Below are 54,706 nucleotides of genomic sequence, written 5' to 3'. Positions count from 1 at the left end.
CCGGCCGGCGCCCAGCCACCGTGGCTGCCGGTCCCGGCGGGCTGGGGTGATCTGTCGGCCGAGGCGCAGGAGGCTGATCCGGGGTCGACGCTGCACCTGACCCGGCGGGCCTTGGAGCTGCGGCGCTTCTTGCCGGCCGAGGACACCGTGCTGTGGTCGGTCCAGGAGGACGGACTGCTGCTCGCCCGGCGCGGCTGCGGAGTCACCCTCGCCGTGGCCATGGGTGACGGCGACGCGCGGCTGCCGGAAGGGGACGTGCTGCTCGCCAGCGGACCCCTCGCCGAGGACGGGCTGCTCCCCCGCGACACTGCAGCTTGGCTTCGCACGTCGCAGTAAGTCGATGATCAGGACTGCGGATTTCGTGGTCTCTGCAGCATGTCGATGTAGAGATTCTGGTATCTGTCCAGGACAGGCTCGATGTCGGTAGCGCTTTCTTCGAGGATGTCGAGGACTCGGCGGTAGCTCTCCACATCCCTGCGGCTTCGAGAGGTCAGACCTGTGTTGTAGAGGTCAACAACGACGATCTTGTCGTCGATCACCGAGAATCCGTGCTGGAGTGGCAGCCCGGCCGGTGCACCGTCGAGGATGACGGCGATGCTCACATTGGGATTGCGGGCGGCAGTCTCGCGCAGGTGGTCGATCTGTGCGAGCATCTCGACGGGCGAATAGATCCGGCGCTTGAGCGCGGCTTCGCCCAACAGGAACTGGAAGGACTTGGAGCGGTCGGCGAGAACCTCCTGCCGCCTGACCCGCGCCGAAACGGCGGCCAGCACAGCCGACTCCGTGAGGTCGTCCCCGACGAACGGAATGCTGCGGAACGACTCGAAGACCGCCTTCGCATAGCCGCTGGTCTGGAGCGGACCAGGCACCAGAGCCGGATCGAAGGATCGAACAAGGGTCGCCCCGGACTCCCATTCGCCCAACATCTTCTGTTGATCGACTCGGCCCGTCGATGCTGGGCGCCAATCGGTCATTCTGTCGTGAGAGCGTTCCGCGCGGTCCATCAGCGCTCGGACGTGCTGATCATCCGCCCCGAGGGCGCGGGCGATCTCGCCGACATCCTGAGGGTCGGGCAGACCCTGCCCCCGTTCGATGCGTGAGATCTTGGGTTGGCTCATGCCGACAAGCGCTGCGAGTTCGGCGCCGGTGAGCCGTTTGGCTCGGCGCATGCGAGCCAGAGCCGCACCGACGGCCTCGCCCTCAGCCTCGGGGGCGCCGGAAGTGCTCGGCATACTCGGCGCCCCCTCCCACTGCGGGTTGTGGATGTTGTCGTTCAGGAAAGGTTGCGGGCGGCCTCGGTCAGCAGGGCGAGCGGAATCTCCACAAGCATCTCTCCGTCGGGCAGCTCAACGCCTGCGCGCTCGGCCGATACGGCGTAGCCCTGCACCACCAACGTGCCCGACTCACTCGTATAGACGGTTGGACAAGATCCTGAGTTGCACACGTTGGCCACTGCTTGTAGAGGAGCAAGCGGCGACTGCGTGCCGTGCCGGTCATCGCTTGCGTCTCGGAGAGTGTTATTCACGCGACGACCCTATTCAAGAGAGGGGAATTTTCATTGGCGACACGCCGTAGGCCCCCGGCCAGCAGAGGTTTGCAGAAAGCAACCTACCACTCTGCCACATAGCAGAATGAAGCCGAGTTAATTTTCGCCCCTGGTGAATGAAGGTGGAAATTCAACGGCCCCGAATAGATGCTGAGAGTAGCCGCTCCGACACTCTTGGTGGTAGTCATGATCGACAGATCTGTACCGATCCCCCCGCTCCCGACCGGGCCGCCGACGTCTCACCACCGGCCGAGCGTGCCGCGCTGGGTATGGGTGGTCCTCATGCTCCTCACCGCGGGGATCATCGGAGGCGTCGCCGGCCTGCTGTCCCACGCGTCCGGCAACAACATCCCCGCCGCGATACTCACCGGCGGCGGTGCATTCGCCGGCACTGTCGCCCTCCTTCTGGCGATCGCCCACTACGCCGGCGCCGAGTGACCGAAGCTGAAGTCCTAGCTCGCCGCCGGCTCCTGTTCGCGTTCGACCTGCTGGTTCCATTCGCGCTTGCTCGACTGCCAGCCGTCCTCGTTCAGGCCGCGGCGCCAGTAGCCCGAGATGGACAGCTGCGTCATCGGCAGCCCACGTTCCACCCGCAGCAGCGCGCGCAGGTCCTTGACGAAGGTCGCCTCGCCGTGGACGAACGCGTGCACCTGCCCCGCCGGGAACGTCAGGCCGCGGACCGCCTCGACCAGCGCCTCGCCCACCGGCCGGCCGTCGCGGTGCAGCCAGGTGATCTCGGCGTCCGCCGGGGTTTCCAGCTTCTGCTCCTCGGCCGCGTCGGCCACCTCGATGAACGCCTTCACCGGCGCCCCGGCCGGCATGCCCTCCAGGGCCGCCGCGATCGCCGGCAGGGCGCTCTCGTCGCCGGCCAGCAGGTGCCAGTCCGCGGCCGGGTCCGGGGTGTAGCCGCCGCCCGGGCCCATGAAGCGGACCGGGTCGCCGACCTGCGCCGCGACGGCCCACGGGCCGGCGATGCCCTCGTCGCCGTGCACGACGAAGTCGAGCCACAGCTCCGGGACCTCGGGGCGCCAGCGGCGCACCGTGTAGGTGCGGACCAGGGGCTGCTGGTCGCGGGGCAGCGTCTCGCGGATCACGGCGAGGTCGAACGGCTCCGGGTACGCGACCCCGGGCCGCGGGAACAGGATCTTGACGTAGTGGTCGGTGTACGCGCCGGCGTTGAGCCCGGTCAGGCCGGCCCCGCCCACCACGATGCGGACCATGTGCGGCGTGAGCTGCTCGACCCGGGTGACTTCCCCGATCGTGGCCGCCCGGACAGGCCTGTTCGCCATGACAACACTTCCCTACTGGGTCTCGGTCGGGGTAAGGCTACCCTTACGAACCGACCGGCCGGTGCTGCCCGGTGGTGAGACGCGCGTCGCGGGACAGGGCCAGCGGCAGCAGCGCCGCCAGCACCAGGGCCGCGCCGAGCGGCAGCAGGTCCAGGTTGAGGCCGATCGCGGCGAAGCCCACCAGCACCAGCACCGGGCTCCAGACCGGCAGCCGGCGGGCCAGGACCAGCCGGACCAGCAGGATGAGCAGCCCGACCTGGAAGAGCGCCGGCCCGATCAGCTCCAGCGGTTCCGGCAGCGGCGCCGCCGAGCGGAAGTCCTCGGACAGGTCCCCGGTGATGACCCAGAGGAAGCAGCCCGCGCCGAACAGCACGGCGACCGTGGCCGCCTCGACCAGGACGCGGGACGCCGGGGCGGCGGGACGGTCCAGGCCGCGCAGCGCGACCGCGAGCACGGCGAACAGCACGATGGCGACGAAGAAGGCGAGGTGGCCGAGGTCCCACGCCGGGCCGTTGTGCCGGTCGCCGTCGAGGCCGTCGACCACCCGCAGCAGGCCGTAGACCAGCATGAGGGCCGGGGCGGCGAGGGCACAGATCCTGACGAGTCTCGGCATGGGCCTCAGCCTGCCGCCGGGCACCCTCGGCCCACATCCGGGAATGACCCCGACACGACCCCGAGAGTCGTGGCATGGTGTCCGCAAAGGAGGGTGCTCATGGCCGGGGACCGCACGTTCGTCATCGCCGGCGCCGGGCTGGCCGGTGCCAGAGCCGCCGAGACGCTGCGCGCGGAGGGCTTCACCGGCCCGGTCGCGCTGATCGGCACCGAGCCGGAGATCCCGTACGAGCGGCCGCCGTTGTCCAAGGGCCTGCTGCTCGGCACCGCGCAGCGCGGCGACGCGTACGTGCACGACCTCGACTGGTACGCCGGGCACGACGTGCAGCTGCGGACCGGCACCTCGGTCAGCGCCATCGACGCGGAGAAGCACCGGGTACGGCTCTCCGACGGTGACGACCTCGGTTACGACAAACTGCTGCTCGCCACGGGCGCCTCTCCGCGGGCCCTGGGCGTGCCGGGCGCCGGGCTCGGCAACGTGTTCTCACTGCGTACCCTGGCCGACTCGGACCGGATCGCCGCGACCGTGAACGGCGCCACCCACCTGGTGGTCGTGGGGTCCGGCTGGATCGGGCTGGAGGTCGCCGCGGCCGCGCGCACGCGGGGCGCCACCGTCACCGTGGTGACGCCCGCCGAGCTGCCGCTGCGCCCGGTCCTCGGTGACCGCCTCGCCACGGTCTTCCTCGGCCTGCACCGCGAGCACGGCGTCGACTTCCGCTTCGGCGCACGGGTCCAGGAGCTGCGCGGCGGCCCGGACGTGGCCCAGGTGGTGCTCACCGACGGCACCACCGTCAACGCCGATGTCGTGCTGGTGGCCATCGGCGTCACGCCGAACACCGGCCTGGCCGACCAGGCCCGGCTCCCGGTCGACAACGGCGTGCTGGTCGATCGGCAGTTGCGCACCGCGGACCCGGATATCTTCGCCGCCGGGGACGTCGCCAACGTCGACCATCCGCTGCTGCGGACCCGGCTGCGGGTGGAGCACTGGGACACGGCCCTGCACTCGGGTCCGGTCGCCGCCCGGGCGATGCTGGGCCAGGACGCCGAGTGGGACCGGCTGCCGTACTTCTTCACCGACCAGTACGACCTGGGCATGGAGTACGCCGGCTGGGTGCCGCCCGGGACGGAGGCGCAGGTGGTGATCCGCGGTGACGAGCCGGGCCGTGACTTCATCGCGTTCTGGACGGTCGAGGGCCGGGTCGCCGCCGGGATGAACGTCAACGTGTGGGACGTGACCGAGCAGATCCAGGAGCTGGTCCGGGCCGGGCTGCGGGGCCGTACCGTCGATCCGGTCCGGCTGGCCGACCCGGACGTCGCCCTGACGGAGGTGTTCGCATGAGTGAGGCCCTGGACCGGCTGCGGCGCTGGGAGGAGTCCGGCGCGACCTGGCGGGTGCTGGTCCGTACCCCGGAATCGGTGGAGATCGCCCTGCTCTCCTGCGACGCGGGTGAGGAGATGGACCGCCTGCGCACCGCCGACCCGGCGGTGCTGGACCACGTCGATGCCCGGGAGCAGGACGAGCAGTAGCGCCCCCGCTGGACGTCGTTTGCAAGGATCGGGCGATGTCGCGTCCGCCGTCCGAGGTGCGGGAGCGCCCGGCGGCGACTCCGGCCCGTGCGGGCGTCCCCCGGTGGGCGCGTCTGGCCGTGATCGGCGTCGCGGTGGTCGTGCTGGCGGCGATCGGTCTGCGCGGGCGGTTGCCGGACCCGCGCGAGTTCCTGGCCGCCCTGGCCGGGGCGGACCACGGCTGGATCGCGCTCGCGGCCGCCCTGCAGGTCGTCTCGCTCGCGGCGTTCGCCTTCCAGCAGCAGCATCTCCTGGCCAACCTGGGGGTCCGGCTGCGGGTGCGGCGGATCATGGCCGTCACGCTGGCCCGCTCGGCCCTGTCGATCAGCCTGCCCGCCGGGGCCGCGGTGTCGACCGCGTACGCGATCCGGGAGTACCAGAAGGCCGGGGTGTCCCGGCGGGTCGGTGCCGCGTCCGCGGTGGTGTCCGGGCTGGCCTCCATCGGCGGTCTCACGCTGCTCTACGTGGCCGGCGGCGCGGGCGTCGTGGCCCGTGACCCGGGCACCTACCTGAGCTGGCGCCCGCTGGTGGTGGTCGCCGCGATCGCCGCGCTCACCACGGCCGGCGTCGCGCTCGGGCGCCGGCACGCGGCCCGGCCGGAACGGGCTTCCACCGGCGCCGGTCCGCCGCGGAACAGCCGGGCCGGGCGGCGCGTGGCCCGGCTGCTGAGCTCGGCCCGCGGCGCCTGGCGGGCCGGGGCCGGGCTGCGCGTGCGCGACTGGGCGGTGGCGCTGATGTACGCGGCGGTGAACTGGCTGACCGATCTGCTCTGCCTGGCGGCGGCCGCCCGCGCGCTGGGCCTGCCGGTGGGCGTGACCACGATGGCCGGGATCTACCTCGGGGTGCAGATCGTGCGGCAGGTGCCGTTGACCCCGGGCGGGGTCGGCGTCGTCGAGACCGCGCTGGTCGCCGGCCTCACCGCGACCGGCGCGACGGCGATCAGTGCGGCCGCCGCCGTGCTGGTCTACCGGCTGCTCTCCTGCTGGCTGATCATCCCCGTCGGTGGTGCCGCGGCGCTCGCGCTGCGGCGCGCGACCACGGTGCCGGTGCGGTAACGCCGGCGATCGCCACGGAAACAGTGATCGCAGGTCTTGTCTGCTGCGGATTCGGTGAAAAGATGTCTCCGCGAGGCGTGATATCTCTGCGGGAGGCCCGATGAGCACCACCAAGCGCGTGCTGACCAACTTCATCGACGGGGCGGCGGCCGAACCGGCCGACGGCCGGTACGAGGACCTGATCGACCCGTCCACGGGTGAGGTCTTCGCGGCCGCGCCGGTGTCGGGGCAGGCCGACGTCGACCGGGCGATGGCGGCGGCCGCGACCGCGTTCGAGAAGTGGCGCGACACCACGCCGAGCGACCGGCAGCGGGCCATGCTGCGGTTCGCCGACGCGGTGGAGGCCCGGGCCGACGAGCTCGTGGCCGCCGAGTCGCAGAACACCGGCAAGCCGCTCGGGCTGACCGCCAGTGAGGAGCTGCCGCCGGCCGTCGACCAGATCCGCTTCTTCGCCGGCGCGGCCCGGCTGCTGGAGGGTCGCTCCGCGGGCGAGTATCTGACCGGTTACGAGAGCTACGTGCGGCGCGAGCCGGTAGGCGTCTGCGCCCAGGTGACGCCGTGGAACTACCCGCTGATGATGGCGGTGTGGAAGCTGGCCCCGGCCATCGCGGCCGGCAACACGGTGGTGCTCAAGCCATCGGACACCACGCCGGTCACCACGGTCATGCTGGCCGAGATCGCCGCCGAGTTCCTGCCGCCGGGTGTGCTGAACGTCGTGGTCGGTGACCGCGACACCGGACGCGCCCTGGTCGCCCACCCCACCCCGCGGATGGTGTCGATCACCGGATCGGTGCGGGCCGGCATGGAGGTGGCCTCCGCCGCCGCGGCCGACCTCAAGCGCACCCACCTGGAGCTGGGCGGCAAGGCACCGGTGGTGATCTTCGACGACGCCGACCTCGAGGCGGCCGCGGCGGCGATCGCCGAGGCCGGCTACTTCAACGCCGGGCAGGACTGCACGGCCGCGACCCGGGTGCTGGCCGCACCCGGCGTCTACACCGACTTCGTGGCGGCGCTGGCCGAGCAGGCCCGCGGCACCCGCACCGGCGCGCCGGACGACGAGGACGTGCTCTACGGCCCGCTGAACAACGCCCGGCAGCTGGACCGGGTCGGTGGCTTCATCGACCGGCTGCCCGACCACGCCAGCCTGGAGGCGGGCGGCGCCCGGGTCGGCGAGCGCGGCTACTTCTACTCCCCCACGGTGGTCTCCGGCCTGCGGCAGACCGACGAGATCATCCAGGACGAGGTGTTCGGGCCGGTCATCACCGTGCAGCGCTTCACCGACGAGGACGAGGCGGTGGCCTGGGCCAACGGCGTCGAGTACGGCCTGGCCTCGTCGGTGTGGACCCGCGACCACGGCCGGGCGATGCGGATGACCCGGCGGCTGGACTTCGGCTGTGTCTGGGTCAACTGCCACATCCCGCTGGTCGCGGAGATGCCGCACGGCGGCTTCAAGCACTCCGGGCACGGCAAGGACCTCTCCGTGTACGGCCTGGAGGACTACACCAGGATCAAGCACGTCATGCACAGTCTCGAGGGCTGAGCGATGGGTTCCGAGGAGCTGCACAAGCGCCGCCACGCCGCCGTCGCCCGGGGCGTCACCTCCATGGTGTCGTCCTACGTGGACCATGCGGCCGGCGGCAGCCTGCACGACGTCGACGGCCGGGAGTGGATCGACTTCGGTTCCGGCATCGCGGTGACCAGTGTCGGCAACGCGGCGCCGCGGGTGGTCGCCGCCGTCCGCGAGCAGGTCGAGCGGTTCACCCACACCTGCTTCATGGTGACGCCGTACGAGTCGTACGTGGCGGTGTGCGAGCAGCTGGCCGCGCTGACCCCGGGGCGGTTCGACAAGCGGGCGGCGCTGTTCAACTCCGGTGCCGAAGCGGTGGAGAACGCGGTCAAGGTGGCCCGGCACGCGACCGGGCGGCAGGCGGTGGTGGTGTTCGACCACGCGTACCACGGGCGGACCAACCTGACCATGGCGCTGACCGCGAAGTCGATGCCGTACAAGCACCGGTTCGGGCCGTTCGCGCCGGAGGTCTACCGGGCCCCGATGTCGTACCCGTTGCGCGACGGCGGGCTGTCCGGGCCGGACGCCGCGGCGCGGGCCATCGACGTGATCTCCAAGCAGGTCGGGGCGGCGAACGTGGCCGCGGTGCTGATCGAGCCGATCCAGGGTGAGGGCGGTTTTGTGGTGCCGGCGCCGGGCTTCCTGCCGGCCCTGGCCGCCTGGTCCCGGGAGGCCGGGGCGGTGTTCATCGCCGACGAGGTGCAGACCGGCTTCTGCCGCACCGGTTCCTGGTTCGCCTGTGCCGACGAGGGGGTGGAGCCGGATCTGGTCACCACCGCCAAGGGCATGGCCGGCGGGCTGCCGCTGGCCGGGGTGGTCGGACGGGCCGAGCTGATGGACGCGGTGCACCCGGGCGGTCTGGGCGGCACGTACGGCGGCAACCCGATCGCCTGCGCCGCCGCCCTGGCCGCCATCGAGACCATGCAGGAGCTTGATCTCAACGCCGCCGCCAAGCGGATCGAGGCCCAGTTCATGCTGCGGCTGACCGCGCTGGCGATGAGCGACCCGGGCATCGCCGAGGTTCGCGGCCGGGGTGCGATGCTGGCGATCGAGCTGGTCAAGCCGGGCTCGCTGGAGCCGGACCCGCTGCGCACCGCGGCCGTGGCGCGGGCCTGTCACGGTGCCGGGCTGCTGGTGCTGACCTGCGGCACCTACGCCAACGTGCTGCGCTTCCTGCCGCCGCTGGTCATCTCCGAGGAGCAGATCGGGCGGGGCCTGGACATCCTGGCCGAGTCACTGCTCGCGCAGCTGCCAGGGTGAGCCGTAGGCGGTGAGCAGGTCGAGGAAGGGGACGGCGTCGAAGGCCTCGGGGCCCAGGACGCCGGCCCCTCGCCACGCGCCGGTGGCGAGCAGTTCGAGGGCGACGACCGGGTTGACGGCGGTCTGCCAGACGACGGCCTGCGAGCCGTACTCCCGCATGGACCAGGCGTTGTCGACGACGTGGTAGAGGTACACCGTGCGGGGCCGGCCGTCCAGGCCCGTGCCGGTGACCAGGGTGCCGGCGCAGGTGCTGCCGGTCATCTTGTCGCCGAGCCCGGCCGGGTCGGGCAGGCAGGCGGCCACCACGTCGCGCGGTGACACCGAGACGCCGCCGACGCGCACCGGCGCCGTCCGGTCCAGACCCAGCTTGTGCAGGGTCTTCAGCACGTCGATGAACTCCTTGCCCAGCCCGTACTTGAAGGTCACCCGGCGGGCGTCGACCCAGCGCGGGATGAGCAGCACCTCCTCGTGCTCGACGTGCACGCACTCCACCTCGCCGATGCCGCCGGGGAAGTCGAAGATCTCCGGTTCGCTCAGCGGCTCGGTGGTGAACCAGCCGCGGCCGGCCTCCCAGATCACCGGCGGGTTGAGGCATTCCTCGATGGTGGTCCACACCGAGAACGAGGGTGCGAAGTCGTAGCCGGCGACGACCAGGTTGCCGCCGTCGCGGATGCCGATCTCGTCGATGCGGGAGAAGAGGTGGTCGGCCGCGTACCGGGCGAAGACGTCGGAGAGGCCGGGCTCCACGCCCATCCCGACCAGCGCCAGCCGGCCGGCGTCCAGCCAGCGCCCGGCCGCGGCGAACTGCTCGTCGCCGAGCTTGACCCCGGTGCGGCTGAACGGTTCGTCGGCGTGCGGGTGCGACAGGGACATCGCCATGTCGAGGTAGTCGGCGCCGGCCTCGTACGCGCCGTCGAAGATCGGCATGACGAACCGCGGATCGACCGCGTTCAGCACGTGGGTGATGGCGTGTTCGCGGCAGAGCGCGGCTACGGCGGCGGCGGACGACGCGTCGACCTGGGCGGCGGTGAAGCCCGCGTGCCCGGCGACCGCCGCGCGCGCCCGTTCGAGGTCGTAGTCGGCGACCACGAAGGCTTCGTAGAAGTCGCGGCGGGCGGCGATGCCGACAGCCGCCGCGCCGACCCCGCCGGCGCCGACGAGTAGTACGCGCATGGCATGCCTCTCCACAAAAGGTGCGCTCGTCACATGAAAACGTGTGGCGATCACGGTATCGCGACGGAAACACTTGTCAATGGGCCAAAATTCTGCGATAAACGCAGCAGAAGGGTTTGCCCCCACCCCCCGGGAAGCCACCTCATGACAGTCACCGCACCGCCTCGGCGGCCGCTCCACAGAGCACGGTCAGCCCCGCCACGGATTCGCGGGAGTGTCCGGAATGCGCCGACGGATTCCGTTGCCATCCGCCGCCCTGCACGCCAGAATCGCTGCGTGACGGACCTGGCGCTGGATGACGTGAACAAGCAGATCATCGACCACCTGCAGCGGGACGGACGGATGTCCTACGCCGCGCTGGCGAAGATCATCGGGTTGTCCGAGGCGGCCGTGCGCCAGCGGGTGCAGCGTCTGCTCGACGGCGGGATGATGCAGATCGTCGCCGTCACCGACCCCCTGATGCTGGGCTTCGCCCGCCAGGCCATGGTCGGGGTCAAGTGCGTCGGCGACATGCGCGCCATCGCCGAGCAGCTGGCCGCCATCCCCGAGGTCGACTACGTGGTGATCTGCGCCGGCGGCTACGACCTGCTGGTGGAGCTCGTCTGCACCGACGACGAGCACCTGCTGACCCTGCTCAACGAGGCCATCCGCGCGGTGCCCGGCGTCACCGGCACCGAGACGTTCATGTACCTGAAGCTCGCCAAACAGACCTACGCATGGGGGACACGATGACCGAAGACCTGTCCGGGTCCGCCCGCGACCACCTGTGGATGCACTTCACCCGGATGTCGTCGTACACCGGGGCGCAGGCCGGCGAGGTGCCGGTCATCGTGCGCGGCTCCGGGCCGTACATCTGGGACCAGAACGGCCGCCGCTACCTCGACGGGCTCTCCGGGCTGTTCGTCGTGCAGGCCGGGCACGGCCGCGGCGAGCTGGCCGACGCCGCCGCGAAGCAGGCGTCCGAGCTCGCCTACTTCCCGCTCTGGTCCTACGCCCACCCGACCGCGGTGGAGCTGGCCGAGCGCCTGGCCACGCTGACCCCCGGCGACCTCAACCGGGTCTTCTTCACCACCGGCGGCTCCGAGGCGGTGGAGAGCGCGTGGAAGCTGGCCCGCAGCTACTTCAAGCTGACCGGCAAGCCGATGAAGACCAAGGCGATCTCGCGGTCCATCGCCTACCACGGCACCACCATGGGCGCGCTGTCGCTGACCGGGCTGCCGCTGATCAAGCAGGAGTTCGAGCCGCTGGTGCCGGGCGCGCTCAAGGTGCCCAACACCAACTACTACCGGCGCCCCGACGAGTCGATGAGCGAGGAGCAGTTCGGCATCTGGGCCGCCGACCGCATCGCCGAGGCCATCGAGTTCGAGGGCCCGGACACGGTGGCCTGCGTCTTCCTGGAGCCGGTGCAGAACGCCGGTGGCTGCTTCCCGCCGCCGCCCGGCTACTTCCAGCGGGTCCGCGAGATCTGCGACCGCTACGACGTGCTGCTCGTCTCCGACGAGGTGATCTGCGCGTTCGGCCGGCTCGGTGAGTACTTCGGCTCCTCCCGGTTCGGCTACACCCCCGACATCATCACCTGCGCCAAGGGCCTGACCTCCGGCTACGTCCCGCTGGGGGCGATGATCGCGTCCGAGCGGCTGGTCGCGCCGTTCCTGGAGGGCGCCAACTCGTTCTCGCACGGTGTCACCTTCGGCGGGCACCCGGTCGCGTCCGCGGTCGCGCTGGCCAACCTCGACATCTTCGAGCGCGAGGACCTCAACGGCCACGTCCGGGCCAACTCGGCGCTGTTCCGGTCCTATCTGGAGCGGCTCAACGACCTGCCGATCGTCGGCGACGTCCGCGGCGACGGCTACTTCTTCGGCATCGAGCTGGTCAAGGACAAGGCGACCAAGGAGACGTTCGACGCCGACGAGTCCGAGCGGCTGCTGCGCGGCTTCCTGTCCCGCGCGCTGTTCGAGGCCGGGCTGTACTGCCGCGCCGACGACCGCGGCGACCCGGTCATCCAGCTCGCTCCCCCGCTGATCTGCGAGGAGGAGCACTTCGCCGAGATCGAGCACGCCCTGCGCGGGGTGCTGACCGAGGCGTGGGCCCGGCTCTGAGCCGGCCCGCGGCGGAAAACCCAGGCAAGATCGCTTCATGAGCGCCTCGTACTGGCTGGCCGCCCTGGGGGAACCTGAGGCGGTCCGGCCCCCGCTGCCCGGCGACCGAGACGTGGACGTCGCCATCGTCGGCGCCGGATACACCGGGCTGTGGACGGCGTACTACCTGGCCCAGGCCGACCCGACGCTGCGGATCGCGATCATCGAGGCGCAGTACGCGGGCTTCGGCGCCTCCGGCCGCAACGGTGGCTGGTGTTCCGGGCTGTTCCCCGTGGGCGTCGGTGCGCTGGCCCGGCGGCACGGCCGGGAGCAGGCGGTGGCCATGCACCGGGCGCTGGCCGAGACGGTGGACGAGGTGGGCCGCGCGGCCGCGGCCGAGAGCATCGACTGCTCGTACACCAAGGGCGGCACGATCGCGCTCGCCCGGTCCGCGGTCCAGTTGCGCCGCGCCGAGGCGGAGGCGGCCGAGGCCCAGGAGTACGGCCTGGACGTGACGCTGCTGGACGCCGCCGCCGCACGGGAGAAGTGCGGTGCCGCCGGGGTGCTCGGCGGCACGTTCAGCCCGGACTGCGCGTCGTTGCAGCCGGCCGCCCTGGTCCGCGGGCTGGCGGCCGCGGTCGAGCGCCGGGGCGTCGCGATCCACGAGGGCACCCGGGCGCTGCGGCTGTCGCGCGGCGCGGTCGTCACCGACCACGGCACGGTACGCGCGGACGTGGTGGTCCGGGCCCTGGAGGGCTACACGGCCGCCCTGGCCGGGCACCGCCGCACCCTGGCCCCGGTGTACTCCCTGATGATCGCCACCGAGCCACTGCCGGCCGAGGTGTGGGAGCGGATCGGCCTGGCCCGGCGCGAGACGTTCACCGACCACCGGCACCTGATCGTCTACGGCCAGCGCACCGCCGACGACCGGCTGGCGTTCGGCGGGCGGGGTGCGCCGTACCACTTCGGCTCGCGGGTGCGCCCGGCGTACGACCGGGAGCCCGGCGTCTTCGCGGCGCTGCGCAAAGCCCTGACCGACCTGTTCGGCATCGACCCGCCGATCGCGTACCGGTGGGGCGGGCCGCTGGGCATCCCCCGCGACTGGATGCCCTCGGTCGGCCTGGCCGACGGCCTGGCCTGGGCCGGCGGCTACGTCGGCGACGGCGTCGCGGCGGCCAACCTGGCCGGGCGCACCCTGGCCGACCTGATCACCGGTACGGACACCGAGCGCACCCGGCTGCCGTGGACCGGCCACCGCTCCCGCGCCTGGGAGCCGGAACCGCTGCGCTGGCTCGGCATCAACGCCGCCCTGCGCGGGACGGCCCTGCGCGACGCCTGGGAAATCGTCCGAAAATAAGGTGCGGATTCCCGCGACCCTGCCGATGGGGTGGCCCGACAGTCAGCGACGACGACAGGGGTTCACCATGGCAGTCGAGGCCATCGGCTCGACGGGGTCCAGCACGCCCAGCGCCCGCACCGAGTTCCAGCGCATCCAGCAGAAGCTCGCCGACGACCTGGCGGCGAAGGCGGCCGAGAAGGTCGCCGCCAAGGACAAGGCGGTCCTCACCCGGACCGAGGAGGACTCCCTCAAGGAGCGCCAGACGACCAGCAAGACGCTGGACATCGGCCAGCTCGGCAGTTCCCTGGACCTGATCATCTGAGGCGATGGCGGCGACGCTTGTATTGACACAAGTGGAGTCGCCTGACACTCTCCCCTTGTATCAACCGCCTGACACAAAGGGGGACGGGTGCACGTCATCGCCACGGTGGTCCTGGTGTTGCTGCTGCTCGGCATCGCCGCCCTCGCGCTGGTCCGGGTCCACTGGCCGCTCACGGTGCCGGCCCCGGCTGTCCGCCGTCCCGACCCGGCGGCGAAGTGGCGAGTGGCCGGCATCCTCGCCGGCGCCGTGGCCGCCACCCTCGCCGTCGCCACACAGACCCCGGAGCTGGGCCGCGGGATCCTGCTGGCGGCGCCCGTCTTCAGCATCGGCGTCTTCGCCGGGGCACTGACCGGCGAGGCGACCCGCGACCTACCGGCGGGCAGGGTTCGCCGGGCCGGGCTCCGCGTCCGCCGCACGCTCGACTACGTCCCCCGCCTCCTCGGCGCGGGCGTCGCAGTGTCCACTGTGGCGCTGTTCGCGGTCGCCACCCTCACGACCGTGACCGCCTCCGCGGAGTCCGGCGGCCAGATGCTGGTCTGCCCGGGAAATGTGCAGGAGCCGTGGCCGGGGTCGCACTACACCGTTCCGGCCCTGTCGGCGGTTGTGGCCGGGCTCGTGCTGGCCGCGTTCACGCTGCACCGGGTGGTCCGCCGCCCGCAGGCCGCCGAGCTCGCCGCCACCGACGACGCGTTGCGGCGGCGTTCCGCCGAGGTCGTCACCGCCGCGACTGGCGTCCTGGTGCTGGTTCCGCTGACCGGGATCGCCCTGACCGCGGCCCTGGCCCTGCGGACCCGGTCGGAGTGCTCCGCCCAGTGGTGGGACTTCGCGGGACAGGGCCTGTCCGCGCTGGGCCTGGTCGCGTTCGCGGCGGCGGCCTGGTGCGGCGCCTGTGTGCTGCTGCCGGCGAAGCGGGCCCGGGCATGAGCGAGCCGCCCGTCCTGAGTGTCACGACGACGGATCCGACCCCGCCGTACGAGCAGGTGCGCCGGCAGCTCGCCGCCCTGATCGGCAGCGGTGCGCTGCGCCGGGGTGAGCGCCTGCCGCCGCTGCGCCAGCTCGCCGGGGACCTCGGCCTGGCCGTCGGCACGGTGGCCCGGGCGTACCGGGAGCTAGAGGCCGCCGGCCTGGTCGTCTCCCGCCGCGGCGGCGGCACCCGGGTGGCCGACGACCCGGCCCGCCCGGCCGATCCGGCGGACGACGAGTCGGTGCTGCGGCGGGCCGCCGAGGACTACGTCTGGCGGGCCCGGGCGGCCGGCGCCGACCGCGGCTCCATCCTGGACGCACTGCACCGGGCCCTCGACGCCACCCCCTGACCGGGGATATCGATGCCCTTGACTATCTGCAAGACCGGGGCTTAACGTCTGCGAAACCTTCCCGAGCACCAGCGAAGTCTTCGAGGGCGTCGATGAAACGATTCATGACCGCCGTGATCCTGGTCCTCGCCACCGCGCTCGCGGGCTCCCCCGCGCTGGCGGCGGCCCCCACCGTCACGCAGAGCTCCGTCACCGTGCTCACCACCACCGGGCGCACCGCGCTGACCTACACCGGCTACATGAACGGCGAGTCGTTCCAGCAGGACGGCATCACGACCGTCGCGGGCTGGCAGTACACGGCGTTCTGGGACCAGAGCGGCTACGTGAACCTCTCCCGCCGGCAGCTGCCCGGCGGCGGGTGGCAGAACCTGCGGCTCACCGACTACGCGACGACCTCCACCGACTCGCACAACACCATCAGCATCGGCATCTCGCGCCAGGACGGCACCATCCACCTGGCCTTCGACATGCACTCCTCGGTGCTGCGCTACCGCCGGTCGGTCGCCGGTCTGGCCACCTCACCCGGCACGGCGGCCTGGTCCACCAGCAGCTTCGGCCCGGTGGTGACCAGCCTGACCGGGACGGGCATGCCGACGATGACGTACCCGCAGTTCCTCGCCACCCCGGCCGGCAAGCTGCAACTCGCCCTGCGCACCGGCACCAGCGGCGCCGGGGACGAGGTGCTCTACGAGTACGCGGGCGGCACGTGGAGCTCCGTCGGGCGGTTCATCGACGGCACCACGGCCAACAACAACGCGTACCTGTTCGGGCTGGAGTACGACAGCACCGGCCTGCTGCATGCCACGTGGACCGTGCGGGAGACGTCGAACGCCAGCACCAACCATGACCTGTTCTACGCGTACAGCCGGGACGACGGCCGTACCTGGCGCAACAACGCCGGGACCGTCATCGCGACCACCGGCAGCGCGCCGCTGATCTCCGACGCGGCCGGGCTGCGGGTCTGGGCCATCGGCCAGAACCGCGGGCTGATCAACCAGGAGTCGCAGGTGGTCGACAAGGCCGGGATCGTGCACGTGCTGGCCTCGCACCTGCCCGCGGCGGCCCCGAGCAACAGCGACTTCACCGCGGCCCGGGAGAAGGCGGTGCTGGTGCACTACTGGCGGGACAAGGCGTCGAAGGTCTGGCACCAGACGTACACGCCGTTCCTGGAGCGCTCCAGCCGCGGTGACATCGCGGTCGACGCGGCGGACAACCTCTACGTCGCCAGCGGCGACTCCAGCACCCGCAAGCTGCACATCGAGACGGCCTCGAAGGCCTCCGGCTGGAGCGACTGGACGCTGCGCCACACCTCCGCCGCGATCTACTTCTCCGACCCGCTGGTCGACCACGAGCGGCTGCGCACGCTGGGCGTGCTGAGCATCTTCGCGCCGCGCTACGGCGGCAGCCAGATCGACATCCAGGACTGGACGGTACGCCCCTGAGCGCATCGAACCTTTACGATCCTGGTCATGGAGCAGACCCAGCCGCCCGTCGACCTGCAGACCGACCGCCCGCACCCGGCCCGGGTCTACGACTACCTGCTCGGCGGCAAGGACAACTTCGCGGCCGACCGCGCCGCCGCCGAGCAGGGCATCAAGGCCAATCCGGCCAGCCGCACACCACCGCGGGAGAACCGCGCCTTCCTGCGCCGGGCGGTCCGCTTCCTGGCCGCGGAGCGCGGCATCGACCAGTTCCTCGACATCGGTACGGGCATCCCGAGCGCCCCCAACGTGCACCACGTGGCGCAGCAGGTGAACCCGGCCGCCCGGATCGTCTACGTCGACAACGACCCGATCGTGCTGGCCCACGCCCGCGCGCTGCTGACCAGCACCCCCGAGGGCCGCACCGAGTATCTCGACGCCGACCTGCGCGACGTGGACTCCATCCTGAACGCCCCGCGGCTGCGCGACACCCTGGACCTGGGCCGCCCGGTGGGTCTGCTGCTGATCGCGATACTGCACTTCATCGGCGACGAGAACGACCCGGAGGGCATCGTGGCGCGCCTGCTGGCGGCCCTGCCCCCGGGCAGCCACCTCGTGCTGTCCCACCTGACCGGCGACTTCGATCCGGTGGCGTGGGAGCACGTGGCGGCGATCTACCGGCGTACCGGGGTGACCATGCAGGTGCGCCCGCGGGAGCGGATCGCCCGCTTCTTCACCGGCCTGGAGCTGGCCGAGCCGGGCCTCGAACTGGTCAACCGCTGGCGCCCGGACGGCCCCAGCCCCGACGACGGACCCACCGACGCCGAGGTCTCCGTCTACGGCGGGGTGGCCCGTAAGCCCTGACCGAAGTCCCTCACCAGGTGAAGCGGCCCGGGTAGGTCACGTCGGCGAGCTTGTTCTGGCCCTCGACGTCGGGGTGGAAGTAGTCGATCTCGTTGACCAGGTCGAGGGAGAAGCGCACCCGGTGCGCGTCACCGCCGTCCCAGCGGCACTTGCGGCCGTACTTCTCGCAGGCCGCCTCCAGCTCCCGGTTGTAAGCGTCCACCCGGTCCTCGACCTGGTGGCGGCGCTTGTCGTCGGCCTTGGCGGTCGAGGTGGGCCGGGCCAGCAGAGACTGGCAGACGCCGCGGTTCCAGGCCCGCACGGCGCGCTCGTTCTCGTGGCCCAGCTGCCACAGCCGGTAGATGTTCGGGATGCTCACCACGAGCACGCGGGCCTTCGGCAGTCCCTTCTTCAGCCGGGCCAGTGCCGTGTCGACCTGCTTGCGGAAGGTCCTGGTCGTGGTCATGTCGGCGACCCGGCCGGTGCAGGCGTCGTTGGCGCCGATGAGGACGGTCACGTACTGGACCTTGTCGTCGACCGCCCGGCCGGCCTGGCCGGCGAGATCGCGCGCCCGGGCTCCCGGTACGGCGTAGTTCTCGGCATTGCCCCTGATCGCGCCGTTGTCCTCGCGGATCCGCCGGTAGTGACTGTCCACCGCGGCACTGCTGCCGGTCGTCCACGAGTTGCGGCTGCACGCCACCAGGGTGAAGCAGGTGCCGTAGCCGGCCGTGATGGAGTCGCCCAGCGCTCCCATGGACGCCGGCAGTCCCTTGGCGGTGCCGGTGGGCTCCGGGGCGGCGGTTCCGGCTCCCTCGCAGGCCAGCGCGAGGGCGGCGAGGGCGACGAGCACGATCAGGTGCCAGCGGCGGAGCACTAGTTATCCCCCATCACCGAATGCAACGACTGCATCACCGTAAGGCATCGGCGCCGCGGCCGTCACCCCGGTCGCCCCCGGCGGCGCGGGACATCGCAAGCTGATCACCATGACCTACTCCGCACTCAGCCATCTGGAGTGTTCCCGGACCGGCGCCCGCTACGACGCGGACGTGGTGCAGGGAGTCAGCGACGCCGGCGTACCGCTGCTGGCCCGCTACGACATCGAGCAGGCGGGCCGCACCCTGACCCGCGAGTCGCTCACCGCGCGCCCGGCGACCCTGTGGCGCTACCACGAGATGCTGCCCGTGCGGGACCCCGGCCGGCTCGTGACCCTCGGCGAGGGCATGACGCCGTTGCTGCCGCTGCCGCGCTACGGTGCCCGGATCGGCGTACGGGGGCTGCTCATCAAAGATGAAGGCCTGGTGCCGACCGGATCCTTCAAGGCCCGCGGGGCCGCGGTGGGTGTCTCCCGGGCGGCCGAGCTGGGCGTCACCGGGGTGGCCATGCCGACCAACGGCAATGCGGGAGCGGCCTGGGCCACCTACGCCGCCCGGGCCGGAATGACGTGCCTGATCGCGATGCCGGTCGAAGCGCCCGCGATCACCCGGACGGAATGCGTGGCCACCGGCGCCGAGCTGTACCTCGTCGACGGGCTGATCGGCGACGCCGGCAAGCTCATCAACGCGGCGGTCCGCGAGCGCACCGGCTACCAGGAGGTGTCGACGCTCAAGGAGCCGTACCGGCTCGAGGGCAAGAAGACCATGGGATACGAGATCGTCGAGCAGCTCGGCTGGCGGGTCCCGGACGTCATCCTTTACCCGACCGGCGGCGGCGTGGGGATCATCGGCATCTACAAGGCCCTGCGGGAGATGCAGGAGCTGGGCTGGATCGGCGCGGACCTGCCCCGGCTGGTGGCGGTGCAGGCCGCGGGGTGCGCACCCATCGTGGAGGCGTTCGAGGAGGGCGCCGACGTGAGCCGGCCGTACCCGGACGCGAAGACCATCGCCTTCGGCATCACCGTGCCCAAGGCACTGGGCGACTTCCTGGTGCTGGAGGCGGTCCGCGCGACCGACGGTACGGCGGTGGCCGTCAGCGACGAGGCACTGCTGGCCGAGCAGCTGCTCGTGGCCCGGGACGAGGGCACCTTCATCTGCCCGGAAGGGGCGGCCTGCCTGGCCGCCGCCCGCCAGCTGCGCGAGAGCGGCTTCATCGCCGCGACCGACAGCGTGGTCGTGCTCAACACGGGTACGGGCCTGATCTACCCGGAGACGATCACGGTCGACGTGCCGACCCTGCCGGTGGACGGAGTGATACCTCGTCTCAGTCCGCCGACGGAATTCCACCCGAACAGGTGACAGTCAGCCGCACGACGTCGTTACCGTGCTTGAAGACGGCGTAGGCACTCGACCCCGGTCCCTCGTCGACGTCGTTCACCTTGTACGGCTTGGTCGGGGACCAGGACAGCAGCTTGACGGTGGAAGCACTCGGGCAGGTCGCCCTGACCGAACCACCGTCCGAGGTGAACGTGCGCTCCACGGCCTGCGGCGGCTCGGTCGTCGGCGCGGCCGTGGTGGGCGTGGGCGTGGGCTCCTCCGGACCGCCTCCGGGTTCCGTGGTCGTCGTGGCCGGGGCGCCGTCGACCGGAGGCGGGAAGCCCGCACCGTCCGGTGGGCCGCCGGGCTCACCGGCGGCGGCCGGTCCGGTCCCGCCGGTCCGGCCGGGGGTCGGGGCACCGGCGGGAGCACTCGGACCGGCGACCGACGGTGTGCGGGCCGAGGGGGCGAGCGAGGCGACGTCGGCGTCGCTGAACATCGGGCCGGCGGCTGATCGGTCGGTGTCGGTGCCGTCCGGGTTGATCAGCCACCAGAGCAGGCCGACGGTGCCCAGCAGGGCGACCGCGACGATGAGGGGCAAGATCCGTCGGCGGCGGCGGCGCGCTGTGGCACGCGGGCCGGTGGGTGGGACTGCGGTGTGGGGCGGGGCGGTGGTGTGCTCGCCCGCGGGGCGAACGGTGGGGCCGGCGGCGGCCGACCCGGCGGCAGCCGACCCGGCGGCAGCCGACCCGGCGGCAGCCGACCCGGCGGCAGCCGACCCGGCGGTGAAGACCGGATTGGACGGCCCGGGGGTCGCGGCGGCTGGCCCGCCTGCGCCGGCCGCAGCACCCGGTCCGGCAGCCGCGGCCGGGCCCGGCTGCGCGGCCGGCCAGCCGGAACCGGCGCTTGCGCCTGCGGCGCGCCTTCCGAAATCAGCCGCACCCGGCCCACCGAAGCCAGTCGCACCCGGCCCGCCGCCGCCTGCACGGTCAGGCCCGCCAAAGCCGGCCTCAGCCGATCTGCCCGGACCAGCACCGGAAACCGGCCTGTCGAAGCCGACCGCCGGGTCAAATCCCCCGATACCGGCCGCAGCCGGACCGGCGAAGCCGCCCGCGGGATCAGATTCTCCGGAATCCGTCCCCGCCGGTCCGCCGAAACCGCTCGCCGTGGCCGGCCAACCGAAACCTGCGGCATCCGGCCCGCCGACATCGGCAGGCTCATCCCAGCCAGCGGGACCGGCCGCCGCCGCGCCAAGACCGGCCGCCGCGCCCGTTCCACCAAGGCCGGCAGCCGCCGCACCCAGACCGGCCGCCGCACCCGCTCCGCCAGGGCCGGCAGCCGCCGCACCCAGACCGGCCGCCGCACCCGCTCCGCCAGGGCCGGCAGCCGCCGCACCCAGACCGGCCGCCGCGCCTGCTCCGCCAAGGCCGGCCGCGCCGCCCAGCCCGCCGGCATCCGGAACAGCCGGCCGGGGCGGGTGGAACATCTCCGGAGGAACCCGATCTGGATCACCGAGGGCCGCGACCGCAACCCCCGGCCCGGCCCCGACCGCCCCGGAGGACCGCGGCCGGATCAGCACCGACGGCTCGTTGTCGAACGACGGCCCCTGCGCCCCGGCCGGTGTCGCGTCCTCCACCACGCGCAGCCCGGCACCCTGAGCCAGCAGCGCCGCCGCCTCCCGCGCACTCGGCCGTTCCGTGGTGTCCTTGCTCAGGCACCGGTTGCACAGCGCCGTGATGTAGTCGGGGACGCCCGGGCGGACCGGCAGGGGCTCCGGGTCGATGTAGACGTGGGCGTTGAGCATCTGGGTGGTCGTGTCGGCGCTCCACGGCGAGTGCCCGGAGAGCATCCGGTAGAGCAGCACGCCCAGGGCGTACACGTCCGAGGCCGGTTCGACGCCGTCGCCGGTGAGGCGTTCCGGGGCCAGGTAGGCCGGGGTGCCGAGCACCTCGAACTCCTCGTCGCCGGTGCCGGCCGGGTTGATCGCCGCCGCGATGCCGAAGTCGACGACCTTGGCGCCGGTCTCGGTCAGCATCACGTTGGCCGGTTTGATGTCGCGGTGCACGAGACCGTCGGCGTGGGCCGCGGCCAGCGCCGCCGACACCTCCGCGGCTACCCGCATCGCGAAGCGCGGGGACATCGGCCCAGCGTCCATCCGGTCCTGCAACGTGCCGCCGCGGACGAGCTCCATCACGACGTACGGCACCGATGCCCCGTTCTCGCGGGCCTCGCCGTAGTCGTACACCTGGGCGATGTTGGGGTGCGACAGCGCCGCCGCCGCCCGGGCCTCGGCCCGGATCCGGTCGCGCGCGTCCGGCTCGCCGGCGTGTTTGCCGGCCAGCAGCTTCACCGCGACGGGCCGGCCCAGCACCTCGTCGCGGGCACGCCAGACCACGGCCATGCCGCCGACACCGATCTCGTCGAGCAGCGCGTAGCGGCCGCCGAGCAATTGAGCCCCCTCCATCCGGGGCAGTCTGCCCGGATCCGCTTCGCGGCGCATCCCCGGGGTCCCCCGCATCTTGACGTGGATCGATGTATTGCGCTGAGATGAACGACGTCACCGGTTGTTAACGGTCACATCACCCCAGCGCCCGGGAGGACCCGCCATGCCCATCTCCAGACGTCTGCTGACGGCGGCGGTGACCGGTCTGCTGGCCGGCGCGACGCTGACGGCGGTCACCGCGCAACCCGCGGCCGCCGCCGGGCCCGCGCCGCACTACCTGATGACAGCGTTCACCAACTCCAGCGAGTCGAACATGTACGTCTACGACTCGTCCAACGCCACGAACTTCGATCTGATCAGGGCGAACGCGTACACGCCGCCGTCCGGGCTGATCCGCGACCCGAGCATCATGCGGCACACCGACGGTTACTACTACATCGTCTACACGACCAACTGGACCGGGGACACGATCGGCTTCGCCCGCAGCACCGACCACGTGACCTGGACCTTCCTGCGCAACGTGACGGTCGGACTGAACGGCGCGACCGGCAGCACCTGGGCGCCGGAGTGGTTCAAGGACACCGACGGCAGCGTCAACGTCATCTTCTCGGCGTCGAGCACCGGGACGGCGGGGCAGTTCCAGCCGTACAAGATCACCGCGACGAACGGTGACCTCTCCGCGTGGAGCGCGCGCACCGCGATCGGCATTCCGGCCAACCACATCGACACCTTTGTGGTGAAGTCGGGCAGCACCTACCACGCGTTCGCGAAGAACGAGACGACCAAATACATCGAGCACGCCACGGCCGGCTCCCTGACCGGACCTTGGACCTTCACCGGTACGGGCAACTGGGCGGGCTGGGGCTCCGGCCTCGAAGGCCCGGCCCTGGTGCAGCTGCCGAACGGATCGTGGCGGCTGTACTTCGACCAGTACGGCGCCGGGCGCTACTACTACGCCGACAGCAGCAACCTGAACACCTGGTCGGCCAAGACCGAACTGCCCGGGCTCTCCGGCACCGTGCGGCACTTCACCGTGCTGCGCGAGAACGTCGGCGACAGCACCGCGGTCCCGACCGGCAACCGGTCCCTGCGCTCGGTCAACTTCCCCGACCGGTACGTGCGCCACCGCACCAGCCTCGGCTACCTGGAACCGGTGAGCACCGCCACCGACCGCCTGGACGCGACGTTCACGATCGGCGCCGGCCTGGCCAACGGCAACTGTTACTCGTTCCAGTCGGTCAACCCGGCCGGCCGCTACCTGCGCCACGCCAACAACCGCCTGGCCCTGGCGACGAACGACGGCAGCGCGACGTTCCGCAACGACGCCACGTTCTGCGGGCGGGCCGGGCTGTCGGGCAGCGGGATGTCGTTCGAGTCGTACAACTATCCCGGCTTCTACCTGCGGCACTACAACTACGAGCTGCGCATCGACCGCAACGACGGCAACGCCGCGCTGAAGTCGGACGCCTCCTTCACCGTGACCGCGCCGCTGGGCTAGCTGTCACCGCAGGTCCCTGACGAATAGGCTCGCGCTCATGACCGGCGGCGACTGGAGGGACGGCGGGTTCCGGCAGCGTCGGCCCTCCGCAGAGACTCTCGCCTGGGTCGCGGCGTCGATGGGCCGGGGCAGTCGCATCGTCGGCTGTCGCCGATTGACCGGTGGCGTCTGCTCCGCCGTGCACCAGCTGACTGTCGAGCGACAGGGAAGGCGAACGTCCGTCGTGCTGCGGCAGTACCCGGGCGGGCTCGGCCTGCAGCGAAGCTTGGAGAAGGAGATCGCCAACCTTGGTGTGGTAGCGGGAAGCGGGCTCCCGGTTCCGGGCATCCTGGCTGCTGATGTCGCCGGCGCTTCGACGGGGGGCGCGCCATCGTTGCTGATGACACGGTTGCCGGGGCATGTTGACCTCAATCCGGCGGAACCTCGGTCATGGATGACGAGGATCGCGGAGATTGCCGTGTTGCTGCATTCTCTCGATCTCCCCGCGCAGACATTCAGACCGTGGACGGATTCCTGGATCGCTCCTCGGGGCGGGTTCCGGGTGCCGGCCGACGCACAGAAGCCAGCCGTGTGGAAGGCGGCGTTCGGCGTCATGGCTATGCCGCCGCCGAAGGACACTGCCGTCTTTCTGCATTGCGATCTGCTGCCGGTCAACATGTTGTGGTCGCGCGGGAGGATCACTGGACTGACCGACTGGAACTCGATCCATCGGGGGTCGCGCGCGATCGACCTCGGGCACTGTCGGCGATACCTGGCGGCGCTCTACTCGCCCGAGTGGTCGGAGCAGCTTCGGTCGCTCTATGAGTCGATCGCCGGGGTGACTCTTGATCCGTGGTGGGACCTGTATGCCCTGCTGCACTACGACGACAGCGGGCCGAAGTGGATCCATGGTCAGGTCGCCGGGCGCCGTCCCGTCGATGTGCCCGGCATGACTTCGCGGGTCGAGGCCGCTGTCGAGACAGCGCTACGGCGCCTCGGATAACCGCGGTTCCTGATCAGGCCGCGGTGCAGCCCGCGGTGGTGGCGGCCGGGTGGCATGCGGCGAGCCGGGCTCCGATGACCTCGGGCTCGATCGGCAGAGCGGCCGCGCCCGCGCCCGCGATGGGCCGGGGGCGGCGCGGCTGCACGCGGCCCGAGCTGCCGCCGCGGCCCGGGTAGACCATCAGGCCGTTGATCGGGTCGGGCACCGCGTCCAGCGCCGCGCGTACGCCCGGCAGCTCGCGGAACACCGGCCACTGCCCGTCACCACGGAACGCGATCTCGAACAGCACGCCCCACGAATGCGGGTGCCAGTGCCACTCGTACGCGCCGTGCGTCAGCGCCGCCTCGGTGAGGGCGTCGCCGTGCGCGTCCTGCCAGCGCGCCGCCGAGAGCGTCGCGCCGTCGAGGACCTCGACCGACCACCAGTGCAGTTCCATAGTGCGATCGACCGTACGCCTGCCGCGCCAGCCCGGGGACGTCCCGGGGCGAGCTCCGCAGATGGTGCGACGCGGCGTCAGTGGCGGCCGGCGGCCATCCCCATCAGGTGGTCGAGGATGTGGTGGCCGGCGACGCGCAGGCCGTTGTGCTCGTACTCGCTGGTGACCCAGACCCGGGTGTTGCCGACCGCGCGGGCCGTCTCCAGCTGGAGCTGGGCGTCCACGTACATGTCGTCGAAGTAGACCGCCGCGTGCACCGGGACCTCGTTGGCGGCGAGCCGGTCGAGGTCGTACAGCGGCGGCCAATCGTCGTAGCCGGCCAGCAGGTCGGCGGCCGCGGCGAACGGCCGGAGCGCGGCGATCTCCCGGAACATCCAGGGATACATCATCTCGCCGGTGAACAGCAGCGGGTCGGCGTCGGCGGCGAACTCCGGGTGCCGGGCCAGGGCCCGTTCGGCCGCCCAGCCGGTGGCCGAGCCGTCCGGGTTACAGGTGAACTCCTGCAGTGCGAAGATCGGGATGTCGATGAAGCCGGTCGTGGCCATCACCGCGTACCGGAAGCCGTCGGCGAGCTGGTCGCCGTGCCAGGCCTCGTCGAGCAGCCAGTGCAGGTTCGCGTAGCCGTCGCTCATCCCGAACGAGTTGCCCAGGAACCGCAGGCGGCGGGCGGTGAGCCGGTCGCCGTCGGGCAGCAGGACCTCGTTGCCGTCGAGGTGGTCGGCGAGCCGGCGCACGGCCGCGACGTCCTCGGGGTACGCGCGGTAGTACTCGGCGTTGTGGGCGGCCACGCGCGGGTAGGTGCGCGCGTACCAGTCGTCGACGGTCGCCTTGACACCCGGCAGGCCGCCCGTCACGTAGCAGGTGCGCAGCCCCTCGGGCGCCCGCGACAGGTAGGCGAGGGTGATGAATCCGCCGTAGCTCTGCCCCAGGGTGTCCCACCGCGCGCCGCCGGCGATCCGGGCCCGGGCGATCTCCGCGTCCGCCACGATGCTGTCCGCGCGGAAGAGCCGCAGGTGGGCCGCGAGCTGCTCGGGCGTCATGCCCGCCACGGTCCGGGCTGTGACGGGCGAGCTGCGCCCGGTCCCCCGCTGGTCGAGCAGCAGCACCCGGTGGGTGCGCAGGGCCCGGCCGAGCCAGCCGTCCGCGGCCGTCGGCCGCGGCGCCTTGCCACCCGGGCCACCCTGCAGAAACAGCAGCCACGGCAGGTCGTCGCCGGCCCGCTCCGGGGCCACGACCTCCCGGGCGAAGAGCTCGATGGCCGGGCCGCCGGGGTCGTCGTGATCCAGCGGTACGGCGAGAACATGGTCGCGGAAGCTCAGCCCCGGAGTAGCGATCATGCGGCCACGGTATCCGCCGCCCCGGCCGGTCAGTCGTGCGCCAGCGCGGCGATCAGAGCCGGATCCACCAGCACGGCCTGGGCTACCTCCGTGAGCTTGCGGTTGGTGCGGCGCGAGTAGCCGCGCAACGCCGTGAAGGCGGCATCGATCGAGATGTCGTGCGCCTGGGCGATCGCACCCTTGGCCTGCTCGATGATGACCCGGCTGTTCAGCGCGCCCTGCAACTGCTCGGTGAGGACCTCGCCGCGGCGCACCGCGCGCTCCTGGAGCAGGGCGATCGCGGCCACGTCCGTGAGCGCCTGCACGATCAGCACGTCCGCGTCGTCGAAGTTGCCGCCGACCGTGCTGCCGAAGACGTTGAGCGCACCGATGACCTCCTGGCGTACCCGCAGCGGGAACGCGTGCACGGACCGGAAGCCCGCGGCGAGGGCGTGCCGGGTGAACTCCGGCCAGCGGGTGCCCTCGTCCGCCAGGTCCGCGTTGAGCACCGGCTGAGCGGTGCGGTACGCGTCGAAGCACGGCCCCTCGCTCACCTGCACCTGGAAGATCTCCAGGATCCGGGCCTTCTCGTCCGAGGCGGCCATGAAGCGCAACCGCCCGCGCTGGTCCGCCAGCAGGATGCCGACCGCGGAGGCGCCGACCAGGTCCGCCGTGCGCACGGTCAGCATGTGCAGGAAGTCGTGCAGGTCGAAGTCGTCGACGAGCGTGTCCGCCACCTCGACGAAGATCCGCGAGAGACGCTCGGCCGATACGGTCGTCATGTCTTCCTCCGGTGCGTGGGCTGCTTCCTCGAAGTCTTCACCCATCACGCTCGAAGCGCAGTTCGCGCGCCACTATCGCGCGGGCCACGTCGGCGAGCCGGCGGTCGCGGGCGTACGCGTACGCCCGGATCCGGGCCATCGCCTCCGGCAGTGTGCCGCCGATCTGGACCATGACCATGCCCTGGGCCTGGAACAACTCCGTCGTCGCGCCCAGCGGCTCGTCCCCGTCCGGCCCGTCGGCCAGCAGGACCGTGACCGCCCGGTCGGCCAGGATCAGCGCCCGCTTCAGCTCGGCACCGGTGAGCGAGCCGGTCCGGGCGCGGAAGAGGTCGAGGACGCCGAGCTGGGCGGCGCCGATCTGGAGCGGGAACGCGAAGACGGCGCACATGCCGGCCTCCAGCACCGCCGAGGCGTAGGCCGGCCACCGCTGGAGTCCCTCGCCCGCCAGATCCGCCACCAGCACCGGACTGCGGTCGGCGGAAGCGTCGACGCACGGGCCCTGGCCGAGGACGAACTGCAGCTCCTCGAGGTGTTCACTCACCGGGTCCGCCGCGGTCAGCATGCTGAACTGCTGGTCCCGGGCGACCACGGACAGCCCCGCACCCGAGGCGGGCAGCGTCTGCACCGCCAGACGGCAGAGGCGGTGCAACCGGTCGACGCGATCACCGGGTTCGAGGTCCATCTCAGTCCTCAGAGCACGGTCCGGCCGCGTACGACGGCAGCGGCGAGGTCCGGCCGGCGATCAGCCCCTTCGCCTGCTCGATCTCGATCCGGCTCTGCAGCGCGTTCTGCAGCTGCCGGGCCACCACCTGCCCGTGCCGGACCGCACGTTCCTGCAACAGCCCGATCGAGGCGACGTCCGCGAACGCCTGCGCGATGTCCGCCGTCTCGGCCGGCAGCTCACCCGGCCGCGGACGGAACAGGCTCAGGGCTCCGAGCGCTTCGGTCCGCAGGCGCATCGGGAAGACGTGCACCGCGGCGAACCCGGCGCGGCGGGCCTCGTCGGCGAACCCAGGCCAGCGGTCGCGGTCGGCGCCGGTCAGGTCCGGCGCCGACACCGGCGTGCGCAGCCGGTGGCAGTCGAAGCCGGGCCCGCGACCGAAGCGCACCTGCGCGGCCAGGATCAGCTGAGCCCCGAGCGAGGTCGCGGCGACGACCTGCGGCTCGCCCCGATGATCGGCCAGCAGCACGCCGGCCGCGGTGATCGGCAGCAGCGTGACGCAGCGGTCGACGAGCACCTGCAGGAAGTCGCTGACCTCGAACGTCTCGTGCAGCGTGTCCGCCAGCTCGACGAAGACGGTGGACAGGTTCGGTGCTGCGGACATGACGGGCCACCAAGGGTCGGACCGGGGCCGCCACCGCGACCGGCGGCGTAGGCCTCACCGTACGCCGGGTGGGTGGTTCCGCGGTATTCGTTCCTGCTCCCGTCGCCGGCGGCGGCACGTGACGAAGCCGTCAGCCGGCACCCGACGGGCGGCGCGTAGGCTGGCAGCGCCCGCCCTCGACGACGACCTCCACCCCCGGGTGGCTTCAGCACGGCTCGTCAGCGGGCTTCCACGACCGGCACCAGCGGCGTCGACGACGCCCGGCCGGCGTGCGCCGCGCAGCTCGGCACCAAACTTTTGCGATTCACGCCCCGGACCCGGCGCTGCGTCGGCGCTGCCGGGCGCGTCCCGGCGCATTCCCCCGAACCGGAAGGCAGGCCCTGTGGCCACCAGATACGGCTTCCTCAGCACGCACCCGCCGACCCGCTGCGGCCTGGCCACCTTCAATGCGGCCCTGGCCGCCGCCCTCACCGCCGGTCCCGCCTCCGGCGGCGTGGTCCGGGTGACCACCGGCGCCGGCGACGGACCGCCGGGCCCCGACGTGGCGCACACCTGGCCGGGACACGACGCCGACGGCTGGCGGGCCGCCGCGGACGCCCTCAACGGCTACGACATCGCGATCATCCAGCACGAGTACGGCATCTACCCCGGCGCCGACGGCGCGGACGTGCTGCGGCTGATGCGCCGGCTGCGGGTGCCCAGCATCGTCGTCCTGCACACCGTGCTGAGCCGCCCCACACCCCGGCAGAAGTCGGTGCTGGAGCAGGTCGTGGGGGCCGCGGGCGCGGTCGTCACCATGACCGGCACCGCGCACGACCGGCTGATCGTCGGCTACGACGTGGACCCGGCCAAGGTGTCGGCCATCCCGCACGGCGCGGCCGATCACACCGGTACGCCGGTGGTCCGCGGGCCCCGGCCGCACCTGCTCACCTGGGGTCTGCTCGGCCCCGGCAAGGGCATCGAGTGGGCCATCCAGGCGCTGCCGCACCTGCGCCGCCTCGATCCCGTCTACACCGTCGCCGGGCGGACCCATCCCAAGGTGCTCGAGCGGCACGGCGAGGCGTACCGGGCGAGCCTGCATCAGCTCGGTGCCGAGCTCGGGGTGGCGCAGTCCGTCGACTACCGGTCGCAGTATCTCGACGACGCGGCGCTGGGCGCGCTGATCCGGTCCGCGGACGTGGTGGTGCTGCCGTACGACTCCACCGAGCAGGTGACCTCCGGGGTGCTGGTCGAGGCGGTCGCCGCCGGTGTGCCGGTGGTCGCCACCGCCTTCCCGCACGCGGTGGAGCTGCTCACCGACGGGCCGGGGCTGCTCGTACCGCACCGCAATCCCCGGGCGCTGGCCACCGCGATCCGCAAGGTGCTCACCCAGCCGGCCGTGGTCCGCACCACCGGCGACGCCGCCACTCTGCGCTGGCCGGCGGTGGCCGCCCGCTACGAGGCGCTGGCCGCGGGACTGATGACGGTTGCGGCACAGCCGGCCACGGCACCGGCGTGACCGCGGTCATCGGTGTCCCGGCCCGGCGCCGGCAGGCTCCGGCCCCCAGCTTCGTCCACCTGGCGCGGCTGAGCGACGACACCGGCCTGCTGGAGCACGCCCGGCACGCCATGCCCCGGCGGGAGCACGGCTACTGCACCGATGACGTCGCCCGCGGGCTGGTCGTGGTCAGCCGGGAGCCGGAACCGGCACCGGCGGTGCTGCGGCTGGCCGAGGTGTACCTGACCTTCCTGACCCACGCGCAGGACGACAGCGGCGCGTTCCACAACCGGCTCTCGTACGACCGGCGCTGGACTGACGACGCCGGCCTGGGTGACTGGTGGGGCCGTGCCCTGTGGGGGCTGGGCACCGCGGCCGCCCGCAGCACGGCACCGTGGATCCAGCAGGAGGCGCTGCACGCCTTCGACCTGGGTGCCGCGCGCCGCTCGCCGGCGCCGCACGCCATGGCCTTCGCCGGGCTGGGGGCCGCCGAGGTGCTGCGCCGGCATCCGAAGCACCCCGGCGCGGCGGCATTGCTCGCCGACGCCGCCGCGGCCGTCGGGTGGCCCGACTCCGACCCGCTGTGGTCGTGGCCCCGGCGGCACCTGACCTACGCCAGCGCCGCGCTGGCCGAGGTCGTGATCCTCGCCGGTGCGGAACAGCAGGACAAGGCGCTGCGGGCCGCCGGGCTGCGGATGCTGAGCTGGCTGCGCGGTCTGCAACTCGTCGACGGCCGGCTGTCGGTGCTGCCGGCGGCCGGCTGGCACCACGGCACCGCCCGGCAGCAGTACGACCAGCAGCCGATCGAGGTGGCGGCGCTGGCCGACGCGTGTGCGACCGCGGCCGCGGCCACCGGGGATCCCGGCTGGCACGACGGGGTACGGCAGTCGATCGGCTGGTTCCTCGGCGACAACGACACCGGGGCGGTCATGTGGGACCGGGCCACCGGCGGCGGCTACGACGGGCTGACCCCGTCCGGGCCCAACCTCAACCAGGGCGCGGAGTCGACGCTCGCGCTCATCGCCACCCTGCAGCACGGGCGCGGGGTGGCCGGCTTCAGCGCCGCCCGCCGATGATCATCAGAGCCTTCAGGAGGCGGCGATCCGGCTCTCCGGCACGTCCCAGTCCTCCTCGAGCACCCCGGGCCAGGGCACGACCCGTACCGCGATCGAGCCCCCGCCCGCGCAGCTCGCGGTCAGCAGGCCGGTGGACTGGCCGGAGAAGTACCCCACGCTGACCGTGCGACCGGCCACCTCGACGTCGTGCGGGCGGCGGCTCCAGCCGGCCGCGCTGAGCCGGAGCCGGACGATCGGGCCGTACCGCTCGTCCAGCGCCTCGACCAGGCCGGGCAGTTCAGCGGCCGGGTCGGTGCCCCGGGGCCACCAGCAGCCCTGCACCACCGGGCGGGGACCTGCGGTCGGTTCGAGCCACAGCCGGGGCGCGGTGGTGGGAGTGCGGGTGTCGGTCGAGCGTGCCATCGGACTTCCTGTCATCGATGAGCGTCGTCGGGCACGGGTCCAGACCAGGAACGAGAGTTACGGCAGGGACGAGGTCCACCGAGGCCGGTGAAGGGGGAAACACTGTGAACAGTACGCCTGCGCCGCCAGGAGGAGTCCCCATGATCGCCCCGGTGGTGTTCCTGACCGAGTACCGCGACCGGCCGTCCCGGCTGTTGACGCTGCTCCGGCGGGTCAGTGCCGGCGACCAGATCGCCTTCGGCCGGCTCTACCTGGCCCTCGAACCGGACGTCACGATCGTGGTCAGAGAGCAGGTGGGGGACCATCGGGAGGCCGGCGAGATCGCGGCGGCCACCTTCCTGGAGGCGTGGCAGTCCGCGGACCTGCACACCGCGCCGGGCACCGACGTGGCCGGCTGGATCACCGGCATCGCGGCGCGCCGGGCCGGGGAACAGCACGACCCGCGGACCCGGTCGCACCCGTCGCGCCACGACTACTCCCCCGGCGTGGAGCTGGCGGCGCTGCTGGAGCACGCGCCCGCGCGGCGCAGCCCGTTCCGCCGCGGCTGAGAGGCCGGCCCGGGAAGGCCGGCCCGGGAAGGCGACCCGGGAAGCCGACCGGCTACGCGGCGAGGGTCCGTTCCGCGACGATGGCCGCGATGCACTCGTAGGCGTCGGGGTGGCCCGATCGGCCCGGGTCCACGCAGGCCAGCGAGGCCGCGCGCTGCTCGTCGAAGGCCGGCATCGGCACGCCGGCCGGGTCGCCGGACGCCGCGAAGGGGAACGGCCGGCTGCCGGCGGGCGCGGAATCGTCCCGCGGCCTGCCGTGGGATCGCGCGGAGGCGCCCGGGCCGCGTCCGGCACCGCCCGGCAGCAGCGTCGCCGCTTCCTCGTTGATGCCGCCGTCGCCGGTCACCAGGGACAGCTGGGTCTCCTCGCTGTCCGGCTGCAACGGCCAGCACCGGCTGCGGACGATCAGTCTGCCCGCGCTGCGCTCACGGTGGGGCAGTTCCGTGCCGTCGTATGTATCGATGGTCTTCATCACGGCCTCCCTGTGGGACAGCGGCCGAGGTCTGGAGCCGCCTTCCACGGTACGCCGGATCCGGCCGGGCGAACCCGCCAAGATGTGCCGAAATCGTCAGGGTGCCGCCCGGACCGCGCCGCCGTCGAGCCAGCCGTGGGCGTCTCCGAGGTCCCAGTCGGCGAGGATCTCGCGGGTGTGTGCGCCGGGCAGCGCCGGGGTGCCGACCGGGCCGGGCGGTGTCGCGGAGAAGCGGGGCGCCGCCGCGGGCTGGACCACGCCGCCGGGGTGTTCGAAGGTGCCGCGGCTCGCCAGGTGCGGATGCGCGGCCGCCTCGGTCAGTGACAGCACCGGTGCCACGCACGCCTCGGTGCCCTCGAAGATCCGCGCCCATTCCTGCTGGGTGCGGGTGGCGAAGGCGGCGGCGATCCGGTTGCGCAGCTCCGGCCAGCGGGCGCGGTCGTACTGCGCCGGCAGGTCGTCACCGGGGGCCAGCAGGCGGATGAACTCGGCGTAGAACTGCGGTTCCAGCGCGCCGACGGCCAGGTGGCGACCGTCCGCGGCCGGGTAGACGTCGTAGAAGGGCGCTCCGGTGTCGATCAGGTTCACGCCGCGCTCGTCGCGCCACTGGCCGGCCGCGCTGAGGCCGTACAGCAGGGTCGTGAGATGGGCCGCGCCGTCGGAGATCGCCGCATCCACCACCTGGCCGTGGCCGGTGCGCGCGGCCTCGCGCAGCGCGGCCAGCAGGCCGACGACCAGATAGAGCGAGCCTCCGGCGAAGTCGCCCAGCAGGTTGACCGGCACCTGCGGCGGGCCGCCGGCCCGGCCGATCGCGTGCAGCGCGCCGGTGACCGCCAGGTAGGTGATGTCGTGCCCGGCGGTCGCGGCGAGCGGCCCGTCCTGGCCCCAGCCGGTCATCCGCGCGTAGACCAGCCGCGGGTTGCGGGCCAGGGCCGCGTCCGGCCCGACCCCGAGCCGTTCGGCGACGCCGGGCCGGTAGCCCTCGACGACCGCGTCGGCGCGCTCGGCCAGGGCGAGCACCAGCTCCCGGCCGCGGTCCTGCTTGAGGTCCGCCGCGATCGAGCGTTTGCCCCGGGTCAGCAGGTCGAAGCGCGGGTCCACGGACAGCGGCGAGCCGGGCCCGACGCGGTCCACCCGCACGACGTCGGCGCCGAGATCGGCCAGCAGCATCGCGGCGAACGGGCCCGGCCCGATGCCGGCCAGCTCGACCACCTTGAGACCGTGCAGCGGTCCCCGATCATCCGGCATGCGTACCTCCCACCACTGGACACCCCTACGATGAACCTCGTCGATCCCCCTCGACCGGGAGGCAGGCGATCATGTATCCACCGCAGCCATGGGATCTGCGCGGTCAGCTTCATCTTTCGGTCTTCGCGGTGCCGCGGTCGGCGCTCACGCCACTTCCGGCACCGCTCGCGGCTGTCGTGCGGCCGATCCCGTTCGGCCGCCGCGCGCTCGTCGGCGCGGCCTGGGTGCGGTACGAGCCCGGCGGGGTGCTGCACTACCGGGAGCTGCTGTCGGCCGTGCTGGTCCAGGAACGGTGGCGGCCCCGGGTCAGCATCACCGAGATCTGGGTGGACAGTGTCGAGTCCCGCGACGGCGGCCGGGCGCTGTGGGGCATCCCCAAGGACCTGGCCGATCTCGAGCTGCGCGAATCGCCGGGCGGCGACCTGGTCGCCGCGGCCGGGACCGGGCCGGAGCCGGGCGACCCGCGGGCCCCGATCGGCTCGGCCTCCGTGCGGCACGGCCTGCGGCTGCCCGCCCGCTGGCCGACGCCGCTGTCGGTGGTCCAGGCTCTGGGCGACAAGGTCCTGCGCACTCCGGTACGGGGTAGCGCCGGGTTGCGCCTCGGCACTGCCACCTGGCGGATGGAGGCGGGCGGGCCCCTGGGCCACCTCGCCGGACGGCGGCCGCTGCTGACCCTGACGCTCACCGACTTCCGGCTGCGCTTCGGCACCGCGGCTCCGGCCCCGGCCGCCACCTGGCCCTGACCGCATCAGGACTGCCCGGCCCAGCTGGCTGCGCGGAAGTCGCCGAGCCGCAGGCGGGCCGTGCGGCGCCGGTACTCCCCCGCCATGCCGGGCCAGTTGGTGACGACCCGGCCGCTGGGCGTGCGGTACCAGCTGCCGCACGCGGTCCAGACGCTGCCGGCCAGGCGGGACTGGAGCTCGGCGTCGTAGGCGGCGGCCACGTCCGGGCGTACGTCCAGGGGCTGCGCACCGGCGGCGAGGGCCCGTACGGCCTGCACGATGTAGCGGGCCTGGGCCTCGTGGAAGTACACCACCGAGGTGTTGCCGGTGTTCGTGTTCGGCCCGTAGACCAGGAACATGTTGGGGAAGTCCGGTACGGCCATCCCCAGGTACGCGTGCGCGCCGTCCCGCCACACCTCGTCGAGCCGCGCCCCACCGCGGCCGGTGACCCGCATGGGGGTGAGGAACTCGGTGGCCGCGAAGCCGGTGCCGTACACCAGCACGTCGCAGGGGTGCTCGGCCCCGTCGGTGGTACGGATCCCGGCCGGGGTCACTGATTCGATCGGCGTGGTCACCAGGTCGACGTCCGGGCGGGCCAGGGTGGGCAGCCAGGCGCTGGTGAACAGCACGCGCTTGCAGCCCATCGGCTCGTCCGGCGTGACCTGCGCGCGCAACCGCGGATCACGGACCTGCCACCAGCGCTGGGCTCGCGACGCGGTCCGCAGAAACGCTCCGGCGGCCCGGTTGCCGAGCACGGCCGCACCGGTGGACACCGCAATCGCCCAGGTGCCGGCGCGCGGCGGTCGCATCAGCGCGGGCACCCGCCGGTACAGGGCCCGGCGCAGCGCGCTGTAGCGGCGGTCCGGCTTGGGCAGCGTCCACGGTGCACTGCGCTGAAAGACAATGACCCGGGCGGCCGTACCGGTGATCGCGGGAACGAGCTGGATGGCGCTGGCGCCGGTCCCGACGACCGCTACTCGCCGGCCGGCGATCCGCAGCGCGGGATCCCAGCGGGCGGTGTGCAACGCCGGGCCGCGGAACTGCCCGGCGCCGGGCAGCAAGGGAATGACGGGCCGGGACAACTGCCCGACCGCCGGTACGAGCACATCGGCGACGACCTCGGTGCCGTCCGCGATCGCCAGCCGCCAGCAGGACTGCTCCTCGTCCCACCCGGCGCCGGTGACCTCGGCGCCCAGCCGCAGATGCGGGGTCAGTCCCAGGTCGGTGACGCAGCGGTGCAGGTAGGCCAGGATCTCCGAGTGCGGCGGGAAACGCCGCGACCAGTCCGGATTCGGGGCGAAGGAGAACGAGTAGAGCGGGGCCGGGACATCACAGGCGCAGCCCGGGTACGCGTTGTCCCGCCACACCCCGCCCAGCCGATCGGCCTTCTCCAGCAGCACGAAGTCGTGGAAACCGGCCCGGCGCAACGCCGCGGCGACGGCCACCCCACCGAAGCCGGCGCCGATGATCGCGATCCGGGGCGGCACTCACTGCTCCGCGTACAGGGCGTCGATGCGGTCGGCGTAGGCCCGCAGGACCGGGCGGCGCCGTACCTTCATGGTCGGGGTGACCAGGTCGCCACCCGGCGGCCAGGCCCCGGTCAGGATCTCGAAGGCCCGGACCTGCTCGGCCCGCGACAACGCCGCGTTGACCGTCCGCGGGGCGACGGCGTCCGGCATGCGTCGCACGGTGGCCTGAAAGGCGGCACACATGGTGGTGGGAACGGGCGTGGAGGTGGCGGTGCCACCCGGGGTGGCCGTCATGGTGCCGAACGGTAGCAAGCTGTTGACAGGTTGCCAATAGGCTCAGCGGCCGGGCGTGACGACGGTCGGAATGACCTGCTCCACGATGGCCAGCAACGTCGTCGCGAGCAGCAGATGCACCTGCGCACGGGTCAAGGCGTCCCGGTTGAGCCACTCCTTGGCGGTGGCGGTGGCCATGCCGACATACGCCCGGATCATGCCGCGCAGCTCCTCCCGGTGCCCGGCGACCTCGGCCAGACCAACCGCGATCAGCACGTACTCAGCGGCGGTGTCCTCGGCCTCGGCCAGCACCCGCTCCACATCGACGTCCCGGCCGGTCCCGGCCGCGGTCGCGGCGGCGAGCCAGGAGGTGCTGTGCCGCGAAACGACGTCGAGGAACCAGGACACGCTGGCGTCGACCCGGGTGCGAAGATCGCCGGCGGGCAGGCTCTGCACCGCGACCTCGGGAATGGTCAGCATGACCCGGATGACCTCGAGATACAGATCCTTCTTGGTGCCGAAATAATGGTTGATCAGCCCCCGCGCGACCCCGGCGGCGCGGGCGATGTCGGTGGTGGAAACCTCGGCGTAGGGACGCTCACCGAAAAGCCGGACCGCGCAGGCGAGAATCTGCCCGCGGCGGACGTCCGGCTCCAGGCGTCTTCGGGTCTGCGCTGCGTCGACACTCACCGGGCGACCTTATCCGCCGGGTGCACGCGTTGCCGCAGGCACAGCGCCGGCGACGCTTGCGCCATGGGCTACGACGACCGGCTGCGGTGGCGCGATGCCAGTAGGCGGCCCGAGGGCTGGTCCGGCGCAAGATGCGGTCCGCTGCCGGCGCGCCCGGCCAGAACTGCAGCAGGTACGCGTCCGGTGCTTCCTCGCTGCGGCCGGCTTCGTCGATGCCGCGGACGCTGTACCGGACGCGGTAGTCGACCGGCGGCAGGCGGAGCCGGTGCACCTTCTTACGGGTGGGACGGAACGATACTTCGACCCCAGCTCAGCGGTAGCGGAGCGGGCGGACCCGCCTCGACATCAGCCGCATGATCATGGCACTGCGGCCACGGCGCTGAGCGCGGCCCGGCTGGTCAGCGCCGGGTCGTCGCGCTGGGGGCGCTGCCCAGCGCCAACGGTGGAACGATCGCCACGACCCGCCACCGCGAAGCCCGGTGCCGCCACGCCCGGCCACGCGCCGCCACGCCCGACCACGCCCGGCCACGCGGCGCCACGCCCGACCACGCCCGGCCACGCGGCGCCACGCCCGACCACGCCCGGCCACGCGGCGCCACGCCCGGCCACGCACGCCACGCGGTGCCACGCCCGGCCACGCACGCCACGCGGCGCCACGCCCGGCCACGCACGCCACGCGGCGCCACGCCCGGCCACGCACGCCACGCGGCGCCACGCCCGGCCACGCGGCGCCACGCCCGGCGGCACCTCCTGCTCGCAACGGCACTCAGACCAAGCGCAGCGCCGCCGGAGCGGAAGCCGGAACAGCCGGATGTCGCGGCGCGACCGGAGCCACCCGCGCATAAGGCGCACCCGGCGCCGGTCGCGGATCCGGCTCTCCCGCATTGGGCCACAACGCCACCGCCCGTTCAGCCAGCGCGGTGATGGTCAGCGAAGGATTGACCCCCGGATTCGCCGCGACCACCGAGCCGTCGATCACGTGCAGGCCCGGGTGTCTTCGCCTGGTCGTAGTACGGCGCCCGCGAAGAGCTGCCCGCCGCCCGGCACGTCCTGTTGCCGGGCTGCGGACACCTGCCGTTCGCCGACGACCCGGCCCGCTGCGCCGAGCTGTTGACAGTCCGCCAATAACTGGCCAAGGTGGAGCCATGGGAGCCTCACCGTGGCGCGAGCCGGAGCACGCCGAGCTCGCCGAACTGGTCCGGGCCTTCTTCGCCAAGGACGTCCTGCCGCACGCCGACCGGGTGCTCGCCCAGGGTCATCCCGACCGCGAGCACTACCGCAAGGCCGGTGAGCTGGGCCTGCTCGGCCTCTCCGTGCCGGAGGAGTACGGCGGCGGAGGCGGCAACTTCACTCACGAGGCGGTGCTGCTCGACGAACAGATGCGCTCGGGCGACAGCAGTCTCGGGCTGGCCGTCCACAGCGGCATCGTCACCGGCTACCTGGTCGCCTACGGCACCGAGGAGCAGAAGCAGCGCTGGCTGCCCGGCCTCTGCGCCGGCACCCTGATCGGCGCGATCGCCATGACCGAACCGGACGGCGGCTCGGACCTGCAAGCCATGCGCACCCGAGCCATCCGCGACGGCGACGACTACGTGATCACCGGCGCGAAGACGTTCATCAGCAACGGCGGCCTGGCCGACATCGTCATCCTGGCCGCCAAGACCGACCCGACGCAGCGCGCCTCCGGCGTCTCCCTCCTGATCTGCGAAGTCAGCGACACGGCTGACGCCGGCAGGACCAGCGAGGCGAGCGCGGGCGGCGCGGCCGGCAAGACCAGCCAGGCCGGGGCGATCAGCAAGATCGGCGCGAGCAGCGACGCCAGCACGGCCAGCGACGCCAGCACCGCCAGTGACCTTCGAGAAGCTGGCGACGCCAGCGAGGGCGGCGAGGGCGGCGACCTTCGGGACGCTGGCGACGCCGACGAGCGCGACGACCTTCGCGACGCCGGCGACGCCGACGACGCCGACGAGCGCGACGACCTTCGCGACGCCGGCGAGGGCGGCGACGCCGGCGAGGGCGGCCGCGTCCGCGTCCGCGAAGGCAGCCCAACCGCCAAAGGCAGCGCGACCGACGGCAGCGAAAGCCGGACCGACACCAGCACCCGCGCAGGCGACGAGGCACGCCGAGAGCCGGCCGGCTTTCGGCGGGGCCGGCTGCTTTCCAAGATCGGCCTCAAGGGCAACGACACCGCCGAGCTCTTCTTCGACGACTTCCGCGTCCCGGCCGCCCATCTGCTCGGCGGCACCGAAGGCCTCGGTTTCGCCCAACTCATGGGCCAGCTCCCCCAGGAGCGCCTGGTCATCGGCATCGGCGCGGTCGCCGCCATGGAACGCGCGATCGACCTCACCGTCGCCTACGTCAAGGAGCGCACCGCTTTCGGCAAGCCGCTCATCGGGCATCAGAACACCCGTATGGTCCTCGCCGAGTGCGCCACCCGTACCCGGGTCAGCCGGGTTTTCCTCGACGACTGCATCGCCCAGCATGTCCGCGGTGAGCTTGATGTCGCCACCGCTGCCATGGCCAAGTACTGGCTCACCGAGGGGCAGTGTGAGGTTGTGGACCGGTGCCTGCAGCTGTTCGGTGGCTACGGCTACACGACCGAATATCCGATCGCCCAGATGTACGCCGATGCCCGCGCCCAGAAGATCTACGGCGGTACCAACGAGATCATGAAGGAGCTGATCGCTCGTGCGCTCTGACGGTCAGGCGTACGTCTTCGACGCGGTGCGGACGCCACGGGGGCGGGGACGGGCCACCGGTTCGCTGCACGGCGTCAAGCCGATCTCGTTGACGGTCGGGCTCATCGACGCGTTGCGGGCACGGCTGCCCGGCCTCGACACCGACCGGCTCGACGACCTCGTCATGGGCATCGTCACGCCGGTCGGTGAGCAGGGCGGTGACCTGCCCCGGGCGGCGGCGCTGCTGGCGGGCCTGCCCGACCACGTCGGCGGGGTCCAGCTCAACCGCTTCTGCGCCTCGGGGCTGGAGGCGGTCAACATCGCCGCGGCGAAGGTGCGGTCGGGGTGGGACCAGCTGCTCCTGGCCGGTGGCGTCGAGTCGATGTCGCGGGTGCCGATGGGCTCCGACGGCGGCGCCTGGGCGATGGACCCGGAGACCGCGCTGGCCACCTCGTTCGTGCCGCAGGGCATCAGCGCCGACCTCATCGCCACCCTGGAGGGCTTCAGCCGGGACGACGTGGACGCGTACGCGCTGCGGTCGCAGGAGCGGGCGGCCAAGGCGTGGGCCGGTGGGCACTTCGCCCGTTCGGTCGTGCCGGTGCGGGACCGTACCGGTGGGGTGGTCCTCGCCGTGGACGAGCATCTGCGGCCCGACACGACCCGGGAAGGTCTCGCCGAGCTCAGCCCGTCCTTCGCCGGTATCGGCGCGGCGGGCGGCTTCGACGCGGTGGCGTTGCAGAAGTTCCACTGGCTGGAGGAGATCGAGCATGTGCACCACGCCGGGAACTCCTCCGGGATCGTGGACGGTGCGGCGCTGGTGCTGATCGGCTCCGACGCGGTCGGGCGGGAGCTCGGGCTGACGCCGCGCGGGCGGATCGTCGCCGCGGCGGTCAGCGGGGCCGATCCGACGCTGATGCTCACCGGGCCGATCCCGGCCACCCGCAAGGCGCTGGCGACCGCCGGGCTCGGCGTCGAGGACATCGATCTCTTCGAGATCAACGAGGCCTTCGCGGCGGTGGTGCTCAAGTACACCCGCGATCTGGGGCTCGATCCCGAGCGGGTGAACGTGAACGGCGGCGCGATCGCACTGGGGCATCCGCTCGGGGCCACCGGCGCCATGCTGCTCGGCACCGTGCTGGACGAGCTGGAACGCCGGGACCGGCACCGCGCCCTGGTCACCCTGTGCATCGGCGGCGGCATGGGCGTCGCCACGATCATCGAGAGGTGCTCATGACCGGCACCGTCCGCTACGACCGTGATCCCGGCGGCATCGTCACGCTGACGCTGGACGACCCGGGCCAGTCGGCCAACACCATGAACCGGGCCTACGCCGCCTCGATGACCGCGGCCGTGGACCGGCTCGAGGCCGAGCGGGACGAGATCACCGGCGTCATCGTCACCAGCGCCAAGCGGACGTTCTTCGCCGGCGGTGACCTGCCCGAGATGATCAAGGCGACCCCGGCGGACGCGCCGGCGCTGACCGCGCTGCTCACCACGATCAAGGCGGACCTGCGCCGGCTGGAGACACTCGGCCGCCCGGTGGTCGCGGCGATCAACGGCTCCGCGCTGGGCGGCGGGCTGGAGATCGCGCTGGCCTGCCACCGCCGGATCGCGCTGGACGCGCCCGGCTCCCGGATCGGCTTCCCGGAGGTGACCCTCGGCCTGCTGCCGGGCGCGGGCGGCGTGACCCGGACCGTACGGATGCTGGGCCTGGCCGACGCCCTGACGAAAATCCTGCTGACCGGGCGGCAGTTGCGACCCGCCGCCGCGCGCGCCGCCGGCCTCGTGGACGAGGTCGTGGACACCGCCGAGGAGATGCTGGCCGGGGCGCGGGCCTGGATCGCCGCGCACCCCGATGCGGCGCAGCCCTGGGACCGGCCCGGGTACCGGATCCCCGGTGGTGGCCGTGAGCCGGCCGCACAGCTTCCGGCGTACCCGGCGAATCTCCGCAAGCAGCTGAAGGGCCGCCGGCCGGCACCCGAGGCGATCCTGGCCGCCGCGGTCGAGGGCACCCAGGTCGACCTGGACACCGCGCTGACGGTGGAGACCCGCTACCTGGTCTCGTTGCTGACCGGGCAGATCGCCAAGAACATGATCGGGGCGTTCTTCTTCGACCTGAAGGCGGTCAACGACGGCGCGAGCCGGCCCGCGGTCGAGGTCGCCCCGGTGACCCGGGTGGCGGTGCTGGGTGCGGGCATGATGGGCGCCGGGATCGCGTACGCGTGCGCCCGCGCCGGCCTGCCCGTCGTCCTCAAGGACGTCACCGAGGACGCCGCCCAGCGGGGTCGCGCGCACGCCGAGAAGCTGCTGGCCCGCGAGGTCGCCAAGGGCCGGCTGGACGCGGACCGGGCCGCCGCCGTGCTGGCCCGGATCACCGCCACGGGCGACGTGGCCGCGCTGGCCGGTTGTGACGCCGTCATCGAGGCCGTCTTCGAGGACCCCGCTCTCAAGCACGCGGTCTTCGCCGAGGTCGAGCCGGTGCTGGCGCCGGACGCGCTGCTCGCCTCGAACACCTCCACGCTGCCGATCACCGGCCTGGCCGAAGGGGTGAGCCGCCCGGCGGACTTCATCGGCATGCACTTCTTCTCGCCGGTGGACCGGATGCCGTTGCTGGAGATCGTGGTCGGCCGGCAGACCGGCGACGCGGCCCTGGCCCGGGCCTTCGACCTGGGCCGGCGCATCGGCAAGACCCCGATCGTGGTCAACGACGGCCGGGGCTTCTTCACCAGCCGGGTCATCGGGCGCTTCCTGGACGAGGCGATCAGCATGCTGGCCGAGGGCGTTCCCGCGCCGTCGATCGAGCAGGCGGCGCTGCAGGCGGGCTATCCGACCGGGCCGCTGGCGCTGGCCGACGAGGTGTCGCTGACCCTGATCCGGCGCATCCGGCGCCAGTTCGAGGCGGCCGCGGACGGCACCTTGCCGGTGCTGCCGGCGCACGCCGTCGTCGACCGGATGCTGGACGAGCACGACCGTCCCGGACGGGCCGCCGGCCGCGGCTTCTACGACTACGACAACGGCAGCCGGGGGAAGCTGTGGCGCGGCATCGCCCGCCTGGGCACCGCCGAGGGCCGGGCCGTCCCGCTGATCGACCTGCAGGAACGGATGATGTTCGCCGAGGCGCTGGACGCGTTGCGCTGCCGGGACGAGGGCGTGCTGCGCTCGGCGGTGGACGGTGACATCGGCTCGCTGCTCGGCATCGGCTTCCCGGCCTGGACCGGTGGGGTGCTGCGCTACGTCCAGCAGTACGCGGGCGGGCCGGCGGCTTTCGCCGCGCGCGCCAGGGAACTGGCGAAGACCTACGGCGATCGTTTCACCCCTCCCCCGGCGCTGACCGACCGCTGACCCCGGCCGGCCAGGTGGCGCGGACACAGATCAGCGACTCGGACCGGCTCGTCGTCGTGGTCCGGAACCCGTGGCTGTGCAGGACGCCGGCAACCGTCCGGTCGGCCGGGCGGCCCGGCGGCGCCTCGTAGCAGAGCAGCAGGGTGGCCTCGCTGTGCATGAGGCCCTTGAGGACCTCGAGCTCGGCCTCCGGCTCGCGGGCCCAGAACAGGTTGACGTTGACCGCGAAGACCTTGTCGAAGCGCTGCCCGAGCCCGCCGGCCGCCGCGAGCTCCAGGCAGGCGAACCGGGCCCGGCCGGCGGCCACGTGCTCGGCGTTGCGGGCCGAGGCGCGCTCGATCGCCGTCCGGGACCGGTCGATCGCGGTGATGCTGCCGCCGCCGAGCCGCTGACACACCAGCGCGACGGCCACGCCCGGACCGCAGCCGACCTCCAGGATCTGGTCGTCGGGGCGCACGTCCAGCAGCTCGACCGCCCACTCCAGCCGCTGCGGCAGCATTCGGGGCGGCATCAGGCCGGACGGACGTCGAGGCCCAGCGCCATCGCGACGACCATCGCCTGGTCCGCCGTGATGATCGCGTGGCGGATCTCGGTCGTCGCCGGATCCAGCGCGGACAGGTCGGTGCCGCGCAGGTCGGCGCGGGTGAAGTCGGCATTGCGCAGCGAGGCGCCGGACAGGTCGACGCCGCGGAAGGTCGCGCCCTGGCACCGGGCCCCGGTCAGGTCGGCCTCGCGCATCCGGACGCCGGTGAAGGTCGCCGTGCCCAGCGCCGCGCCGGGCAGCCCGACGAAGGACCAGTCGCCGTCCTCGACCGTCATGATGTCGTACGTGCAGCGGTCGAACATGCTGCCCACCAGCTTGCAGCGGGTGAACGTGGCGTCGAAGAACGAGCAGTTGGTGAAGGTGCAGTTGACGAACGCGACGTCGGTCTGGACCGAGCAGTTGAACCGCACGTCGCGGAAGGCGCACTCCTGGAACTCGACAGCCTGCAGCGTCGTCTCGCACAGGTCGAGGTCGACGAAGGCGACGCGCTCGTGTCTCTTCTCGTCGCCGGCCCCCTCGTCCCACTCCTCAGTGCGCACGACGCTGTGCGTCTCAGGTGCCGCGGTGCCGTTCCTACGCTCAGCCATGCCGGAGACCTTAGGACGCACCCCCGACAATTTGCGTCACCAGGTGAACTCGCGGCCCTCCGCGCTGCCGCCGGGAAACAGCGACCGGCCGGTGTACTCCCAGGACTCCACCACGACGTAACGGCGGCCGCGCGGCGCCTTCAGGTCGACCGGCCCGCAGGTGTGTTCCGGGGCGAAATCCGTGAACATCATCGCCTTGCAGGTGTACGGCCCCGCGGCAACCTCGCCCGTGGTCGCGTCCCGCACCGACAGGGAGATGTCGGCCTGGACACCCGGTCCCGCCGACATGTGACCGACCACCCGGATCGCCCCGCCGACCGCGTGGCACGGCTGGGCCAGCACCGGGTGGCCGATGTCCCAGTCCAGTTCGTCGCCGCACTGCCACGGCCCGAAGGTGGCCTCGGCCCGCGCCCCGCCGGGTCCCGCGGACGCCCCGACCGCCGCCGGGCCCGCGGACACACCGACCGGGGCAGCGGCCCGCCGGCCCCCCGATGCCGGAGATGAACCTCCTGCCGTACCGGTCGGCTGCGCACCACCGCCGCCCGGCACGCTGCCGCCGTACGCCGGGTTCTGTGAGGGCTGGACGCCCGGTGGCGCCGGCGGGGCCGCGAAGCTCGGCCCGGCACCCAGGCCCCTCTCCGACGCCGCGCCGGCGCTGCTGCGGGCCGCGGCGGTGTCGCTGTTCTTCCAGACGGTGTAGCCACCGACGCCCGACGCTGCCAGGGCCCCGGCGACCAGGGCGACGATCGCCGCCGAGCGGCCCCAGACCCAGCTGCGGGGCCGGTTCGGCGGGCGGCGGCGGGGGGTGGCGTCCCGGCGCGGTGGGGTCGCGCGTACGGCCGGACTCGGCAGCGGCGGCTCGGGGGCTTCCAGGGGCGCGGGCAGGGCGGGCTCGCGGGCGCTGATCCGGGCCAGGTCCCGCAGGATCGGGGCCAGTTCGTCACCGGCCGGGCGGCGGTCCGGGTCCTTGTCGAGGCAGGACTCGATCACCGCCCAGGCCGGGTCGGACACGCCGGGCGGGCGCGCCACCACGTCGTCCAGGTGGTGGCGGAGCACGGCGAGCGGCTCACCCGTGTACGGCGTGTGCCCGGTGAGCAGCTCGTAGAGGACCACGCCGACCGCGTACACGTCGGCGGCCGGGCCCGCGTCGGCGCCGCTGATCACCTCGGGGGCCATGTAGTGCGGCGTACCGATGATCGCGTGCGGGGTGGTGAGGCCGGCCGCGTCGACGACGCGGGCGATGCCGAAGTCGGTGAGCCGCGCGTCGGCGCGGCCGTCCACCGTCTGGAGCAGGATGTTGTCCGGCTTGACGTCGCGGTGCACGACCCCGAGGGTGTGCGCCTCGGCCAGCGCCGCCGCCACCTGGGCGAGCAGGCGGGCCGCCTCGGCGGGGGCCAGGGTGCCGGCGGAGCGGAGCCGCTCGCGCAGGCTGCCGCCGGCGACGAAGTCCATCACCAGGCCCAGCGACTCACCCGCGCTGAACAGGTCGCGCACGCCGACGATGTGCTCGTGGCGCACCATCATCAGGATCGTGCGCTCCTGCACGAAGCGGGTGACCAGCTTCGGCTGGCGCAGCAGGCCCTCGTGCAGCAGCTTGACCGCGACCTGTTCGCCGGAGGTGCGCTCGATGCCGCGCCAGACCGTGCCGGTCGCGCCCTGGCCGACGGGGCAGATCAGGATGTACGAGTTGCCGACGCACCGGCCACTGAGGTCGACGGTGGCGGGCTCGTCCAGGCCCGCTCCGTTCGCGGTGGAGTCTGGCTGCACGTGTCGTGGTGTCCTTCCCCGGGGCTGCTTCGCTGGCGACGACGATCGTGGTGGTCGATGCCCGGGGCGGCAATGGCACAGTGCCCGAACTGTCGTAGAGAGTCAGGTCATCGCACCTGCCGTCACCATTGCCCCGGATACTCGTTGGGCGGGAGCAACATTTCCGTACGAATGACTGCGCCGTTCCGGGGCAATCGGCCGCCATGACCATGACCGACATGAAGGCTGCCGTGGCGACCAGGGACGTCGCCGCCGAGAACGCACTACGGCAGCTCGGGACCCTCCTCAAGGACAGCGGCTACACCTTCACCACCGTCACGCCGGCCACCCATCAGCGGGTCAACGACCGCCCGGGGAACGCCCGGGCCCGGACCGCGCGGGACGTGTTCGGGTGGAGCCGCCCGTTCGGCCCCGGCGTGCTGCCGGCGGAGCTGGTCGAGCTGATGGACGCGGCCGGTGTGCTGGAACGCGACGGCGACACCTGGCGGAGCCTGGTCCGCTTCTCCTCGTACGACGGCGAGCTGTTCGTGCACTCGGCCTTCCCGACCGCCGCGGCCGACTCGGTCTTCCTCGGCCCGGACACCTACCGGATGGCCGACGCCGCGGCGGCCCACGTCGAGACCCGCGAGCGGCCGGTCCGCCGTGCGGTGGACATCGGCTGCGGCACCGGGGCCGGGGCGATCACCGTCGCCAAGCGCGCGCCGGAGGCCGAGGTGCTGGCGGTCGACATCAACGACGCGGCGTTGCGCTTTGCCCGGGTCAACACCGGACTGGCCGGGGCCCCGGGGGTACGGCCGTGCCGCAGTGACCTGCTCAACGACGTCGACGGCGACTTCGACCTGATCATCTCGAACCCGCCGTTCATGATCGATCCGGCCGGCCGGGCCTACCGCGACGGTGGCGGCGAGCACGGGCACGACCTGTCCCTGGCCATCATCGACGCGGCCGCCGAGCGGCTGGCGCCCGGCGGTTCCCTGGTGCTGTTCAGCGGGACCGGCATCGTGGACGGGCAGGACCCGTTCCGGGCGGCCGCCGCCGAGCGTCTGACCGGCACCGGCCTCGAGTGGTTCTATCGTGAGGTGGATCCGGACGTCTACGGCGAGGAGCTGGACGGGCCGGCGTACGCGCACGCGGAGCGCATCGCCGTCGTCGTCCTCACCGCTGTGCGCCCAGGCTGATCCACGAGAAGTGCCGACCCTCGGAACGGTGGTTCCTTGATGCCCATGACCCTGGGTGTGGAAGAAGAGTTCCTGCTGCTGGACCCGGTCACCGGGGAGAACTCCCCGGCGGCCGAGAAGGTGCTGGCCGGGCTCGGCGACGACGCCCGCGCGCAGAGCCGGCTGGAGGTGCGGCACAGCATGGTGGAGATGGTCACCGGCGTCTGCACCGAGCTGGCCGAGGTGCGCGAGCAGCTCGGCGGGCTGCGCCGGGCCGCCGCCGAATCGGCCGTCGCCACGGGCGCCGCGCTGGCCGCGATCGGGGCCACGCCGATCGCCGACCCGCAGCGCACGGTGACCGACAACCCGCGGTTCCAGGCAATCGGCCGGCACTACGGCCCGATCGCCCACGATCCCGCGGTGTGCGGCTGCCACGTGCACGTCGGGGTGCCGGACCGGGAGCTGGCCATCCAGGTCTGCAACCACCTGCGGGTGTGGCTGCCGGTGGTCCAGGCCCTGACGGTGAACTCACCGCTGTTCGAGGGCGCCGACACCGGGCATGCGAGCTGGCGCTCGATCCAGCTGGAACGGTGGCCCAGCCTGGGACCGTCGCCGCTGCTGGCGTCGGGTGAGGAGTACGACCGTACGGTCCGGACCATGGTCGCCTCGGGCGTGATGCTCGACGAGAGCATGGTGCTCTGGTACGCCCGCCCGTCCGCGGCCTGGCCCACGGTGGAGGTACGCGTCGGCGACATCTGCCTGACCGTCGACGACACGGTCCTGGTCGCCGGCCTGGTCCGGGCCCTGGTCGCCACCGCCGTCGAGCAGATCACGGCGGGGGTGCCGGCGCCCGACGTCGCGGACTACCTCCTCCGCGCCGCGCATTGGAACGCCGCCCACGCCGGCGTGGAGGGCACCCTGCTGGATCCGGTCCGCGGCACCGCCCGGCCGGCCTGGGAGCTGGTCGAGGACCTCGTCGGCGCGGTCACCCCGGCCCTGGAGAGCCACGGCGACCTGGCCGAGGTCCGCGCCGGGCTGCAGCGGTTGCGCCGCGAGGGCACCGGCGCCGAGCGGCAGCGCCGCATCCTGCACCGCACCGGCGACGTCCGGGCGGTCCTGACCGAGGTGTCCCGGCTGACAGTGGACGGCTGACGGCCCGTTTGCCCTTCGATGACGGGGGTAGCCGAGGCGCTCCAGCACTTCGAGGAGGAACCATGACCGATCAGCAGGAGCAGCACATCGAACGGGGCGCGGCCGAGGACAACGCCGGCGCCCCGCTCACCGAGACCGACGTGGAGCTCAGCGAACGCGCACCGAGCGAACCGGCCGACCGCGACGTCCCCGACGACAGCGACAGCGCCGGGCAGCCGGACGTGGCCTGATGGGAGCCGTGACCCGGTCGGTGTGGCAGGGCCTGGTCGCGGGCGCGGCGGGGGTCGCGGTGATGACGCTGACCGAGAAGGCCGAGCAGCGCCTCACCCACCGCCCGAACTCGTACGCGCCGGCGTTCGTGCTGCAACGGCTGGCCGGGCGGCGCGACGTCGAGCCGCGCCGCTCGGACGCTCTGAACTGGACCATGCACACCGGCCAGGCGATGCTCGTCGGCGTCCTGCGTGGCGCCATGGCCAACGCCGGGCTGCGCGGGCCGTGGGCCTCGGCCATGTTCACGGTGGTCCGGCTGACCAGCGACCAACTGCTGGAGAACGCGACCGGCGTCGGCGCGCCACCGTGGACGTGGCCCCGCCGCGAACTCGCCGTGGACCTGCTGCACAAGACCGTGTACGGGTACGCGACCGGCGCCGTCGCCGACCTGCTCGCCGCCCGCAGCGGACCGGGCCCGGGTCAGCGGCACGCGGCCGTGGCACCGGGCCGGCACTCGCACGTGGGGCCGGTACCGGCCGGGCCGCGCTGACCCGGAACCGACTGATACGACGGCAAGGAGCGGCCGGATGGCAGGGCCGTGGTTGCTGGGTACGCAGGACAGCGACGGGGCGGACGCCCGAGCGCTACTGATCGCTGTCCACCAGGACGACGAGGAGGAGGCGCCGGGGTACGGGTCGTGGACCGGACGGCACTGATCCTGGACATCTTCGCCGGGCACGCGCGCAGCCGGGAAGGCCGGCTGCAGGTGGAACTGGCCCAGATCGCGTACCAGTTGCCCCGCCTGCGCGGCGGTGGCCGGGAGATGTCCCGGGTCGGCGGTGGCCGCACCGCCGGTGGCGCCGGCATCGGCGTCCGCGGTCCCGGTGAGATGCGGCTGGAGCTGCAGCGACGTCGGCTGCGGCAGCGGGCCGCACGGTTGCGCGAGAGCGCCGGCGAGCTGGCTCTGCGCCGGGAGCGGACCCGGCGCCGGCGGGCCCGCAACCTGATCCCGGCGGTGGCGGTCACCGGCTACCCCAACGCCGGCAAGTCGGCGCTGGTGAACCGGCTCGCGGGCGCGGATCTGCAGACCCGCGACGAGCCGTTCGCCACCCTGGATCCCGCCGTACGCCGGGTCACGGTCGACGGCCGCACGTTCACCCTGACCGACACCGTCGGGTTCGTGCGGCACCTGCCGCACCAGCTCGTCGACGCCTTCCGCTCCACGCTGGAGGAGGTCAGCCACAGCGACCTGGCCCTGCACGTGGTGGACGCGTCGGCGCCGGACGCGCTCAACCAGATCACCACGGTGCACGGCGTGCTGCACGAGATCGGCGCGGGCGCGGTGCCGGAGCTGCTCGTGCTCAACAAGATCGACATTGCGCCGCCGGAGTGGGTGGACGCGTTGCAGCGGGCGTACCCGGAGGCTGTGGCCGTGTCCGCGCTGACCGGTGACCGGGTGGCCGCACTGCGGACGGCCGTCGCCGCCCGGCTGCGCGACCTCGGGCAACCGGGCCGCCTCGTCGGCCGCTACCGCGAATGATCCGGGGCGACCAGGGTATTCGGCCGCGTGCGCCGGGATCGATGCCGGACAGCGCCGGCGCCTCCATCGAGTCGCCGCCCCTCCGCCCCGATCTGAAGGAGCCTCGCCGTGACGGAATCCCCGGCGGCATCCGCTCTGGCCGCCGCTCGCGTCGTCTCCCCCGACGGTCCCGAGCGGCCGTTGCTGGAGGCGGTCTCGCGGGCCCTGCGGCAGCGCGGGTGCGAGGACCTGGACCGGGTGCCGGTGCTGGGCCGCCGCGGCGGGTTGCCGGCGGAGCTGCGCCGGCCCGCGCTGGCGTTCGAGGACTGCGCTGAGGCCGTACCGATGGAGCTGGTGGACCGGGTCGACGCCGGTGACGTGGCTTCGTGGATCACCGGGCACTACCCGGCGGGGCCGTACCCGGCTGTGGTCCTCGGGTCGGCGCACGGGGGCGCGGCGCATCTGGCCGCGGCCCTGGGCGCGCCCTGGTTGCCGGCCAGCTTCACCCTCACCGTGCCGTGGCCGGACGGTGATGTCGGCGACTGGACCGGGGCGATGGAGTGGGGTGCCAAGCTCGCCGACCTGATCCTGGCCGCCAATCCGGGGGTCACCGTGCGCCAGGTGCACGACCCGGTCGGGCGGGGTCCGCTGTGCGGCTCGACGGTGACCTTGCACGTGCGCTGGCAACGGCTGCCCACGGCGTACCGGGAGTTTCTGGGGTCGGATCTGGAGCCCGGGGGCACCGCACTCCTGTTGCGGGACACCCGGACCTGGCCGGTGCTGGAGCTGACCGACCGGCACAGTTTCCAGCTCGGCCGGCCGGCGGGCGGGATGCGGCACGAGGACCAGACGCTGGACAACCCGTCGTTCCGGCGGCTGATGGACAGTGTCGGCGGGGGCCGGTGGTCGACGCCGTATCTGGACACGCCGCCGCGCTACGCCGAGACCGCCGGTGAGCCGGAGTTCGACCGTGACCTGCGGCGGCTGTCGGCCGGCCTGGACCGGCCGGTGCACCGGGTGCTGTATCCCGGGCCGGAGGTGCTCAGCGCCTGCGTCGCCGATCTGTACCGGTCCTGGCTGCGGGCTGCGGGACGCGGCGGGGACGAATGCGTGGTGGAGACGGGACGGCTGATCGATCCGTGGCGGGTGCTGCGGTCGGGGCTGGTGCCGTACTGGTGCGAGTCGTCGGCCCGGACCGCCGTCGACGGCGCCGAATGGTGGCTGGCCGGCAGTGGCCCGTTCGCCGCGGTGACCATCCTGCCCGAGCCGCCGGGGACCGTCTGCGATGTCCACGCCGCTGCCGCGCAGTGGCGGGCCGTCGCCCACTTCGGGGAGCACCGCACGCACTTCAACCGCCAGGCGCTGGGCCGGTATCCGTTGCTGCCGTTGCCGACCAGCCACGCCTCGGGGGTGCTGCGGGCCCGGCACGAGCCCGCCGGGGTCCCGGGCCGGCTGCCGCTGGGCCTGGCCATGTCGGCCCTGCGCCACTCCGGATCGCGGCTCGGCCTGCTGGTCGTCTGACCGCGGTTGACCGGGCGACCTTTGTCCGACCCCGGGTTTGACGCGGTGACCGGCGGGAACGCCGGGGGCATGACCGATCACGTGACTGACCGCAGCGACACTGACGAGCCCGACGGAACGCCGGCCCACGCGGCCTCGATGCGCCCGCCCGGCGAGAACCTCCCCGGCGGGCCGGACGACGGCGTCGACTTCGGGGCGGACGACGACCCGGAGACGGACGCGAACGACGCCGAGGTGCGGCGCGCGGGCTACGACGTCGACGCGGTCTCGGGCGACACTGCGGCCGTCCGGCCGGAGTAGTTCAGCCGGACTCGACGACGCGGCGGTCGTCCGGCAGGTGCCGGGTGACGCCGGTGGTGTCGAACAGCTCCAGCAGCGGAACGGCGACCCGGCGGCTCGTGTCCAGAGCCCGCCGGGCCTCGCTGACGGTGAACGGGCCGGGCAGCCCGGCCAGCACCTGCGCCGCCCGCCGCGGCGCGTCGGCCCGCAGGATGACATTGTCGGCCAACTGCACGACCAGACCCGCGCGGACGGCCGCGCCGAGCTGCCGGGTGCCGAGCCCGAGCTCGCTCAACCGGTACGCGTCCGGCGCCACGAACGGCCGGTCGCCCAGCCCGTCGAAGGCCCGCTCCACCGCCGTGACCAGCTCGGCCGGCACGTCGGCGGCACCGGCGGAGACCCGTCCGCGCCGGGTGACCAGCGGCGGGCGCACGAGCGCCTCGACCAGGGCCCGGTCCGGCAGGCCGAGCCGGTGCCGCAGGGCCTCGACGGGGGCGCCGGGCTCCAGCGGATGCTCGGCGGCGTGCCGGGCCACCTCCCGCGCCAGCCGCTCGCCCAACGCGGCCCAGTGCTCCGGGTCGGCCAGCCAGTCGCCGGCGACCGGGTCCCCGGGGTCGCTGACGCCCATCCGGAGCAGGTCGGCACGGCGTACCAGAAGACGACGGTGCAGCTCACCGCCCAGATCGGGCTCCGACATGGTCGCCAGCTGGGCGGCCCGGGTCGCGGCCGCGCCGCGCCGGGACAGACCCGGGGGTACGACGTCGAGCACGGTCACTCCGCCCGCCACGTGGTGCCGGCCGGGATCGCGCAGCAGGGCCCGGTCCCCGATCCGCAGCGGCAGCGGCGTGTGCAGCCGCAGCCGGGCGGTGTCCGCACCCAACGGACGGACCTGGGCGGACACGGCGGCGGAACCGGTGTGCAGCGTGACGGTGGCGGGCAGGTCGGCCACGGGATCGCCGTGCACGCGTACGTCGATCAGGTCGGTGAGCCGGAACCGGCCGGGCGTGAGCAGCGCCTGACCCCGGCCGATCGTGTCCTTGTCGACGCCGCGCAAATTGATCGCCACCCGCGCGACCGCGCCGACCCGTTCGGCTGCGGCACCGAGGCTCTGCAGCCCGCGGACCCGCACCGGACGGGCGGCGCCGGTCAGCTCCAGCTCGTCGCCGACGCGCAGCTCCCCCGCGCCGAGTGTGCCGGTGACGACGGTGCCGGCACCCTTGACGGTGAACGAGCGATCGATCCACAGCCGTACGGCGGCGGCCGGGTCGGGCGCGGGCAGCCGGGCGACGAGCCGGTCCAGCGCGGCCCGTAACTCGTCGAGCCCGGCGCCGGTGACACCGCTGACCGCGACGGCTTCGACGGTGCCGAGCGAGGTCGCCGCGATCTCGGCGCGGGCGTGCTCGATCGCGGGCCCCGGATCGGCGAGATCGCTGCGGGTGACGACAAGCAGCCCGTGCCGTACGTCGAGGGCGCCGAGCGCGGCCAGGTGCTCGGCCGACTGGGCCCGCCAGCCCTCGTCCGCGGCGACGACCACGACGGCGGCGGGCACCGGGCCGACCCCGGCGAGCATGTTGCCGACGAACCGCTCATGGCCGGGCACGTCGACGAACGCGACGGTGGCGCCGGAGGGCAGCGAGGTCCAGGCGAACCCGAGGTCGATGGTCATGCCGCGGCGGCGTTCCTCGGCCCAGCGGTCGGGCTCCATCCCGGTGAGGGCGCGGACCAGGGTGGACTTGCCGTGGTCGACGTGCCCGGCGGTGGCGAGCACGTGCATCAGCGACCCCCGGACCCGAGCGCGGCCCGGATTGCGAGGATCAGGTCGCAATCGCGCTCCTCGGGGACGCAGCGCAGGTCCAGCAGGAGACGTCCCCGCTCGACCCGGCCGACCACCGGGGTGGCACCGAGCCGCAGCGCTGCGGCGTACCGGTCGGGCAGTGAGAGTGCCCACGACGGGAGCTCGAGCTCGGGCGCCCCGCCGCCGCCGACGACCGCGACCGACTCGACCAGCTCGACTCCCGCCAGCTGGTCCCGCACCCGCTCGGTGCGGGCCCGCAGGGCGCCGAGGTCGTAGCGCAGCGCCTGCCAGGTGGGGGTCGTCGGCCCGGTCAGCGTCGCCTGCAACGCGGCGAGCGTGAGCTTGTCCACCCGCAGTGCCCGGGCCAGCGGGTGCCGGCGCAGCTGCTCGATCAGCGCGGCGACGCCGAGCAACAGCCCGGCCTGCGGACCGCCGAGCAGCTTGTCCCCACTGGCGATCACCAGATCCGCGCCCGCGCGCAGGGTGGTGGCGGCATCGGGCTCGTCCGGCAGCAGCGGATCGGGGGCGAGCAGCCCGGATCCGATGTCCGCGACCACCGGCGCGCCGAGCCCGGTCAGCTCGCCGACGTCGACGGCCTTCGTGAACCCCCGGACGACGAAGTTGGACGGATGCACCTTGAGGATGAAGCCGGTCTGCGGGCCCACGGCGGCGGCGTAGTCGGCGAGCGCGGTGCGGTTGGTGGTGCCGACCTCCCGCAGCCGCGCGCCGGTCGACTCGAGCAGGTCGGGCAACCGGAACCCGTCGCCGATTTCGACGAGCTCGCCCCGGCTGACGACGATCTCCTTACCGGCGGCCAGCGCGGTGGCAGTGAGCACGAGCGCGGCGGCGCCGTTGTTGACCACGTGCACGTCCCCGGCGGCGGGAACGGCGGCGGCCAGCGCGGCCAGCGCGGTGCGACCGCGGCGGGCCCGGACCCCGGTGGCCAGGTCGAGCTCGACGTCGGTGTGCGCGCCGGCAGCGGCGACGGCGGCGAGCGCGGCCGCGGAGAGGGCGGCCCGGCCCAGGTTGGTGTGCAGGATGACGCCGGTAGCGTTGAGGACGGTGCGCAGGCCGCCGGCCGTGTCCGGAAGGGCCGCGAAGGCCGCGGCGGCCACGTCGGCGGGGTCGAGCTCACCGGCGCGGGCGCGCTGCTGGGCGGCGACGACGGCGGCCTTGACGGGCGCCCGGCCGAGCCGGGCGGCGGCCTCGACGAGCCGGGGGTCGGCCAGGACCGCATCGGTACGCGGGACGAGCCTGCGCCGGTCAACCGTGGCCTCAGCCACCCGAGCCTCCTCCGTCACCTGCCGCTGATCCACCGTACTGGGGGGGGGGGGGGGAGGGGGGGGGGGGGGGGGGGGGGGGGGGAGGGAGGGGGGGGGGGGGGGGGGGGGGGGGGGGGGGGGGGGGGGGGGGGGGGGGGGGT

General features: G+C 73.1%; 56 protein-coding genes and 1 pseudogene (1 of these 57 running past the window's edge). 33 read left to right on the top strand and 24 right to left on the bottom strand.

Features of this window, described 5'->3' with window-relative positions; genetic code table 11:
* Positions 1–336, top strand: partial view of a glycoside hydrolase family 13 protein gene (locus tag ACZ6S4_RS40320; RefSeq protein ID WP_465479959.1) — the end only. The gene continues 1,203 nt to the left of window position 1, outside the view; the window shows 336 of its 1,539 coding nt (coding positions 1,204–1,539); the start codon falls outside the window, past its left edge; it ends in the stop codon at positions 334–336.
* Positions 337–344: 8 nt separating this feature from the next.
* Here the strand turns inward: ACZ6S4_RS40320 and ACZ6S4_RS40315 are convergent, their stop codons facing one another.
* Both ACZ6S4_RS40315 and ACZ6S4_RS40310 read right to left on the bottom strand, forming a co-directional pair.
* Positions 345–1,232, bottom strand: coding sequence for a helix-turn-helix domain-containing protein (locus ACZ6S4_RS40315; protein ID WP_465479958.1), 888 nt, complete (start codon positions 1,230–1,232; stop codon positions 345–347).
* A 41-nt stretch (positions 1,233–1,273) separates the two neighbouring features.
* On the bottom strand, positions 1,274–1,525 hold the full coding sequence (locus ACZ6S4_RS40310; RefSeq protein WP_465479957.1) for a hypothetical protein: 252 nt from the start codon (positions 1,523–1,525) through the stop codon (positions 1,274–1,276).
* 303 nt (positions 1,526–1,828) lie between these two features.
* Between ACZ6S4_RS40310 and ACZ6S4_RS40305 the strand changes: the two genes are divergently transcribed.
* Positions 1,829–1,984: a hypothetical protein gene (locus ACZ6S4_RS40305; protein WP_465479956.1), complete on the top strand. Its 156-nt coding sequence runs from the start codon at positions 1,829–1,831 to the stop codon at positions 1,982–1,984.
* A gap of 14 nt (positions 1,985–1,998) precedes the next feature.
* On the opposite strand, the gene ACZ6S4_RS40300 is transcribed toward ACZ6S4_RS40305, so the two are convergent.
* The gene (locus ACZ6S4_RS40300; RefSeq protein ID WP_465479955.1) at positions 1,999–2,835 is read right to left on the bottom strand and encodes a siderophore-interacting protein; all 837 of its coding nucleotides are present in this window, start codon (positions 2,833–2,835) and stop codon (positions 1,999–2,001) included.
* A 43-nt stretch (positions 2,836–2,878) separates the two neighbouring features.
* On the bottom strand, positions 2,879–3,448 hold the full coding sequence (locus tag ACZ6S4_RS40295; protein WP_465479954.1) for a hypothetical protein: 570 nt from the start codon (positions 3,446–3,448) through the stop codon (positions 2,879–2,881).
* A 99-nt stretch (positions 3,449–3,547) separates the two neighbouring features.
* On the opposite strand from ACZ6S4_RS40295, the gene ACZ6S4_RS40290 reads away from it, so the two are divergent.
* The 5 genes from ACZ6S4_RS40290 (at position 3,548) to gabT (ending at position 8,895) form a co-directional block, all read left to right on the top strand.
* Complete coding sequence (locus tag ACZ6S4_RS40290; RefSeq protein ID WP_465479953.1) at positions 3,548–4,786, top strand: NAD(P)/FAD-dependent oxidoreductase; 1,239 nt, start codon at positions 3,548–3,550, stop codon at positions 4,784–4,786.
* Positions 4,783–4,974 (top strand): hypothetical protein, encoded by a 192-nt coding sequence (locus tag ACZ6S4_RS40285; RefSeq protein WP_465479952.1) that lies wholly within the window; start codon positions 4,783–4,785, stop codon positions 4,972–4,974. The genes ACZ6S4_RS40290 and ACZ6S4_RS40285 overlap by 4 nt, the downstream gene beginning before the upstream one ends.
* A 35-nt stretch (positions 4,975–5,009) precedes the next feature.
* A complete protein-coding gene (locus ACZ6S4_RS40280; protein ID WP_465479951.1) occupies positions 5,010–6,068 on the top strand; it encodes a lysylphosphatidylglycerol synthase transmembrane domain-containing protein in 1,059 nt (352 codons plus the stop codon).
* A gap of 100 nt (positions 6,069–6,168) precedes the next feature.
* Positions 6,169–7,608 carry a gamma-aminobutyraldehyde dehydrogenase gene (locus ACZ6S4_RS40275; RefSeq protein ID WP_433718970.1) on the top strand — a complete coding sequence of 480 codons (1,440 nt, stop codon included), beginning with the start codon at positions 6,169–6,171 and terminating at the stop codon, positions 7,606–7,608.
* 3 nt (positions 7,609–7,611) lie between these two features.
* Positions 7,612–8,895, top strand: a complete 1,284-nt coding sequence (gabT, locus tag ACZ6S4_RS40270) for a 4-aminobutyrate--2-oxoglutarate transaminase (protein ID WP_465479950.1) — start codon at positions 7,612–7,614, stop codon at positions 8,893–8,895.
* Here the strand turns inward: gabT and ACZ6S4_RS40265 are convergent.
* The gene (locus tag ACZ6S4_RS40265; protein ID WP_465479949.1) at positions 8,869–10,068 is read right to left on the bottom strand and encodes a saccharopine dehydrogenase family protein; all 1,200 of its coding nucleotides are present in this window, start codon (positions 10,066–10,068) and stop codon (positions 8,869–8,871) included. The genes gabT and ACZ6S4_RS40265 overlap by 27 nt on opposite strands.
* 276 nt (positions 10,069–10,344) lie before the next feature.
* Between ACZ6S4_RS40265 and ACZ6S4_RS40260 the strand changes: the two genes are divergently transcribed.
* From ACZ6S4_RS40260 to ACZ6S4_RS40225, 8 genes are all read left to right on the top strand, one after another.
* Entirely contained in the window at positions 10,345–10,800 is a 456-nt protein-coding gene (locus tag ACZ6S4_RS40260; RefSeq protein ID WP_360544365.1) for an Lrp/AsnC family transcriptional regulator, read from the top strand.
* Positions 10,797–12,167, top strand: a complete 1,371-nt coding sequence (locus ACZ6S4_RS40255) for an aspartate aminotransferase family protein (RefSeq protein WP_465479948.1) — start codon at positions 10,797–10,799, stop codon at positions 12,165–12,167. Before ACZ6S4_RS40260 ends, ACZ6S4_RS40255 begins: the two co-directional genes overlap by 4 nt.
* 37 nt (positions 12,168–12,204) lie before the next feature.
* Positions 12,205–13,503 (top strand): NAD(P)/FAD-dependent oxidoreductase, encoded by a 1,299-nt coding sequence (locus ACZ6S4_RS40250; RefSeq protein ID WP_465479947.1) that lies wholly within the window; start codon positions 12,205–12,207, stop codon positions 13,501–13,503.
* A 67-nt stretch (positions 13,504–13,570) separates the two neighbouring features.
* Positions 13,571–13,807, top strand: coding sequence for a hypothetical protein (locus ACZ6S4_RS40245; RefSeq protein WP_465479946.1), 237 nt, complete (start codon positions 13,571–13,573; stop codon positions 13,805–13,807).
* Positions 13,808–13,894: 87 nt separating this feature from the next.
* On the top strand, positions 13,895–14,731 hold the full coding sequence (locus ACZ6S4_RS40240; RefSeq protein ID WP_465479945.1) for a hypothetical protein: 837 nt from the start codon (positions 13,895–13,897) through the stop codon (positions 14,729–14,731).
* Positions 14,728–15,120 (top strand): GntR family transcriptional regulator, encoded by a 393-nt coding sequence (locus tag ACZ6S4_RS40235; RefSeq protein ID WP_465479944.1) that lies wholly within the window; start codon positions 14,728–14,730, stop codon positions 15,118–15,120. The genes ACZ6S4_RS40240 and ACZ6S4_RS40235 overlap by 4 nt, the downstream gene beginning before the upstream one ends.
* A gap of 104 nt (positions 15,121–15,224) precedes the next feature.
* Positions 15,225–16,562, top strand: coding sequence for a BNR repeat-containing protein (locus tag ACZ6S4_RS40230; protein WP_465479943.1), 1,338 nt, complete (start codon positions 15,225–15,227; stop codon positions 16,560–16,562).
* A 27-nt stretch (positions 16,563–16,589) separates the two neighbouring features.
* Positions 16,590–17,405, top strand: coding sequence for an SAM-dependent methyltransferase (locus ACZ6S4_RS40225; protein WP_465479942.1), 816 nt, complete (start codon positions 16,590–16,592; stop codon positions 17,403–17,405).
* A 10-nt stretch (positions 17,406–17,415) separates the two neighbouring features.
* On the opposite strand, the gene ACZ6S4_RS40220 is transcribed toward ACZ6S4_RS40225, so the two are convergent.
* On the bottom strand, positions 17,416–18,258 hold the full coding sequence (locus tag ACZ6S4_RS40220; RefSeq protein ID WP_465479941.1) for an SGNH/GDSL hydrolase family protein: 843 nt from the start codon (positions 18,256–18,258) through the stop codon (positions 17,416–17,418).
* Positions 18,259–18,367: 109 nt separating this feature from the next.
* Between ACZ6S4_RS40220 and ACZ6S4_RS40215 the strand changes: the two genes are divergently transcribed.
* Positions 18,368–19,615, top strand: a complete 1,248-nt coding sequence (locus tag ACZ6S4_RS40215; protein WP_465479940.1) for a threonine synthase — start codon at positions 18,368–18,370, stop codon at positions 19,613–19,615.
* Here the strand turns inward: ACZ6S4_RS40215 and ACZ6S4_RS40210 are convergent.
* On the bottom strand, positions 19,581–22,037 hold the full coding sequence (locus ACZ6S4_RS40210; RefSeq protein WP_465479939.1) for a serine/threonine-protein kinase: 2,457 nt from the start codon (positions 22,035–22,037) through the stop codon (positions 19,581–19,583). The two genes, ACZ6S4_RS40215 and ACZ6S4_RS40210, sit on opposite strands and share 35 nt — an antisense overlap.
* 142 nt (positions 22,038–22,179) lie before the next feature.
* On the opposite strand from ACZ6S4_RS40210, the gene ACZ6S4_RS40205 reads away from it, so the two are divergent.
* Both ACZ6S4_RS40205 and ACZ6S4_RS40200 read left to right on the top strand, forming a co-directional pair.
* Positions 22,180–23,514, top strand: a complete 1,335-nt coding sequence (locus ACZ6S4_RS40205; RefSeq protein ID WP_465479938.1) for a glycoside hydrolase family 43 protein — start codon at positions 22,180–22,182, stop codon at positions 23,512–23,514.
* A 37-nt stretch (positions 23,515–23,551) separates the two neighbouring features.
* The gene (locus ACZ6S4_RS40200; RefSeq protein WP_465479937.1) at positions 23,552–24,496 is read left to right on the top strand and encodes a phosphotransferase family protein; all 945 of its coding nucleotides are present in this window, start codon (positions 23,552–23,554) and stop codon (positions 24,494–24,496) included.
* Positions 24,497–24,509: 13 nt separating this feature from the next.
* On the opposite strand, the gene ACZ6S4_RS40195 is transcribed toward ACZ6S4_RS40200, so the two are convergent.
* The 5 genes from ACZ6S4_RS40195 to ACZ6S4_RS40175 form a co-directional block, all read right to left on the bottom strand.
* Positions 24,510–24,932, bottom strand: a complete 423-nt coding sequence (locus tag ACZ6S4_RS40195) for a hypothetical protein (protein WP_465479936.1) — start codon at positions 24,930–24,932, stop codon at positions 24,510–24,512.
* A 77-nt stretch (positions 24,933–25,009) separates the two neighbouring features.
* Positions 25,010–26,269 (bottom strand): alpha/beta fold hydrolase, encoded by a 1,260-nt coding sequence (locus ACZ6S4_RS40190; protein ID WP_465479935.1) that lies wholly within the window; start codon positions 26,267–26,269, stop codon positions 25,010–25,012.
* Positions 26,270–26,298: 29 nt separating this feature from the next.
* Positions 26,299–27,030 carry an ANTAR domain-containing protein gene (locus tag ACZ6S4_RS40185; RefSeq protein WP_465479934.1) on the bottom strand — a complete coding sequence of 244 codons (732 nt, stop codon included), beginning with the start codon at positions 27,028–27,030 and terminating at the stop codon, positions 26,299–26,301.
* A gap of 37 nt (positions 27,031–27,067) precedes the next feature.
* Positions 27,068–27,712 carry a GAF and ANTAR domain-containing protein gene (locus ACZ6S4_RS40180; RefSeq protein WP_465479933.1) on the bottom strand — a complete coding sequence of 215 codons (645 nt, stop codon included), beginning with the start codon at positions 27,710–27,712 and terminating at the stop codon, positions 27,068–27,070.
* A 1-nt stretch (position 27,713) separates the two neighbouring features.
* The gene (locus tag ACZ6S4_RS40175) at positions 27,714–28,355 is read right to left on the bottom strand and encodes a GAF domain-containing protein (RefSeq protein ID WP_465479932.1); all 642 of its coding nucleotides are present in this window, start codon (positions 28,353–28,355) and stop codon (positions 27,714–27,716) included.
* A 382-nt stretch (positions 28,356–28,737) separates the two neighbouring features.
* On the opposite strand from ACZ6S4_RS40175, the gene ACZ6S4_RS40170 reads away from it, so the two are divergent.
* Positions 28,738–29,853 carry a glycosyltransferase gene (locus ACZ6S4_RS40170; protein WP_465479931.1) on the top strand — a complete coding sequence of 372 codons (1,116 nt, stop codon included), beginning with the start codon at positions 28,738–28,740 and terminating at the stop codon, positions 29,851–29,853.
* Entirely contained in the window at positions 29,850–30,908 is a 1,059-nt protein-coding gene (locus ACZ6S4_RS40165) for a glycosyltransferase (protein ID WP_465479930.1), read from the top strand. Before ACZ6S4_RS40170 ends, ACZ6S4_RS40165 begins: the two co-directional genes overlap by 4 nt.
* 12 nt (positions 30,909–30,920) lie before the next feature.
* Here ACZ6S4_RS40165 and ACZ6S4_RS40160 read toward each other — a convergent pair whose 3' ends face one another.
* Positions 30,921–31,310 (bottom strand): DUF5994 family protein, encoded by a 390-nt coding sequence (locus ACZ6S4_RS40160; protein ID WP_465479929.1) that lies wholly within the window; start codon positions 31,308–31,310, stop codon positions 30,921–30,923.
* 140 nt (positions 31,311–31,450) lie between these two features.
* On the opposite strand from ACZ6S4_RS40160, the gene ACZ6S4_RS40155 reads away from it, so the two are divergent.
* On the top strand, positions 31,451–31,858 hold the full coding sequence (locus ACZ6S4_RS40155; protein WP_465479928.1) for a sigma-70 family RNA polymerase sigma factor: 408 nt from the start codon (positions 31,451–31,453) through the stop codon (positions 31,856–31,858).
* Positions 31,859–31,910: 52 nt separating this feature from the next.
* On the opposite strand, the gene ACZ6S4_RS40150 is transcribed toward ACZ6S4_RS40155, so the two are convergent.
* Both ACZ6S4_RS40150 and ACZ6S4_RS40145 read right to left on the bottom strand, forming a co-directional pair.
* Positions 31,911–32,330, bottom strand: coding sequence for a hypothetical protein (locus tag ACZ6S4_RS40150; protein ID WP_465479927.1), 420 nt, complete (start codon positions 32,328–32,330; stop codon positions 31,911–31,913).
* A 96-nt stretch (positions 32,331–32,426) separates the two neighbouring features.
* Complete coding sequence (locus ACZ6S4_RS40145) at positions 32,427–33,578, bottom strand: CaiB/BaiF CoA transferase family protein (protein ID WP_465479926.1); 1,152 nt, start codon at positions 33,576–33,578, stop codon at positions 32,427–32,429.
* A 71-nt stretch (positions 33,579–33,649) separates the two neighbouring features.
* Between ACZ6S4_RS40145 and ACZ6S4_RS40140 the strand changes: the two genes are divergently transcribed.
* A complete protein-coding gene (locus tag ACZ6S4_RS40140) occupies positions 33,650–34,321 on the top strand; it encodes an acetoacetate decarboxylase family protein (RefSeq protein ID WP_465479925.1) in 672 nt (223 codons plus the stop codon).
* A gap of 5 nt (positions 34,322–34,326) precedes the next feature.
* Here the strand turns inward: ACZ6S4_RS40140 and ACZ6S4_RS40135 are convergent, their stop codons facing one another.
* The 4 genes and pseudogenes from ACZ6S4_RS40135 to ACZ6S4_RS40120 all read right to left on the bottom strand — a co-directional run.
* Positions 34,327–35,787 carry a flavin-containing monooxygenase gene (locus tag ACZ6S4_RS40135; protein WP_465479924.1) on the bottom strand — a complete coding sequence of 487 codons (1,461 nt, stop codon included), beginning with the start codon at positions 35,785–35,787 and terminating at the stop codon, positions 34,327–34,329.
* Positions 35,788–36,063 (bottom strand): hypothetical protein, encoded by a 276-nt coding sequence (locus ACZ6S4_RS40130; RefSeq protein ID WP_465479923.1) that lies wholly within the window; start codon positions 36,061–36,063, stop codon positions 35,788–35,790.
* Between the two features lie 42 nt (positions 36,064–36,105).
* Positions 36,106–36,732: a TetR/AcrR family transcriptional regulator gene (locus ACZ6S4_RS40125; RefSeq protein WP_465479922.1), complete on the bottom strand. Its 627-nt coding sequence runs from the start codon at positions 36,730–36,732 to the stop codon at positions 36,106–36,108.
* A gap of 766 nt (positions 36,733–37,498) precedes the next feature.
* A pseudogene (locus ACZ6S4_RS40120) lies at positions 37,499–37,726 on the bottom strand (cholesterol oxidase); the annotation flags it as partial.
* 151 nt (positions 37,727–37,877) lie between these two features.
* On the opposite strand from ACZ6S4_RS40120, the gene ACZ6S4_RS40115 reads away from it, so the two are divergent.
* From ACZ6S4_RS40115 to ACZ6S4_RS40105, 3 genes are read left to right on the top strand one after another with little or no spacing between them, the layout of a single operon-like run.
* A complete protein-coding gene (locus ACZ6S4_RS40115) occupies positions 37,878–39,431 on the top strand; it encodes an acyl-CoA dehydrogenase family protein (RefSeq protein ID WP_465479921.1) in 1,554 nt (517 codons plus the stop codon).
* On the top strand, positions 39,421–40,644 hold the full coding sequence (locus ACZ6S4_RS40110; protein ID WP_465479920.1) for an acetyl-CoA C-acetyltransferase: 1,224 nt from the start codon (positions 39,421–39,423) through the stop codon (positions 40,642–40,644). The genes ACZ6S4_RS40115 and ACZ6S4_RS40110 overlap by 11 nt, the downstream gene beginning before the upstream one ends.
* Positions 40,641–42,752, top strand: a complete 2,112-nt coding sequence (locus ACZ6S4_RS40105; protein WP_465479919.1) for a 3-hydroxyacyl-CoA dehydrogenase NAD-binding domain-containing protein — start codon at positions 40,641–40,643, stop codon at positions 42,750–42,752. Before ACZ6S4_RS40110 ends, ACZ6S4_RS40105 begins: the two co-directional genes overlap by 4 nt.
* Here ACZ6S4_RS40105 and ACZ6S4_RS40100 read toward each other — a convergent pair.
* From ACZ6S4_RS40100 to ACZ6S4_RS40090, 3 genes are read right to left on the bottom strand one after another with little or no spacing between them, the layout of a single operon-like run.
* The gene (locus tag ACZ6S4_RS40100; RefSeq protein ID WP_465479918.1) at positions 42,721–43,263 is read right to left on the bottom strand and encodes a class I SAM-dependent methyltransferase; all 543 of its coding nucleotides are present in this window, start codon (positions 43,261–43,263) and stop codon (positions 42,721–42,723) included. The genes ACZ6S4_RS40105 and ACZ6S4_RS40100 overlap by 32 nt on opposite strands.
* A complete protein-coding gene (locus ACZ6S4_RS40095) occupies positions 43,263–43,883 on the bottom strand; it encodes a pentapeptide repeat-containing protein (RefSeq protein ID WP_465479917.1) in 621 nt (206 codons plus the stop codon). The genes ACZ6S4_RS40100 and ACZ6S4_RS40095 overlap by 1 nt, the downstream gene beginning before the upstream one ends.
* A gap of 36 nt (positions 43,884–43,919) precedes the next feature.
* Positions 43,920–45,650 carry a serine/threonine-protein kinase gene (locus ACZ6S4_RS40090; protein WP_465479916.1) on the bottom strand — a complete coding sequence of 577 codons (1,731 nt, stop codon included), beginning with the start codon at positions 45,648–45,650 and terminating at the stop codon, positions 43,920–43,922.
* Between the two features lie 218 nt (positions 45,651–45,868).
* Between ACZ6S4_RS40090 and ACZ6S4_RS40085 the strand changes: the two genes are divergently transcribed.
* The 8 genes from ACZ6S4_RS40085 (at position 45,869) to ACZ6S4_RS40050 (ending at position 51,509) form a co-directional block, all read left to right on the top strand.
* The gene (locus tag ACZ6S4_RS40085; protein ID WP_465479915.1) at positions 45,869–46,828 is read left to right on the top strand and encodes a methyltransferase; all 960 of its coding nucleotides are present in this window, start codon (positions 45,869–45,871) and stop codon (positions 46,826–46,828) included.
* A gap of 39 nt (positions 46,829–46,867) precedes the next feature.
* Positions 46,868–47,959, top strand: coding sequence for a carboxylate-amine ligase (locus ACZ6S4_RS40080; protein WP_465479914.1), 1,092 nt, complete (start codon positions 46,868–46,870; stop codon positions 47,957–47,959).
* Between the two features lie 62 nt (positions 47,960–48,021).
* Entirely contained in the window at positions 48,022–48,189 is a 168-nt protein-coding gene (locus tag ACZ6S4_RS40075; protein ID WP_465479913.1) for a hypothetical protein, read from the top strand.
* Entirely contained in the window at positions 48,189–48,719 is a 531-nt protein-coding gene (locus ACZ6S4_RS40070; protein ID WP_465479912.1) for a hypothetical protein, read from the top strand. The genes ACZ6S4_RS40075 and ACZ6S4_RS40070 overlap by 1 nt, the downstream gene beginning before the upstream one ends.
* A gap of 37 nt (positions 48,720–48,756) precedes the next feature.
* A complete protein-coding gene (locus ACZ6S4_RS40065; RefSeq protein ID WP_465479911.1) occupies positions 48,757–48,885 on the top strand; it encodes a hypothetical protein in 129 nt (42 codons plus the stop codon).
* A complete protein-coding gene (gene hflX / locus ACZ6S4_RS40060; protein ID WP_465479910.1) occupies positions 48,867–49,709 on the top strand; it encodes a GTPase HflX in 843 nt (280 codons plus the stop codon). Before ACZ6S4_RS40065 ends, hflX begins: the two co-directional genes overlap by 19 nt.
* A 108-nt stretch (positions 49,710–49,817) precedes the next feature.
* Positions 49,818–51,209, top strand: a complete 1,392-nt coding sequence (locus tag ACZ6S4_RS40055) for a hypothetical protein (protein ID WP_465479909.1) — start codon at positions 49,818–49,820, stop codon at positions 51,207–51,209.
* 81 nt (positions 51,210–51,290) lie between these two features.
* Positions 51,291–51,509 carry a hypothetical protein gene (locus tag ACZ6S4_RS40050; RefSeq protein ID WP_465479908.1) on the top strand — a complete coding sequence of 73 codons (219 nt, stop codon included), beginning with the start codon at positions 51,291–51,293 and terminating at the stop codon, positions 51,507–51,509.
* A gap of 1 nt (position 51,510) precedes the next feature.
* On the opposite strand, the gene selB is transcribed toward ACZ6S4_RS40050, so the two are convergent.
* On the bottom strand, positions 51,511–53,262 hold the full coding sequence (gene selB, locus ACZ6S4_RS40045) for a selenocysteine-specific translation elongation factor (protein WP_465479907.1): 1,752 nt from the start codon (positions 53,260–53,262) through the stop codon (positions 51,511–51,513).
* On the bottom strand, positions 53,262–54,566 hold the full coding sequence (selA, locus tag ACZ6S4_RS40040) for an L-seryl-tRNA(Sec) selenium transferase (protein WP_465479906.1): 1,305 nt from the start codon (positions 54,564–54,566) through the stop codon (positions 53,262–53,264). The genes selB and selA overlap by 1 nt, the downstream gene beginning before the upstream one ends.
* Positions 54,567–54,706 lie beyond the last annotated feature (140 nt).

The sequence above is a fragment of the Actinoplanes sp. NPDC051405 genome (assembly GCF_055586185.1).
This window is presented reverse-complemented; position numbering and strand designations above follow the sequence as displayed.

Coding starts and splice junctions, on each gene's coding strand:
- ACZ6S4_RS40315 (WP_465479958.1), bottom strand. CDS start 1,232: ATGCCGAGCACTTCCGGCGCCCCCGAGGCTGAGGGCGAGGCCGTCGGT.
- ACZ6S4_RS40305 (WP_465479956.1), top strand. CDS start 1,829: ATGCTCCTCACCGCGGGGATCATCGGAGGCGTCGCCGGCCTGCTGTCC.
- ACZ6S4_RS40300 (WP_465479955.1), bottom strand. CDS start 2,835: ATGGCGAACAGGCCTGTCCGGGCGGCCACGATCGGGGAAGTCACCCGG.
- ACZ6S4_RS40295 (WP_465479954.1), bottom strand. CDS start 3,448: ATGCCGAGACTCGTCAGGATCTGTGCCCTCGCCGCCCCGGCCCTCATG.
- ACZ6S4_RS40290 (WP_465479953.1), top strand. CDS start 3,548: ATGGCCGGGGACCGCACGTTCGTCATCGCCGGCGCCGGGCTGGCCGGT.
- ACZ6S4_RS40285 (WP_465479952.1), top strand. CDS start 4,783: ATGAGTGAGGCCCTGGACCGGCTGCGGCGCTGGGAGGAGTCCGGCGCG.
- ACZ6S4_RS40280 (WP_465479951.1), top strand. CDS start 5,010: ATGTCGCGTCCGCCGTCCGAGGTGCGGGAGCGCCCGGCGGCGACTCCG.
- ACZ6S4_RS40275 (WP_433718970.1), top strand. CDS start 6,169: ATGAGCACCACCAAGCGCGTGCTGACCAACTTCATCGACGGGGCGGCG.
- gabT (WP_465479950.1), top strand. CDS start 7,612: ATGGGTTCCGAGGAGCTGCACAAGCGCCGCCACGCCGCCGTCGCCCGG.
- ACZ6S4_RS40265 (WP_465479949.1), bottom strand. CDS start 10,068: ATGCGCGTACTACTCGTCGGCGCCGGCGGGGTCGGCGCGGCGGCTGTC.
- ACZ6S4_RS40255 (WP_465479948.1), top strand. CDS start 10,797: ATGACCGAAGACCTGTCCGGGTCCGCCCGCGACCACCTGTGGATGCAC.
- ACZ6S4_RS40250 (WP_465479947.1), top strand. CDS start 12,205: ATGAGCGCCTCGTACTGGCTGGCCGCCCTGGGGGAACCTGAGGCGGTC.
- ACZ6S4_RS40245 (WP_465479946.1), top strand. CDS start 13,571: ATGGCAGTCGAGGCCATCGGCTCGACGGGGTCCAGCACGCCCAGCGCC.
- ACZ6S4_RS40235 (WP_465479944.1), top strand. CDS start 14,728: ATGAGCGAGCCGCCCGTCCTGAGTGTCACGACGACGGATCCGACCCCG.
- ACZ6S4_RS40230 (WP_465479943.1), top strand. CDS start 15,225: ATGACCGCCGTGATCCTGGTCCTCGCCACCGCGCTCGCGGGCTCCCCC.
- ACZ6S4_RS40225 (WP_465479942.1), top strand. CDS start 16,590: ATGGAGCAGACCCAGCCGCCCGTCGACCTGCAGACCGACCGCCCGCAC.
- ACZ6S4_RS40215 (WP_465479940.1), top strand. CDS start 18,368: ATGACCTACTCCGCACTCAGCCATCTGGAGTGTTCCCGGACCGGCGCC.
- ACZ6S4_RS40210 (WP_465479939.1), bottom strand. CDS start 22,037: ATGGAGGGGGCTCAATTGCTCGGCGGCCGCTACGCGCTGCTCGACGAG.
- ACZ6S4_RS40205 (WP_465479938.1), top strand. CDS start 22,180: ATGCCCATCTCCAGACGTCTGCTGACGGCGGCGGTGACCGGTCTGCTG.
- ACZ6S4_RS40200 (WP_465479937.1), top strand. CDS start 23,552: ATGACCGGCGGCGACTGGAGGGACGGCGGGTTCCGGCAGCGTCGGCCC.
- ACZ6S4_RS40195 (WP_465479936.1), bottom strand. CDS start 24,932: ATGGAACTGCACTGGTGGTCGGTCGAGGTCCTCGACGGCGCGACGCTC.
- ACZ6S4_RS40190 (WP_465479935.1), bottom strand. CDS start 26,269: ATGATCGCTACTCCGGGGCTGAGCTTCCGCGACCATGTTCTCGCCGTA.
- ACZ6S4_RS40185 (WP_465479934.1), bottom strand. CDS start 27,030: ATGACGACCGTATCGGCCGAGCGTCTCTCGCGGATCTTCGTCGAGGTG.
- ACZ6S4_RS40180 (WP_465479933.1), bottom strand. CDS start 27,712: ATGGACCTCGAACCCGGTGATCGCGTCGACCGGTTGCACCGCCTCTGC.
- ACZ6S4_RS40175 (WP_465479932.1), bottom strand. CDS start 28,355: ATGTCCGCAGCACCGAACCTGTCCACCGTCTTCGTCGAGCTGGCGGAC.
- ACZ6S4_RS40160 (WP_465479929.1), bottom strand. CDS start 31,310: ATGGCACGCTCGACCGACACCCGCACTCCCACCACCGCGCCCCGGCTG.
- ACZ6S4_RS40155 (WP_465479928.1), top strand. CDS start 31,451: ATGATCGCCCCGGTGGTGTTCCTGACCGAGTACCGCGACCGGCCGTCC.
- ACZ6S4_RS40150 (WP_465479927.1), bottom strand. CDS start 32,330: ATGAAGACCATCGATACATACGACGGCACGGAACTGCCCCACCGTGAG.
- ACZ6S4_RS40145 (WP_465479926.1), bottom strand. CDS start 33,578: ATGCCGGATGATCGGGGACCGCTGCACGGTCTCAAGGTGGTCGAGCTG.
- ACZ6S4_RS40140 (WP_465479925.1), top strand. CDS start 33,650: ATGTATCCACCGCAGCCATGGGATCTGCGCGGTCAGCTTCATCTTTCG.
- ACZ6S4_RS40130 (WP_465479923.1), bottom strand. CDS start 36,063: ATGACGGCCACCCCGGGTGGCACCGCCACCTCCACGCCCGTTCCCACC.
- ACZ6S4_RS40115 (WP_465479921.1), top strand. CDS start 37,878: ATGGGAGCCTCACCGTGGCGCGAGCCGGAGCACGCCGAGCTCGCCGAA.
- ACZ6S4_RS40105 (WP_465479919.1), top strand. CDS start 40,641: ATGACCGGCACCGTCCGCTACGACCGTGATCCCGGCGGCATCGTCACG.
- ACZ6S4_RS40100 (WP_465479918.1), bottom strand. CDS start 43,263: ATGCCGCCCCGAATGCTGCCGCAGCGGCTGGAGTGGGCGGTCGAGCTG.
- ACZ6S4_RS40095 (WP_465479917.1), bottom strand. CDS start 43,883: ATGGCTGAGCGTAGGAACGGCACCGCGGCACCTGAGACGCACAGCGTC.
- ACZ6S4_RS40085 (WP_465479915.1), top strand. CDS start 45,869: ATGAAGGCTGCCGTGGCGACCAGGGACGTCGCCGCCGAGAACGCACTA.
- ACZ6S4_RS40080 (WP_465479914.1), top strand. CDS start 46,868: ATGCCCATGACCCTGGGTGTGGAAGAAGAGTTCCTGCTGCTGGACCCG.
- ACZ6S4_RS40075 (WP_465479913.1), top strand. CDS start 48,022: ATGACCGATCAGCAGGAGCAGCACATCGAACGGGGCGCGGCCGAGGAC.
- ACZ6S4_RS40070 (WP_465479912.1), top strand. CDS start 48,189: ATGGGAGCCGTGACCCGGTCGGTGTGGCAGGGCCTGGTCGCGGGCGCG.
- ACZ6S4_RS40065 (WP_465479911.1), top strand. CDS start 48,757: ATGGCAGGGCCGTGGTTGCTGGGTACGCAGGACAGCGACGGGGCGGAC.
- selB (WP_465479907.1), bottom strand. CDS start 53,262: ATGCACGTGCTCGCCACCGCCGGGCACGTCGACCACGGCAAGTCCACC.